General features: G+C 30.6%; 52 protein-coding genes (1 of these 52 running past the window's edge). 26 read left to right on the plus strand and 26 right to left on the minus strand.

Annotated elements, in window-relative coordinates; translation table 11 throughout:
• A partial coding sequence (locus tag ACKVOV_RS10515; protein WP_409206713.1) for a hypothetical protein occupies positions 1–393 on the plus strand: 393 nt, incomplete at its 5' end.
• Positions 394–473: 80 nt separating this feature from the next.
• Here ACKVOV_RS10515 and ACKVOV_RS10520 read toward each other — a convergent pair.
• Both ACKVOV_RS10520 and ACKVOV_RS10525 read right to left on the minus strand, forming a co-directional pair.
• Entirely contained in the window at positions 474–3209 is a 2736-nt protein-coding gene (locus tag ACKVOV_RS10520; protein ID WP_409206714.1) for a DNA gyrase/topoisomerase IV subunit A, read from the minus strand.
• Positions 3210–3252: 43 nt separating this feature from the next.
• Positions 3253–5109: a DNA topoisomerase IV subunit B gene (locus ACKVOV_RS10525; protein WP_409206715.1), complete on the minus strand. Its 1857-nt coding sequence runs from the start codon at positions 5107–5109 to the stop codon at positions 3253–3255.
• A 187-nt stretch (positions 5110–5296) separates the two neighbouring features.
• Here ACKVOV_RS10525 and ACKVOV_RS10530 point away from each other — a divergent pair, with 187 nt between their 5' ends.
• On the plus strand, positions 5297–7987 hold the full coding sequence (locus tag ACKVOV_RS10530; protein WP_409206716.1) for a TonB-dependent receptor domain-containing protein: 2691 nt from the start codon (positions 5297–5299) through the stop codon (positions 7985–7987).
• A 45-nt stretch (positions 7988–8032) separates the two neighbouring features.
• On the opposite strand, the gene ACKVOV_RS10535 is transcribed toward ACKVOV_RS10530, so the two are convergent.
• The 4 genes from ACKVOV_RS10535 to ACKVOV_RS10550 all read right to left on the minus strand — a co-directional run bounded on the left by ACKVOV_RS10535 (position 8033) and on the right by ACKVOV_RS10550 (position 11634).
• Positions 8033–8713 (minus strand): TIGR02117 family protein, encoded by a 681-nt coding sequence (locus ACKVOV_RS10535; protein ID WP_409206717.1) that lies wholly within the window; start codon positions 8711–8713, stop codon positions 8033–8035.
• Positions 8714–8798: 85 nt separating this feature from the next.
• On the minus strand, positions 8799–9893 hold the full coding sequence (gene ychF / locus ACKVOV_RS10540) for a redox-regulated ATPase YchF (protein ID WP_409206718.1): 1095 nt from the start codon (positions 9891–9893) through the stop codon (positions 8799–8801).
• A gap of 99 nt (positions 9894–9992) precedes the next feature.
• Positions 9993–11159 (minus strand): hypothetical protein, encoded by a 1167-nt coding sequence (locus ACKVOV_RS10545; protein WP_409206719.1) that lies wholly within the window; start codon positions 11157–11159, stop codon positions 9993–9995.
• 124 nt (positions 11160–11283) lie between these two features.
• Positions 11284–11634: a 4Fe-4S dicluster domain-containing protein gene (locus ACKVOV_RS10550; RefSeq protein ID WP_409206720.1), complete on the minus strand. Its 351-nt coding sequence runs from the start codon at positions 11632–11634 to the stop codon at positions 11284–11286.
• Between the two features lie 99 nt (positions 11635–11733).
• On the opposite strand from ACKVOV_RS10550, the gene ACKVOV_RS10555 reads away from it, so the two are divergent.
• From ACKVOV_RS10555 to ACKVOV_RS10580, 6 genes are all read left to right on the plus strand, one after another.
• Positions 11734–12807, plus strand: coding sequence for an acyl-CoA reductase (locus ACKVOV_RS10555; RefSeq protein WP_409206721.1), 1074 nt, complete (start codon positions 11734–11736; stop codon positions 12805–12807).
• A 142-nt stretch (positions 12808–12949) separates the two neighbouring features.
• Positions 12950–14020 (plus strand): 3-phosphoserine/phosphohydroxythreonine transaminase, encoded by a 1071-nt coding sequence (serC, locus tag ACKVOV_RS10560; protein WP_409206763.1) that lies wholly within the window; start codon positions 12950–12952, stop codon positions 14018–14020.
• 123 nt (positions 14021–14143) lie between these two features.
• Positions 14144–15103, plus strand: a complete 960-nt coding sequence (locus ACKVOV_RS10565) for a D-2-hydroxyacid dehydrogenase (RefSeq protein WP_409206722.1) — start codon at positions 14144–14146, stop codon at positions 15101–15103.
• Positions 15104–15150: 47 nt separating this feature from the next.
• Complete coding sequence (locus ACKVOV_RS10570; RefSeq protein ID WP_409206723.1) at positions 15151–15810, plus strand: DUF937 domain-containing protein; 660 nt, start codon at positions 15151–15153, stop codon at positions 15808–15810.
• 48 nt (positions 15811–15858) lie between these two features.
• Entirely contained in the window at positions 15859–16284 is a 426-nt protein-coding gene (locus ACKVOV_RS10575; RefSeq protein ID WP_409206724.1) for a DUF6146 family protein, read from the plus strand.
• A gap of 29 nt (positions 16285–16313) precedes the next feature.
• The gene (locus tag ACKVOV_RS10580) at positions 16314–16616 is read left to right on the plus strand and encodes a DUF6787 family protein (protein WP_409206725.1); all 303 of its coding nucleotides are present in this window, start codon (positions 16314–16316) and stop codon (positions 16614–16616) included.
• 50 nt (positions 16617–16666) lie between these two features.
• Here ACKVOV_RS10580 and ACKVOV_RS10585 read toward each other — a convergent pair whose 3' ends face one another.
• Positions 16667–17377 carry a YebC/PmpR family DNA-binding transcriptional regulator gene (locus tag ACKVOV_RS10585; protein ID WP_409206726.1) on the minus strand — a complete coding sequence of 237 codons (711 nt, stop codon included), beginning with the start codon at positions 17375–17377 and terminating at the stop codon, positions 16667–16669.
• An 83-nt stretch (positions 17378–17460) separates the two neighbouring features.
• On the minus strand, positions 17461–18543 hold the full coding sequence (gene gcvT / locus ACKVOV_RS10590) for a glycine cleavage system aminomethyltransferase GcvT (protein WP_409206727.1): 1083 nt from the start codon (positions 18541–18543) through the stop codon (positions 17461–17463).
• Between the two features lie 177 nt (positions 18544–18720).
• Between gcvT and ACKVOV_RS10595 the strand changes: the two genes are divergently transcribed.
• The 3 genes from ACKVOV_RS10595 (at position 18721) to ACKVOV_RS10605 (ending at position 21696) form a co-directional block, all read left to right on the plus strand.
• On the plus strand, positions 18721–19569 hold the full coding sequence (locus ACKVOV_RS10595) for an NAD(P)H-hydrate dehydratase (RefSeq protein WP_409206764.1): 849 nt from the start codon (positions 18721–18723) through the stop codon (positions 19567–19569).
• Between the two features lie 107 nt (positions 19570–19676).
• Entirely contained in the window at positions 19677–21179 is a 1503-nt protein-coding gene (gene hutH, locus ACKVOV_RS10600) for a histidine ammonia-lyase (RefSeq protein WP_409206728.1), read from the plus strand.
• Positions 21166–21696, plus strand: coding sequence for a GyrI-like domain-containing protein (locus ACKVOV_RS10605; protein ID WP_409206729.1), 531 nt, complete (start codon positions 21166–21168; stop codon positions 21694–21696). The genes hutH and ACKVOV_RS10605 overlap by 14 nt, the downstream gene beginning before the upstream one ends.
• A 4-nt stretch (positions 21697–21700) precedes the next feature.
• On the opposite strand, the gene ACKVOV_RS10610 is transcribed toward ACKVOV_RS10605, so the two are convergent.
• On the minus strand, positions 21701–23677 hold the full coding sequence (locus ACKVOV_RS10610; protein ID WP_409206730.1) for an endonuclease: 1977 nt from the start codon (positions 23675–23677) through the stop codon (positions 21701–21703).
• Between the two features lie 225 nt (positions 23678–23902).
• On the opposite strand from ACKVOV_RS10610, the gene ACKVOV_RS10615 reads away from it, so the two are divergent.
• Complete coding sequence (locus ACKVOV_RS10615) at positions 23903–26761, plus strand: aminopeptidase (protein ID WP_409206731.1); 2859 nt, start codon at positions 23903–23905, stop codon at positions 26759–26761.
• 183 nt (positions 26762–26944) lie between these two features.
• A complete protein-coding gene (locus ACKVOV_RS10620) occupies positions 26945–29347 on the plus strand; it encodes a thiamine pyrophosphate-dependent enzyme (protein WP_409206732.1) in 2403 nt (800 codons plus the stop codon).
• A gap of 103 nt (positions 29348–29450) precedes the next feature.
• On the opposite strand, the gene ACKVOV_RS10625 is transcribed toward ACKVOV_RS10620, so the two are convergent.
• From ACKVOV_RS10625 to ACKVOV_RS10635, 3 genes are all read right to left on the minus strand, one after another.
• Positions 29451–30050: a CDP-alcohol phosphatidyltransferase family protein gene (locus ACKVOV_RS10625; RefSeq protein WP_409206733.1), complete on the minus strand. Its 600-nt coding sequence runs from the start codon at positions 30048–30050 to the stop codon at positions 29451–29453.
• A 246-nt stretch (positions 30051–30296) separates the two neighbouring features.
• Positions 30297–31481: a MoaF-related domain-containing protein gene (locus ACKVOV_RS10630; protein WP_409206734.1), complete on the minus strand. Its 1185-nt coding sequence runs from the start codon at positions 31479–31481 to the stop codon at positions 30297–30299.
• 89 nt (positions 31482–31570) lie between these two features.
• Positions 31571–32437 (minus strand): helix-turn-helix domain-containing protein, encoded by an 867-nt coding sequence (locus tag ACKVOV_RS10635; protein ID WP_409206735.1) that lies wholly within the window; start codon positions 32435–32437, stop codon positions 31571–31573.
• A 227-nt stretch (positions 32438–32664) separates the two neighbouring features.
• Between ACKVOV_RS10635 and ACKVOV_RS10640 the strand changes: the two genes are divergently transcribed.
• Entirely contained in the window at positions 32665–33222 is a 558-nt protein-coding gene (locus ACKVOV_RS10640) for a fasciclin domain-containing protein (RefSeq protein WP_409206736.1), read from the plus strand.
• A gap of 53 nt (positions 33223–33275) precedes the next feature.
• On the opposite strand, the gene ACKVOV_RS10645 is transcribed toward ACKVOV_RS10640, so the two are convergent.
• The 7 genes from ACKVOV_RS10645 to ACKVOV_RS10675 all read right to left on the minus strand — a co-directional run bounded on the left by ACKVOV_RS10645 (position 33276) and on the right by ACKVOV_RS10675 (position 40314).
• Complete coding sequence (locus ACKVOV_RS10645) at positions 33276–33665, minus strand: VOC family protein (RefSeq protein WP_409206737.1); 390 nt, start codon at positions 33663–33665, stop codon at positions 33276–33278.
• A 160-nt stretch (positions 33666–33825) separates the two neighbouring features.
• On the minus strand, positions 33826–34587 hold the full coding sequence (locus ACKVOV_RS10650; protein WP_409206738.1) for an SDR family NAD(P)-dependent oxidoreductase: 762 nt from the start codon (positions 34585–34587) through the stop codon (positions 33826–33828).
• Positions 34588–34662: 75 nt separating this feature from the next.
• Positions 34663–35073: a helix-turn-helix domain-containing protein gene (locus tag ACKVOV_RS10655; RefSeq protein WP_409206739.1), complete on the minus strand. Its 411-nt coding sequence runs from the start codon at positions 35071–35073 to the stop codon at positions 34663–34665.
• Between the two features lie 67 nt (positions 35074–35140).
• Positions 35141–37423 (minus strand): GH92 family glycosyl hydrolase, encoded by a 2283-nt coding sequence (locus ACKVOV_RS10660; protein WP_409206740.1) that lies wholly within the window; start codon positions 37421–37423, stop codon positions 35141–35143.
• A 289-nt stretch (positions 37424–37712) separates the two neighbouring features.
• Positions 37713–37934: a hypothetical protein gene (locus ACKVOV_RS10665; RefSeq protein ID WP_409206741.1), complete on the minus strand. Its 222-nt coding sequence runs from the start codon at positions 37932–37934 to the stop codon at positions 37713–37715.
• 17 nt (positions 37935–37951) lie between these two features.
• Positions 37952–39748 (minus strand): T9SS type A sorting domain-containing protein, encoded by a 1797-nt coding sequence (locus ACKVOV_RS10670; protein WP_409206742.1) that lies wholly within the window; start codon positions 39746–39748, stop codon positions 37952–37954.
• 272 nt (positions 39749–40020) lie between these two features.
• Positions 40021–40314: a hypothetical protein gene (locus tag ACKVOV_RS10675; RefSeq protein ID WP_409206743.1), complete on the minus strand. Its 294-nt coding sequence runs from the start codon at positions 40312–40314 to the stop codon at positions 40021–40023.
• Positions 40315–40590: 276 nt separating this feature from the next.
• Here ACKVOV_RS10675 and ACKVOV_RS10680 point away from each other — a divergent pair, with 276 nt between their 5' ends.
• Positions 40591–41073 carry a hypothetical protein gene (locus ACKVOV_RS10680; protein WP_409206744.1) on the plus strand — a complete coding sequence of 161 codons (483 nt, stop codon included), beginning with the start codon at positions 40591–40593 and terminating at the stop codon, positions 41071–41073.
• A 44-nt stretch (positions 41074–41117) separates the two neighbouring features.
• A complete protein-coding gene (yaaA, locus tag ACKVOV_RS10685; RefSeq protein WP_409206745.1) occupies positions 41118–41876 on the plus strand; it encodes a peroxide stress protein YaaA in 759 nt (252 codons plus the stop codon).
• A gap of 40 nt (positions 41877–41916) precedes the next feature.
• Here yaaA and ACKVOV_RS10690 read toward each other — a convergent pair whose 3' ends face one another.
• Positions 41917–42834 carry a DUF4349 domain-containing protein gene (locus ACKVOV_RS10690; RefSeq protein WP_409206746.1) on the minus strand — a complete coding sequence of 306 codons (918 nt, stop codon included), beginning with the start codon at positions 42832–42834 and terminating at the stop codon, positions 41917–41919.
• A 184-nt stretch (positions 42835–43018) separates the two neighbouring features.
• Between ACKVOV_RS10690 and ACKVOV_RS10695 the strand changes: the two genes are divergently transcribed.
• From ACKVOV_RS10695 to ACKVOV_RS10740, 10 genes are all read left to right on the plus strand, one after another.
• Positions 43019–44317, plus strand: coding sequence for an anthranilate synthase component I family protein (locus ACKVOV_RS10695; RefSeq protein ID WP_409206747.1), 1299 nt, complete (start codon positions 43019–43021; stop codon positions 44315–44317).
• Positions 44318–44422: 105 nt separating this feature from the next.
• Positions 44423–44953, plus strand: coding sequence for a carboxymuconolactone decarboxylase family protein (locus ACKVOV_RS10700; RefSeq protein ID WP_409206748.1), 531 nt, complete (start codon positions 44423–44425; stop codon positions 44951–44953).
• Between the two features lie 61 nt (positions 44954–45014).
• Positions 45015–45437, plus strand: a complete 423-nt coding sequence (locus ACKVOV_RS10705; RefSeq protein WP_409206749.1) for a DUF1348 family protein — start codon at positions 45015–45017, stop codon at positions 45435–45437.
• A 12-nt stretch (positions 45438–45449) separates the two neighbouring features.
• On the plus strand, positions 45450–46331 hold the full coding sequence (locus ACKVOV_RS10710; protein WP_409206750.1) for a helix-turn-helix domain-containing protein: 882 nt from the start codon (positions 45450–45452) through the stop codon (positions 46329–46331).
• A gap of 103 nt (positions 46332–46434) precedes the next feature.
• The gene (locus ACKVOV_RS10715) at positions 46435–46974 is read left to right on the plus strand and encodes an RNA polymerase sigma factor (RefSeq protein ID WP_409206751.1); all 540 of its coding nucleotides are present in this window, start codon (positions 46435–46437) and stop codon (positions 46972–46974) included.
• 71 nt (positions 46975–47045) lie between these two features.
• The gene (locus ACKVOV_RS10720; RefSeq protein WP_409206752.1) at positions 47046–47435 is read left to right on the plus strand and encodes a hypothetical protein; all 390 of its coding nucleotides are present in this window, start codon (positions 47046–47048) and stop codon (positions 47433–47435) included.
• A gap of 71 nt (positions 47436–47506) precedes the next feature.
• Positions 47507–48811: a tRNA lysidine(34) synthetase TilS gene (gene tilS / locus ACKVOV_RS10725; RefSeq protein ID WP_409206753.1), complete on the plus strand. Its 1305-nt coding sequence runs from the start codon at positions 47507–47509 to the stop codon at positions 48809–48811.
• On the plus strand, positions 48811–50820 hold the full coding sequence (locus tag ACKVOV_RS10730) for a thioredoxin family protein (protein WP_409206754.1): 2010 nt from the start codon (positions 48811–48813) through the stop codon (positions 50818–50820). Before tilS ends, ACKVOV_RS10730 begins: the two co-directional genes overlap by 1 nt.
• Before the next feature lie 7 nt (positions 50821–50827).
• On the plus strand, positions 50828–52678 hold the full coding sequence (locus tag ACKVOV_RS10735) for a CocE/NonD family hydrolase (RefSeq protein ID WP_409206755.1): 1851 nt from the start codon (positions 50828–50830) through the stop codon (positions 52676–52678).
• A 111-nt stretch (positions 52679–52789) separates the two neighbouring features.
• Positions 52790–54325: a YifB family Mg chelatase-like AAA ATPase gene (locus ACKVOV_RS10740; RefSeq protein ID WP_409206756.1), complete on the plus strand. Its 1536-nt coding sequence runs from the start codon at positions 52790–52792 to the stop codon at positions 54323–54325.
• A gap of 4 nt (positions 54326–54329) precedes the next feature.
• Here ACKVOV_RS10740 and ACKVOV_RS10745 read toward each other — a convergent pair whose 3' ends face one another.
• The 6 genes in view from ACKVOV_RS10745 to ACKVOV_RS10770 are tightly spaced (at most 11 nt apart) and all read right to left on the minus strand, a layout consistent with a single transcriptional unit that may run on beyond the window.
• Entirely contained in the window at positions 54330–54959 is a 630-nt protein-coding gene (locus ACKVOV_RS10745; protein WP_409206757.1) for a hypothetical protein, read from the minus strand.
• Between the two features lie 5 nt (positions 54960–54964).
• Positions 54965–55999 carry a D-alanine--D-alanine ligase gene (locus ACKVOV_RS10750; protein ID WP_409206758.1) on the minus strand — a complete coding sequence of 345 codons (1035 nt, stop codon included), beginning with the start codon at positions 55997–55999 and terminating at the stop codon, positions 54965–54967.
• Positions 55999–56709 carry an NRDE family protein gene (locus ACKVOV_RS10755; protein ID WP_409206759.1) on the minus strand — a complete coding sequence of 237 codons (711 nt, stop codon included), beginning with the start codon at positions 56707–56709 and terminating at the stop codon, positions 55999–56001. The genes ACKVOV_RS10750 and ACKVOV_RS10755 overlap by 1 nt, the downstream gene beginning before the upstream one ends.
• On the minus strand, positions 56697–57185 hold the full coding sequence (locus ACKVOV_RS10760; RefSeq protein WP_409206760.1) for a DinB family protein: 489 nt from the start codon (positions 57183–57185) through the stop codon (positions 56697–56699). The genes ACKVOV_RS10755 and ACKVOV_RS10760 overlap by 13 nt, the downstream gene beginning before the upstream one ends.
• 11 nt (positions 57186–57196) lie before the next feature.
• Entirely contained in the window at positions 57197–57568 is a 372-nt protein-coding gene (locus tag ACKVOV_RS10765) for a DoxX family protein (RefSeq protein ID WP_409206761.1), read from the minus strand.
• 2 nt (positions 57569–57570) lie between these two features.
• Positions 57571–57671, minus strand: the final stretch of a protein-coding gene (locus tag ACKVOV_RS10770; protein WP_409206762.1) for a YHS domain-containing (seleno)protein. 349 nt of this gene lie beyond the right edge of the window; 101 of the gene's 450 nt are visible here — the last part of the coding sequence; its start codon lies off the right edge, out of view; it ends in the stop codon at positions 57571–57573.

Raw genomic sequence — 57671 nt, forward strand, 5'->3', positions numbered from 1 at the left:
AATAAGATGAGAGTGATGTTCTGTCCAGAAGCTCCAGAAGTATTATTTGAAGATTATGGAATTTCAAAATTAAACAATGGTGAAGCTTACATAGCATTAGATAAAATATTAACTTCGTCTATGAAAATTGACGAAAAACACCCTCTAAAAGTTTTTATTCAATTGGAAGGTGATTGCAACGGTGTTTTTGTAACAGACAAATCAAGTAACGGATTTAGAGTTAAAGAACTAAATAAAGGAGTTAGTAGTGTTAGTTTTTCTTGGCACATTGTAGGTAGTAGAGCTGACAGCAAAGATGCAAATGGAAAAATAAACTCTGAATTTGAAAATTTAAGACTTCCAATTGGCCCAACAATGCTTAAACCAGATGTATTATTGGCTAAAACAAAATAATATTTAAAATCACAAACTAAAATAAACTAACAAATCAGATTAAGCATGAAAAAACCAGCAATTGCTGGTTTTTTTTATGTTTAATCTAAACTTAAAGTTATCTGACCGTCATCATCCAATTCAATATTAAAATCAGTTATTTCAGCACCATTTTCTATTACTTCTAATTCTTCAGGAATAACTTCGACTGGCTCATCATAAGGCAATGATTCTAATAAATTAACTTGTTTTAGTTTATCTGTTGTTAATTGATTACCTATTGCTTTTATACCTTTTACAGCAATAAATTGTTCTAAATCGATGGTTTGATTTTCCTTCTGAACTCCTTTTACTTTTGTAAATATAATTTCGGCAACAGGACGCCAATCTGTAGATACTATTTCTAATTGTGATTTTTCGTGTTCGGTAATAAAGATTTCTTCTTTATTCTCGTTTTCAACTAAAAATCTTTTCACATAATAGCGCTCTTTTTCTCCATCATAATAAATTGCTGAAACTGGTTTTTTAGGATGCCACTTTTCGAGCACCACCATATCTTCATCAAAATGTGTAGTCAATTCTGGAATAATTGTTTTTAATTTTCCAGATTGATTAATTATTAACAAACGATCATTAGGACGAAATTCACCTAGCAACTCCCCTCTTCCATCTACATTCAAACGTTGCACAGTATCATCGAACCAAACTTTTCTAGGACGTAAAGTTGAAATTCCTTTTTCCTTTAGTTCAATTTTTTTAATTGGGTATTTAGATACCGTATTTCCTTTACTTACACGACCTTTTATTGCAATATCAGCAAAATCGATATCCCATTTTAGCTTCTTAATACTACCTACTTGACGCAATAAAATAGTCACTACTTCGGCTTCGCCATTTGGATTATGAGAAAAATACAATACTTGAGAACCAGCCGTTCCATTGGTTAAATCATAAGCTTTGTCACGAGTCACACCCGAAACATTAAAACGTTTTATAAAAGAAGAACCATTTTTACCATCGCGATAAATCATATTATAAATGGTACGTTTGTCATTCTTATCGAAAACTGCAATATGAATAATATCTTTACCCACGAACTTTTTATCATCAACTTTAGAAACCATTAATCTTCCATCACGAAGAAAAACAATAACATCATCTATATCAGAACAATCGGCTACATATTCGTCTTTCTTCAGACCAGTTCCAAAGAAACCTTCTTCTTTATTTACGTATAATTTAGTATTTCTTAATACTACTTTTGTAGCTTCAATGGTATCAAAACTTCTTAACTCGGTTTGGCGTTCACGTCCTTTTCCGTATTTATCTTTTAAACGAGTGAAATAAGCAATGGCAAAATCTATTAAATTTTCTAAATCATGTTTTACTTGCTCAATATCTCCTTCTAATGCTTCTATTTTGTCTTGGGCTTTGTTACTATCAAATTTAGAAATACGCATAATCCGTATGTCTAACAATCGTAGAATATCATCTTCCGTAACTGCACGTTTCAAATGCTTAATATGAGGTTTTAAACCATCGTCAACTGCTTTGATTACATCTTCACGAGTCGTTTTATCTTCGATATCACGATAAATTTTATTTTCGATAAAAATTCGTTCTAACGAAAGGAAATGCCATTGTTCTTCAAGTTCACTTAACTGGATTTCAAGTTCACTTTTTAATAATTGAACTGTTCTGTCAGTCGAAATCTTCAACATATCAGAAACTCCAATGAATAAAGGTTTGTTGTCTTCAATGACACAACCTAATGGCGCAACAGAAGTTTCACAAGCTGTAAAAGCGTATAAAGCATCGATCGATTTATCAGGAGAAACACCAGGGAAAAGATGAATTAATATTTCAACTTCTGCCGCTGTGTTGTCTTCTATTTTTTTGATTTTTATTTTCCCTTTTTCGTTGGCTTTCAAAATACTATCAATTAATGTTGATGTATTTGTAGAAAATGGAATTTGTGTAATAACTAATGTTTGCTTGTCTAATTGCGAAATTTTAGCACGAACACGAACTCTACCACCACGCAAACCATCATTATAATTAGAAACATCGGCAATACCTGCTGTTTGAAAATCAGGATATATTGTAAATGGTTTTCCTTTCAGAATTTTTATAGAAGCATCGATTAGTTCATTGAAATTGTGTGGCAATACTTTAGTAGACAAACCAACAGCAATTCCTTCGGCTCCTGAAGCTAATAATAATGGAAATTTTACGGGTAAATTGTTGGGTTCTGCACGACGACCATCGTAGGACATTCCCCAATCGGTAATTTTAGGAGAATACAAAACCTCTAAAGCAAATTTTGATAGACGTGCTTCAATGTAACGAGAAGCCGCAGCACTATCACCAGTGAGAATATTTCCCCAGTTTCCTTGACAATCTATTAGTAATTCTCTTTGACCAATTTGTACCATAGCATCGCCAATACTCGCATCTCCGTGAGGGTGATACTGCATGGTGTGACCTACTACATTGGCAACTTTATTGTAACGACCATCATCTAACTCTTTAAGTGAATGCATGATACGACGTTGTACTGGTTTGAAACCATCTTCAATTGCAGGAACAGCACGCTCGAGAATTACATAGGAAGCGTAGTCCAAAAACCAATCTTTATACATTCCTGTAACTTTGGTAATGGTATCTTCTGGATTCTCATCGTTTTCGTAAAAATGCTGACCTTCAAAGTGTTTAGCATCTACTTCAATAATTTCATCAGCGTCATTTTCTTCTTGACTTTCATCAAGAGAATGGTCTTCCGATTGGTTATCGTCTTCTGAATTTGGAATTATGTTGTCTTCTTCTTCGTCTTTCATTTATGCTGAATTTATTTCAGTATCTTTTTGTTAGCAGTTTATTTTATACTTGTTCAACAACATCCAATTCCACCTTCAAATTATTGATAATAAATGTTTGTCTATCCGGTGTGTTTTTACCCATATAAAACTCCAATAATTTTTCTATTGATGTCGATTTATCTAACATAACTGGATCTAAACGAATGGTTTCACCAATAAAATTTTTGAATTCATCTGGTGAAATCTCTCCTAATCCCTTAAATCGAGTAATTTCTGGTTTTGGTTTTAATTTTTCGATAGCATCTCTTCTCTCCTGTTCAGAATAACAATAAATAGTTTCTTTCTTGTTACGTACACGAAATAAAGGCGTTTGAAGAATATACAAATGACCTTCCTTGATCATTTCTGGAAAAAATTGTAAGAAAAAGGTAATCAATAGCAAACGGATATGCATTCCATCGACATCGGCATCGGTAGCAATTACGATGTTGTTATAACGCAAATCTTCCATGCTTTCTTCAATGTCTAGTGCCGCTTGCAATAAATTGAATTCTTCATTTTCGTAGACAATCTTTTTTGACATTCCGTACGAATTCAAAGGTTTACCACGTAAACTAAACACCGCTTGAGTATTTACATCACGAGATTTAGTAATCGAACCAGAAGCAGAATCTCCCTCGGTAATAAAAAGCGTACTTTCTAAACTTCTAGGATTTTTAGCATCGGTTAAATGAACTCTGCAATCACGTAATTTTTTGTTGTGTAAACTAGATTTTTTAGCTCTGTCTTTGGCTAATTTTCTAATGCCCGAAAGTTCTTTACGTTCTCTTTCTGCTTGAAGAATTTTACGCAAAAGTAAATCGGCAGTTTCAGGATTTTTATGTAAAAAGTTATCTAATTTGGTTTTAATAAAATCATTTACGAATGTTCTTACCGAAGGTAAATCAGGTCCCATATCGGTAGATCCTAATTTGGTCTTGGTTTGACTTTCGAAAACTGGTTCTTCTACACGAACCACAATCGCAGAAACTATAGATTTACGAATATCTGAGGCTTCGAAAGGTTTGTTGTAAAACTCTTTAATGGTTTTTACTATCGATTCACGGAAAGCACCTAAATGCGTTCCTCCTTGTGTGGTATTTTGTCCGTTTACAAACGAGTAATACTCTTCTGAATATTGTGTTTTGCTATGGGTTATAGCTACTTCGATATCATCGCCTAAAAGGTGAATGATGGGATAAACCATATCTTCTTCTGCAATATTTTCTTCTAATAAATCTTTTAATCCATTATCTGAATAATATTTTTCTCCGTTGTAAATTATTGTTAATCCAGTGTTTAGGTAACAATAGTTTTTGAGCATTTTTATAATATACTCGTTACGGTATTTGTAGTTTTTAAAAATAGCTTCATCAGCAATAAAAGAAACTTTTGTTCCTTTACGCTTTGTACTTTCAATGATATCTTCTTCTAAAGTTAGATTTCCTGCAGAAAATTCGGCCGCTTTTTGTTGGTTATCACGAACAGATTCTACACGAAAATAATGAGAAAGTGCATTTACAGCCTTGGTTCCTACTCCATTTAGTCCTACAGATTTTTTAAAGGCTTTCGAGTCGTACTTTCCTCCAGTATTCATTTTAGAAACTACGTCGATAACTTTACCCAATGGAATACCACGCCCGTAATCACGAACAGTAACCATTTTATCTTTCATAGTGACTTCGATAGTTTTTCCGGCACCCATCACAAATTCATCGATACAGTTATCTAGAACTTCTTTAAGAAGAATATATATACCATCATCTGGCGAAGAACCGTCTCCTAGTTTCCCAATGTACATTCCGGGACGCAAACGAATGTGCTCTTTCCAGTCGAGTGAACGGATATTGTCCTCATTATATTGATCTTGCTCTTGCATAAAGGAATCTTGGATTTTTTGCTAATGTAAGATTTCTAATGAAAAAATAAAATAGCTTATGAATAAAGTTATTAAACGTTTTATTAAAGCATAAATTTATTAAAAATATAATTATAACAAGAAAAATCATATCTCTTCTTTTTTAACATTTTTTTATATAATTTAGCTAAAACTAAACAAACTAATTATGAAAAAACAAATTTTATTTATTTTACTATTTTGGGGTTTATCCACCACTATTGGATATTCTCAAAAAAGTATATCGGGACAAATTTACGACAGAAGTGGGCAAAATTTAACAGGAGTAAACATTCTTGAAAAGGGCACAAATAATGGGACTTCAACTGATTTTGAAGGTAAATTTTCAATTACTGTACAAAGTATTGAATCTAAATTAATTATAAGTTATTTGGGTTTTAAAACTATCGAAATAAAGGCATCTGAGAATTTAACGATAAAACTTGAAGAAGAAGGAGTTGGACTAGAAGAAGTAAATATTCAAGCGATAGGTTCTAGAAATGCTAAAAGAACTGTTGTAAACTCTGCAGTACCTGTAGATATCATTAATGTAAAAGATGTAACAACACAAAGTGGTAAAATTGAAATTAATGAATTACTACAATATGTTGCGCCATCATTTAATGCTAATAAGCAATCAGGTTCTGACGGTGCCGACCATGTGGATCCAGCTTCATTAAGAGGAATGGGACCAGATCAAACATTAGTTTTAATAAATGGAAAAAGAAGACATCAATCTTCATTAATAAACCTTTTTGGTACTCGTGGAAGAGGAAATACAGGAACAGATTTGAATGCAATTCCTGCTTCAGCAATAAAAAGAATTGAGATTCTTAGAGATGGAGCCGCAGCACAATATGGATCTGATGCTATTTCGGGAGTAATAAATATTGTACTAAATGACAATGTAAATGAGCTTACAGGTGCTATAACTTATGGTGCTTATAACACGAATGCTCCAGGAGATTTTCCTGCCGGAACTGCCAATACTCCAGGATTCAGATTAGACAAAAATGGAAACGGAAATTCTTTTGGTAAAAACAAAAAACTAGATGGTAATTCAGCCAAAATATCATTAAATTATGGGACAAAAATAGGTTCAAAAGGTGGTTACGCTAACTTTACAACCGAATTTTTGAACAAAGAAAAAACTTTGCGCCCTGGATTTGATTTTAGAAAAGGATTTGGAGAAGCTGAAATATTCAGCGCTAATTTTATGGTAAATGCTGCAATACCTATTACTGATAAAATAGAGTTTTATGCTTTTGGTGGTAGAAATTATAGAGATACCGATGCTTATGCATTTACTAGAAATGATGGTGCAAGAGTTGTAGAATCAATATATCCTGGAGGATTTACACCTCGAATCACTTCAAACATTATTGACAATTCAATAGCTGCAGGTTTTAGAACTAATACAACTAGTGGTTGGAAGATAGATTTAAGTAATACTTACGGTAAAAATAACTTTGATTATCGAATTGAAGGCACTCTAAATGCCTCATTAGAAGCTGCATCACCAAGAGCATTTGATGCAGGTGGACATAGTTTAAGTCAAAATACTACAAATCTTGATTTTTCTAAAAACTATGACTCTGTTTTAAGTGGAATGAACTTAGCTTTTGGAGCTGAATTTCGTTCGGAAACATTTAAGATTATTGCTGGTGAACTAGGTTCTTATGCAACCTATGATACATTTGGTAATCCAATCACAGATCCGACAACACAATCAGCACCTACCGACCCTATTTCTGGTGATCCAAGACCAGGAGGCTCACAAGGATTTCCTGGTTATAGTCCAAAAAATGTGGTTGATAAAGGAAGAACAAACTTATCAGCTTATGCAGATGCTGAATTTGATATTACTAAAAAATTCTTAGTAAGCACTGCTGTACGTTTTGAAAATTACAGCGACTTTGGTAGCACTGTAAACGGAAAACTAGCTTCAAGATATAAAATTACCGATAATATAAATGTTAGAGGTTCTGTAAGTACTGGATTTAGAGCTCCATCTTTAGCACAAATTTATTACAATACTAGTTTTACAAATTTTAGTAGTTCTGGTGCAACAGAAGTTTTACTTTCTGCAAACGATAGTCCAGTTACAAAAGCTTTTGGTATTGGAAAACTAAATGAAGAAAAAGCAGTAAATGCTTCTTTAGGATTTACCTTATCTAAAGGAAGTTTTACAGCAACTATAGATGGTTACATGATAAATGTTAAAGATAGAATTGTATTAACAGGGTATTTTGATGCAACAGCATTAGGATTAAATGTTGATGCTGCACAGTTTTTTACCAATGGTGTAGATACTAAAACTAAAGGTTTAGACATGGTTATATCTTGGAAAAAAACACTGGGTGACTCTAAATTTGGTGTTACTGCTGTTGGAAACATAAACCACATGGAAATTTCTAATGTTAAAAATAGAGGTTTAGATAGTCAAACTTTCTTTGGAGAAAGAGATAAAGCTTTCTTATTAGCTTCTGCTCCAGCAAATAAATTTGCATTAAACTTAAATTATGGTTACAGATTTTTTGATGCTGGTTTAGCATTTACAAGATTTAGTGAAGTTAAACTATTAGATTATCAAGTTTATGAGGATGTTGCCAACTATGGTGGTTCTTTTGACAATCAAATAAAAGCAGCAACTGATACTTACGGAGCTAAGATTGTAACTGATTTAACTTTGGGTTTCAAATTATCTAAAGCACTTAAATTAAGTTTAGGAGCTAATAATCTACTAAATATTTATCCTGATCAACAAGATGACTGGGTTGAAGCTGGTGGATATTGGGATTCTGTTCAAATGGGATTTAGTGGTGCATACTACTATGCTAGGCTTGGATTTAAATTCTAAAAATATCTTTAAAATAAAAATGCCGTTCTACAAGACGGCATTTTTTTATTGGTAATGACAAAAAATTCCACCATCATAAGGAGTCCAAAATGCGGCTTTTTGATCTGATGATTTTAGTGCTTCGTTTGCCCAAGTATTACAAGTTTTAAATAAACTGTAACTTCCTTTTGCCTCATAAAAAGCATCATTTTTAGCATAACCGCGACCATAAATATATTGTAAGCTTTTATTAGAATCTCTCTGAAAACTATCATTTATAAAAGCAACTAATTTTTTATAATTTTCTTTAGATATTATAATTTTCTTACAGCTTTCATTTTCAGAAATAGATTTACAAAAAGTTGTATGCATTGCCGAAGTACTTAAACCAGTTGCTGCATTAAATGCCGTACTTAATTTTAAATCAGACCATTGCGGCGTGTTTAAATAAAAACCTTTATCTCCCCAACCTATTGCAACATAGTTCATTACTGAGTCTTTCGATTTTGTTTGATAAAATTTAATTTCTTTACTCCAATCTTTTATTTCATTTCTTATAGGAACAATTATATCTGTGTGAACCCCATTTGTTTTAATAAAAATTTCGACTTCTTCTTTTTGAGTGATACCCGCATTAACAGTAATTTTTGATAATCCAAAAGCAGAAAGAGAATATATAAATATAAAACCCACAAATATTAGAATGGTTTTAAAAAATATTTTGAAAGTTATTTTTAAGGGCTTCATAAATTTAGTTTTTAATATTCAAATCAAATATCAAGCCAAAAAAAGCCCTTATTTTCATACGAGCTTTTTATATTTATTGTTTATTTTAGACATTAAATCTAAAATGCATTACATCACCATCTTTTACAATATATTCTTTTCCTTCCACTTTAAACTTTCCTGCTTCCTTTACTTTAGCTTCAGTTCCGTAATGAACATAATCTTCGTATGAAATAACTTCAGCACGAATAAATCCTTTCTCAAAATCAGTATGAATAACTCCCGCAGCTTGTGGTGCAGTAGCTCCAATATTAACAGTCCAAGCTCTTACTTCTTTTACTCCTGCTGTAAAATAAGTTTGCTGATTTAATAATTTATAAGCTGCACGAATTAAAACAGAAGATCCCGGTTCTGATAAACCCATATCTTCTAAGAAAACTTGACGTTCTTCATAGGTTTCTAATTCAGTAATATCTGCTTCTGTTCCTACAGCAAGCACTATAACTTCTGCATTTTCGTCTTTCACTAATTCACGGACTTGATCTACGTATTTATTTCCTGTAACTGCAGATCCTTCATCAACATTACAAACATACAGCACTGGCTTAGATGTTATTAATTGAAAAGACTCAAATAATTCTTCTTCTTCATAACCTTTCGGTTCAATTGTTCTTGCTGATTTTGCTTGCAATAAAGCTTCGCGGATTCTATTTAATAATCCTTCTTCGAGTTGGGCTTCTTTATTTCCTGTTTTTGCAGCACGTTTTACTTTTTCTAAACGCTTTTCAACCGTTTCTAGATCTTTTAGCTGTAACTCGATATCTATAGTTTCTTTGTCGCGAATTGGATTTACATTTCCGTCTACGTGAATAATATTATCATTATCAAAACAACGTAAAACGTGAATAATCGCGTTACATTCTCTTATGTTTCCTAAGAATTGGTTACCTAAACCTTCTCCTTTACTTGCTCCTTTTACCAATCCTGCAATATCAACAATATCGACTGTTGCCATTTGCACACGTTCTGGTTTTACTAATTCTTCTAATTTTTCCATTCTTGGATCAGGAACATTTACCACACCAATGTTTGGTTCGATAGTACAAAACGGAAAATTAGCACTTTGTGCTTTTGCGTTTGATAAACAATTAAATAAAGTCGATTTTCCTACGTTTGGTAATCCTACAATTCCTGCTTTCATTATGGTTTTGTTTTAAAAGTGTGCAAATATACTTTAAATCTTATTAAGATTCAAAGTATAAGAAAAGTAAAAAATAAACATTTTAGATTAAGAAAAAGCTTATTGAGTGGCTAAGCCTAAACGTTCGATAATTTCTTTTTCTTCTTTTGTAGAAACAAATCCTGATTCGAAATCCCAATAATTATTAAAAAATGAAGTTTTTTTATTAATTAGAGATTTGTCTTTAAAAATATTTTTGTCATTGTATTTAAAAAGTTCTTTGTCAAAGTTGGTAATTACCATATGATTATTAACTTCTATTCTTCTATTTTGCTTCTTATATTTTTTTTCAAAACCAATTACTTCTTTAGAATTTGCAAGATAATAAAGCTCATTATCCAATCTAAAAGTATTTTTAAATTCTAGTTTATATATTTTACTACTACTTAAAAAAGATCTCCTTAAGTCTTCTAATCGAGAGTCTGGAACCATAGAACCAACTTCCATTATAATCATTTTGTTTCTGTCGTAAACAATTGTAAATTCCGACAATACTCCGCTAATTCCGTCTATTGGAGTTGCTTTAATTACTAAAAAATCTTCGTTACTTGGATATGATTTAATTTGAAATTCATATTTACGCTTCGCACCCGATGCTAAAATTTCATCTATATATTTAAATTGATAATAATTCTCGATTATATTATTTAAATCATAACCTAAAAGCTCTGCATCAATATCTCCATCTAATACTCCTACTGCCCTATTCTGTTCTACTAAAATGTCTGTTTTAATACTTTTTGAGTTTCCTAATATTTGAAAATTAATTAATCCATCATTGAAGAAAATGATTTGATCATTTTTTTTATAAAACTCTCTTAAATAAACTTTTAGATTTACTGGAACTGTAATTTTATCTAATGAATTTTTTACTAATTTTTTTAATATTTCTTGTGGGGGAACGTTTGTTAAAATAACTTCTTCTAATCGTTTTGCATTACTCTCTAAATAAACTGTATTAATTTTTTTATCTAAATCAAAATATTTTACGACATAAGTTTTATAGGATGAGTTTTCAAATTGTAAATCAGATTCGTTTGTTAAGTTAATATTTGCTTCACCATTTTTATTAGTTAAAAAACCTTGTTTGGTTTTTAATGCTGTTATTGTTACTTCTTCAATTGGCAAACCAGTCTCAACATCTTTTACAATTACTGCAAATTCTATATTTTGAGAAAAAACGAAGCTACTAATAAATAACAATGTAAAAGATAAAATTTTCTTCATTTTATTTTATTTTATTCAAATTTAGGAAAAAAATTTAACATATTAACATTAGTATAAAGAATGCTTTAAAAAACAAAAAAAGAGAATTTTTTTGAAAACTCTCTTTTTTATTTTTTAAAATAACTTATTGATTGTGTAAAAATGATTGCCTATTTAATAATGTTTCTTCACTTTCAACATGATTATCATCAGGTATACAACAATCTACTGGGCAAACTGCGGCACATTGTGGCTCATCATGGAAACCTTTACACTCAGTACATTTTCCTGGAACTATATAATAAATATCGTCAGAAATTGGAGTTTGAGCTGCATCAGAATCGATTTCAGTACCATCAGGAAGTATAATTTTACCGGATAATTTTGTTCCATCTTTGTATCTCCAGTCGTCAGCACCTTCGTATATAGCAGTATTTGGGCATTCTGGTTCACATGCTCCACAATTGATACATTCGTCTGTTATAATTATTGCCATTTTATTTAGAATTAGATATTAGATTTCAGATTTATAAAAAATGAAATCATTATTTTTGCACAAAATTACAATCAAAACCATTCATAAACAAATAAACAGATGTTACAAAACGATAAAAAAAGAGGTTTTATTGAATTAGGGGAATTTTTAAGGCAATTTTCAGTCACTAATTCTATAAAAAGTAAAAACGTTTTGCATAACGATTTATTTTTTGATGATTTTATTTCACTTATAAATCTTTCTCAATCTCATAATGCTTGGTACACTAAAGAAAATGTACATTTTTCTATTAACTCTTGGGCTGAAGCATTAACTGAAGAAAATTTAAATAAGTGGTTGTCAAATTATTCCTTCGACTTCATTCAGGATGACAATTATGAGGCAAAAACAGTTGCATTAATTCTTGCTGGAAATATTCCATTAGTAGGTTTTCATGATTTTTTATCGGTATTGATATCTGGACATAAAGTACTAGTAAAGACTTCTTCAAATGATCAGTATTTATTACCATTTTTAGCAAAATATTTAATTACTGTAGAGCCAGAATTTAAAAAATTTATCACTTTCGTTGATGGAAAACTGGAAAATTTTGATGCTGTAATTGCTACTGGAAGTGATAATACAGCTAGATATTTCGAATATTATTTTAAAGATAAGCCATCTATCATTCGCAAAAATAGAAATTCTGTTGCTGTTTTAGATGGTTCTGAATCATCAGAACAAATGATTGCTTTAGGAGAAGATATTTTCAGATATTTCGGACTAGGATGTCGTAATGTTTCTAAAATATTTATACCTAAAAATTATAATTTCGATTTATTTTTTAATGGCATGTTTCCTTATCAGGATGTTATTAAATATGAAAAATATGCTAATAATTATGATTATAATAAAGCCGTTTTCTTAATGAGTAATTTTAATTTATTGGACAATGAATTTCTAATAATTAAAGAAGATTCGAGTTATGCCTCTCCTATTTCTTCTGTTTTTTATGAGTTTTATGATGATATAACTTATCTTAAGAACCGTTTAGAAATAGATAAAGATAAAATACAATGCATTGTTTCTAATAATTTAGTCGAAAATAGTATTCCGTTTGGGGTAACTCAAAAACCAAATCTTTGGGATTATGCAGACAATGTAGATACTATTAATTTTTTAATTAATTTATAATATTTTAATTATGAATACTTCAAAAATTAGTGAAATTATTGGAAAACAAAAAGGAAAATCAGAACACATTCATAAACCAAATTTCAATTTAGAAGCTCTAGTTAATTCTGGAAAAAATACAACTACAAAACAAAATTACACAATGAAAAAACACAATTACAGCGCAGGACCTTGCATACTTCCTCAAGAGGTTTTTGAAAAATCTGCACAAGCAATTTTAAACTTTAACAATCTAAATTTATCTCTTTTAGAAATTTCTCATAGAAGTAAAGACTTTGTAGCAGTTATGGAAGAAGCTAGAGCATTAGCACTTGAACTTTTAGGATTAGAAGGAAAAGACTACCAAGCATTATTTTTAGCTGGTGGCGCGAGTTTAGAATTCCTGATGGTACCTTATAATTTGATGAAGGAAAACGGAAAAGCAGCTTATCTAGACTCAGGAACATGGGCAAGTGGCGCAATAAAAGAAGCAAAACATTTTGGAGAAACTATAGTTGTTGCTTCATCAAAAGAAGAAAATTACAATCATATTCCTAAAAATTATACTATTCCTAGTGATGCAAATTATTTTCACTGTACGAGCAATAATACTATTTTTGGGACACAAATGAAATCATTTCCAGACACGAATATTCCTCTTGTTTGCGATATGAGTTCCGATATATTTTCACGAGTTTTAGATTTTTCTAAATTTGATTTAATATATGCAGGAGCACAAAAAAATATGGGTCCAGCTGGAGCTACTTTGGTTGTTGTTAAAGAAGAAATTTTAGGTAAAACAGGACGTTATATTCCGTCAATGTTAGATTATGAAAAACATATCAAGGCAGAAAGCATGTACAATACTCCGCCTGTTTTCCCTATATATGCATCTCTTTTAACCCTACAATGGTTAAAAAATTTAGGCGGAATTCCTGCAATAGAAAAAATAAACAATGCAAAAGCAAATCTATTATATTCGGAAATTGATAGAAATCCTTTATTTAAAGGAACAGCAAACGTTGAAGATAGAAGTAACATGAATGCTACGTTCTTGTTAAATGATGAAAGTCATACTGAATTATTTGACAAAATGTGGAAGGAAGCTGGAATTTCAGGATTACCTGGTCATCGCTCCGTAGGTGGTTACAGAGCATCTATGTATAATGCGCTTCCGTTAGAAAGCGTGCAAGTTCTAGTAGATGTAATGAAAGAATTAGAAAAATCAATTTAAAAATTGAAAGATTAAATAATTTAAAGATTTGAAAAAAATAATATTATCGAAACTTTAAATCAAAAAATATTACAAATTAACAAATACTCAGATTGAATTTTTCAATCTTTAAATATAAAAAAAATGAAAATATTAGCTAACGACGGAATCTCTAAAAGTGGAATTCTAGCATTAGAAAAAGGTGGTTTTGAAGTAATTACTACAAAAGTTGCACAAGAACAAGTTGCCAATTTTATAAATACGCACCAAGTTGCTGTTATACTAGTTAGAAGTGCAACAAAAGTTAGAAAAGATATTATTGATGCTTGTCCCTCACTAAAAATTATAGGTCGTGGTGGCGTAGGTATGGATAATATTGATGTTGACTATGCCATTTCTAAAGATATTCAGGTAATAAACACACCAGCTTCATCATCAAACTCAGTAGCAGAATTAGTATTTGCTCATTTATTTTCGGGAGTACGATTTTTATATGATTCAAATAGAAATATGCCATTAGAAGGAGATACTCGTTTTAACGATTTAAAAAAAGCCTATGCTGATGGACTAGAACTTCGCGGAAAAACTATCGGTATTATTGGTTTTGGAAGAATAGGACAATCGGTAGCAAAAATGGCTTTAGGATTAGGCATGAAAGTAATTGCATCTGATAATTATGTTGGTAAAGCAGAAATTAAAGTAGAGTTCTATAATGGTCAATTTATAAATGTAGAAATTGAAACAGAACCTGTTGATGATTTATTAAAACATTCGGATTTTGTAACCCTTCATGTTCCTGCTCAAAAAGATTATATTATAGGTAAAAAAGAATTTGACTTAATGAAAGATGGTGTAGGAATTATTAACTGTTCTAGAGGTGGTATTATAAATGAAGTAGAGTTAGTAGCTGCATTAGATAATAAAAAAGTTTTATTTGCAGGTTTAGATGTTTTTGAAAATGAACCAACACCAGCTGTTCAATTACTTATGCACCCAAGTATATCTATGACACCACATATTGGAGCAGCAACTGTTGAAGCACAAGACAGAATTGGTACTGAACTTGCAGAGCAAATTATCGCTTTGCTAAAAGCAGAAATATAAATATATTTCTTAATTTTACTGTTAATAAATTAAAAAACAAACAAATTATGGCTGGATTAATGGATTTATTAAATAGTGATTTAGGAAAACAAATCATATCTGGAGTTTCAGAAAAAGTGGGAACAACTGAAAGTGAAACTTCATCAGTTTTGTCATCAGTCTTGCCTTCACTAGTTGGAGGAATGATGAATAACGCATCTACTCCAGAAGGACAAAGTGGTTTACTAGGAGCTATTTTAGGAGGAAAACACGATGGTAGTATACTTGATAATTTATCTGGCTTTTTGGGAGGAGATGATCATTCTGATGGAGCAAATATTTTGGGACATGTTTTAGGTGGAAACCAAGAAACTGTTCAAAATCAAGTGAGTCAAAATACTGGAGTAAGTTCTAATAAAATAGCAATGATTATGAAAATTGCTGCCCCAATCCTAATGGGATATCTTGCAAAACAAGCACAAGGAAGTGGTTTAAATAATAGTGGAACAACTACAAATGGTGGTGGTTTAGTGGATATTCTTGGTGGATTATTAGGTGGTGGAGCACAACAACAAACACCCACATCTTCATCTATGGGAGGTTCAATTCTAACATCTATGTTAGATCAAGATGGTGATGGGCAACTTGGCTTGGGAGATGCTGTTGCGGCAGCAACCAAAAAAGGTGGACTTGGTGGATTATTCGGTAGTCTTTTTGGCAAAAAATAAACAACTCAAACCATCCATTTTTTCGGATGGTTTTTTATTTAAAATATCATGAAAACACTATTTATTTTTATCGTTGTTTTTATAAGTATTATAAGTTGCAAAACACAAAATTTAACTTCTAACAAGGTTTCTAATGCTATACAAGGTGATACTGTAAAAATTGCTAATAAAGATTTAGAGTATGAAGTAACAATTATTGATGCTGGATTTACTTCTTGGCTTAATAGTCGTGTCTTTCCTAGAAATTATTATTCTGAACCCTATTTAGAGAGTAAAAACAGAGTTTATGTTGCCGAATGGAATAACAGGGTTTTACAACCTATGCGATATGATCCTAAATTATATGAAATGCAAATAAATTATGATAGTAGTATTCATTATGGTTATGAAGTAAATTACTTAATTTATAATTATATGATTTATTTTCAAAATACATATAAACAAAAGTTATTTGGTTTTGTTCCTCCTAGATAATCTTTTATATTTGTTTTAAATTTAAACTTATGAATAAATTAAAAGAACGTTGGGGAATATCTTCAAATTTTCAATTGATTGTTATATTTATAGTTTTTGCCATAAATGGATCTCTTTCTGCTAGAATTTCTTCATTTTGTATGTCTTTTATTGGGCTAAATAAAAACAATTTGCCCTGGTCTTTGTATTACTTATTACTTATTGTTCTAGTAATGCCTTTATATCCTTTTTTACTTATTGTAGTTGGTTTCATTTTTGGGCAGTTCCAATTTTTCTTCACTTTTAGCAAAAAAATGCTCAAAACTATGGGATTAGGTTTTATTTTTAAATAAAAAAAAATCTCGAATTAATCGAGATTTTTTTATTTGTCACTAATATAAAATTATTCTTGCATAGTATGATATACGTTCATTACGTCTTCATCCTCCTCAATTTTTTCTATTAACTTTTCTACATCAGCCATTTGAGCTTCAGTAAGTTCTTTTGTAATTTGTGGAATACGTTCAAAACCAGAAGATAAAATTTCAATTCCTCTTGTTTCTAATTCTTTTTGAATGGTTCCAAAACTTCCAAAAGGAGCGTAAATTAAGATTCCGTCTTCATCTTCAAAAACTTCTTCTGCTCCAAAATCAATTAATTCTAATTCTAATTCTTCTGGATCCATTCCGTTGGCAGGAATTCGGAAATTACAAGTATGATCAAACATAAATTCGACAGAACCTTGTGTTCCCATTGTACCATTACATTTATTAAAATAGCTTCTAATATTAGCAACAGTTCTGTTATTATTATCGGATGCAGTTTCAATTAAAATTGCTATTCCGTGTGGTGCATAACCTTCAAAAAGTATTTCCTTATAGTTTGCTGTATCTTTATCAGTTGCTTTTTTAATAGCACGTTCTACATTTTCCTTAGGCATATTTACTGCCTTCGAGTTTTGTATAACTGCTCTTAATCTTGAATTTGCTTCTGGATTTGGCCCACCTTCTTTAACAGCCATTACAATATCCTTACCAATTCTGGTAAATGCTTTAGCCATTGCTGACCAACGCTTCATTTTTCTTCCTTTTCTAAATTCGAATGCTCTTCCCATTTCTAAGAATGTATTTATATATTTTAATTATAATGCAAAAATAACCTTTTAAAATCTAATTCAAAAGACTTTAAATCTATAACTTATTTTTTATAAAATGGTAATTTAACCACTTTTGCTAATACATCATTTTTTCTAATTCGGATAAAAATTTCGCTATCAACTGTAGAAAATGAAGTAGGTACATAACCTAAACCAATTCCAATATTCATACTTGGAGACATAGTTCCTGATGTAACTACTCCTATTACATTTCCAGTGGCATCAACAATTTCGTAATCGTGACGAGGTACTGCACGCTCTTGCATTTCGAAAGCAACTAGTTTTCTAGAAACTCCTTCTTCTTTTTGTTTTTTCAGGTTAGCCGAATTAGTGAATTCTTTATCAAATTTTGTAATCCAACCCAATCCTGCTTCTAGTGGTGAAGTGGTATCGTTGATATCGTTTCCGTACAAACAGAATCCCATTTCTAAACGTAAAGTATCACGAGCAGCTAATCCAATAGGTTTAATTCCGAAAGGTTTTCCTGCTTCAAAAATTTTATTCCAAATAGCTTCTGCATCTTCATTTTTGAAATAAATTTCAAATCCTCCAGAACCAGTATAACCAGTTGCTGAGACAGTTACATCTTTTAAACCTGCAAATTCTCCAATTTGAAATGAATAATATGGCATGTTTATCAAATCGATGGAAGTTAATGATTGCATCGCTTCCGCAGCTTTTGGACCTTGAATAGCAAGTAATGAGTAACCATCAGAAAGATTTTGCATATCAACACCCAAATCATTATGAGAGGATATCCAGTTCCAATCTTTTTCTATGTTTGAAGCATTTACCACTAACATATAATGATTGTCTGCAATTTTATAAATGATTAAATCGTCTACAATTCCTCCATCATTATTTGGTAAACAAGAATATTGTGCTTTTCCGTCAACTAGTTTTGAGGCATCGTTTGATGTTACTTTTTGTATTAATGCTAAAGCATTTTCTCCTTTCAAGAAAAATTCTCCCATATGAGAAACATCAAAAACACCAACTCCATTACGAACAGTTTCATGCTCTGCGTTTACTCCTTCGTATTGCACAGGCATATTGTAACCTGCAAATGGAACCATCTTAGCTCCTAAACTCTCGTGAATGTGCGTTAATGCTGTATTTTTCATTTTGTTTTGAATGTAAATTTTAGGGTGCTAAAGTATTGATTTTTTATGGAGTGACAAAAAGTGTAAGAAGTAATTTTATTATTGTTTGAATAATATATTTCATTTTCTATTTTTAAGCTATTTATGACAGTATCTATTTTTAAAGTTGTAAATTTAGTATCTAAATTAAAGCGTATGATAGGAGATTTTTGCCAAATTGATAAACAAGAAATTGTCAAAAGATATAAACCTATTGACAAATTTACTCATAAAGGATTGCAAGGTCATGCTTTGATTATTGGAGGAAGTTATGGCAAAATGGGTTCGGTAGTTTTAGCTTCAAAAGCCTGTATAAAGGCTGGAGCAGGACTTGTTACTGCTTATATTCCAAAATGTGGTTATGATATTGTACAAATTTCAGTACCCGAGGTGATGGTTGTCTCCGATGATTATTTTGAGCACATTACAACAATAAATTATGAATTTCAACCACAAGCAATAGGTATAGGAATAGGTATGGGACAAGATCCAGATACTCAACAAGCATTGCACCTTTTTCTTAAAATGAACACGACTCCTTTAGTAATTGATGCTGACGGATTAAATATTCTTTCTCAAAATATTGAATGGTTGTCATTTTTGCCTAAAAAAACAATTCTAACACCACATCAAAAAGAATTAGAGCGATTAATTGGCAAATGGAGTTCGGAAGAAGAAAAGCTTGAAATGGTGAAAAGACTTTGTTTGGAATATGATCTAATTTTTGTTTTAAAAGGAGCACCAACAATTATTGTTGACAATAAATCTACTTACGAAAATACAACTGGTAATCAAGCACTAGCCACTGCTGGTAGCGGAGATGTGCTAACAGGGATTATTACTAGTCTTGTAGCGCAATCTTACAAACCCATTGACGCAGCAATTATTGGTGTTTATTTGCACGGATTAACAGCTGATATTGCGTATCCAGAAGTAAGTTACCAATCTTTTATTGCATCAAATATTATCGAAACTCTCGGGGAAGCCTATTTGCATATTGTTACCTAAGTTTTTTGATTATCCATCCCTTGTTTACAAAGCAAAAAATAAATACTGGTAAAAAATGTTGCATTTTAATTATTGTTTGCGGAATTTTGGAGTCTTAAAAATCTAAAATGAACAATACTCATTATATTACTTCCGATGTTATCTCAATTGAAGATATAAGCCAAATTATTTATGAAAATAAACAAATTGCACTTTCCGAAGAAGCTACATCAAATATCGAAAAATGTCGTGCTTATTTGGATGCAAAAATGCAAAATAACGACAAACCAATTTATGGTATAAACACAGGTTTTGGTTCACTTTGTAATGTTATTATTTCCGATGAAAATTTGTCTAAACTTCAAGAAAATTTAGTAAAATCTCATGCTTGTGGAACTGGTGATGAAGTCCCTCAAGAGATTGTAAAACTAATGTTGTTATTAAAAATACAATCCTTAAGCTACGGACATTCTGGAGTACAATTAAAAACCGTTGAAAGGTTAATCGATTTTTATAACAATGATATTCTACCTATAATATATACGCAAGGTTCACTTGGTGCGTCTGGAGATTTAGCTCCTTTAGCGCATTTATCATTACCATTATTAGGCGAAGGTGAAGTATTTTATGACGGTTTTAGACAACCAGCTCATAAAGTTTTAGAAAAAATGGGATGGAAACCTATCGTTTTGCAATCTAAAGAAGGTTTGGCATTACTTAATGGAACTCAATTTATGAGTGCTTATGGAGTTTATTCGTTAATAAAAATCTCAAAATTATCCTATTTAGCGGATGTTATTGCAGCGATTTCTTTAGAAGGTTTCGATGGAAAAATTGAACCATTTAATGAGTTAATACACATGGTTCGTCCGCACAAAGGACAAATAAATACAGCTCGTCGTTTTAATGATTTATTGGAAGGAAGCCAAATTATATCTCAAGAGAAAATGCACGTTCAGGATCCGTATTCTTTTAGATGTATTCCTCAGGTCCATGGAGCTAGTAAAGATGCTTTCGATTATGCCAGAAAAACATTTAAAACAGAAATAAATTCAGTTACTGATAATCCTAATATTTTTATGGAAAGTGATATTATTATTTCTGGTGGAAATTTTCACGGACAACCTTTGGCTTTAGCTTTAGATTTTCTAGGAATTGCTGTGGCAGAATTAGGCAGTATTTCCGAAAGAAGAACCTACCAATTAATATCTGGTTTACGTGATTTACCTCCGTTTTTAGTGAGTAATCCAGGATTGAATTCAGGATTTATGATTCCCCAATATACAGCAGCGAGTATTGCCAGTCAAAACAAACAATTAGCAACACCAGCAAGTATAGATAGTATTGTTTCTAGCAACGGACAAGAAGATCATGTAAGTATGGGCGCAAATGCTGCGACTAAAACTTTAAAAATTGTCGAAAATTTAGAGCGCATTTTAGCTATCGAATTAATGAACGCTTCGCAAGCCATCGAGTTTAGAAGACCATTACAATCGAGCGATTTTATAGAAATGTTTCTGAAATCATTTAGAGAAGAAGTGCCGTTAGTTACCGAAGATAGAATTTTGCATTATGATATTGAAAAATCTATTTTGTTTTTGAATAGTTTCCAAATAGATGATGCTGAATAATTTAGAAAACCCAAAAATTATTAGCATTTCCGAGAAGAAATTGATTGGAAATAAATTAGAAATGTCTTTTGCAGACGATAAAACCTTTCAGCTTTGGAGTAGCTTTATGCCAAGACATAAAGAAATTCAAAATCGAATAGGAACTCATAAGTTTTCATTGCAAAATTATGGAGAAAACTTTCAATCTGATCCTACAATTCCTTTTGTGAAATGGGCACTTATTGAAGTTTTAAACTATAATTATGTTCCTGAAGCAATGGAAACTTATACTATTAATGAAGGCTTATTTGCTGTTTTTACTTATAATGGTCCTTCAAAAAATGCAGTACAAGTTTTTCAATATATTTATAATGTTTGGTTACCAAATTCTAGTTATGAATTAGATAATCGAGAACATTTTGAAATTTTAGGAGAAAATTATAATCCCCAAGGTAATGCCGAAGAAGAAATTTATATTCCTATAAAACTAAAATTAATTTATTTTAGTTTTATAGGAATATCTACTATTTTAAGATAATTATCTATTGTATAATTAATTTTTTAATTACCGATTTGTTATCTTCTACAACTTTTACCATATAAATTCCTGCAGCCAAATTTAAATTTAGTTGCTCATTATTTTTGTAATTCCCTACATAAACACTTAAACCTGTCATTGAAGAAATTTCAATTTTAGCCTCATTTATTATTCCCGAAATCATAATATAATTTTTAGCCGGATTTGGATACATTACAATTTGTAATTTACTAAAATCTTGTGATGATAAATTTTGATGCCAAGGAATAGTCGTTTTTGTTCCCCAAATATAATCTGCTAAATCAGGATAATCAATAAAAGGATTTCTATTAAGTTGCCAAGTATAAATATAGTTATTTCTATTCATTTCAAAATCATCTGATATATCAGTCATATTCCATTGCAATAACGAAGTTAAATCTCCTATTTGCCCTAAAATTGTATCTACAGGATTTCCATTAACAACATTTAAACCATTATAACGAACTGCCATATAAAACAATGATCTAGCAACATCACCTTTCCAAGTGCCTGGATTTCCTACTGGTCCATTATAATCTACTGCATAATTTCTATTATTTCTAGAAGAATTTTCTTGACCATCAACTGCTCTAATATGATGTGCATCTGCGTGTCCAGTAGAAATATTATCAGGTCCAGGAGTTCCATAAGTATTCCAAACATTTATTCCTTGTGGTGTATTTGTGGTAGCATCTGCAAAACCTCCTCTAGATTGACAATATATATGTTCTCGATTCCATTTTCCTACAATACTATTCCCCGTTTGATAATCTATTTTAGATCGAGGTGTTTCATTATAAATTAACCATACTTGATTACTATTCTCTGGGTTTTGATCTGCAACTTTAAGAATATCATAAATATCTCCATAAACATGAGCATGAATTACTGACGGGTTTGCTATTATATCTTGTAATCCTTGTTTTAAAGCAGCACCAGATAATCCTTCTATTGACGAATAATATCCTACTGGAGCTGTGCTTGTAACTAGTCCGTATGTAGGATTTACTGGGGTTCCGAAAGGTAAAGTCACAAAATTAATATCATTTACCCTAATAATCATATTATTGTTATACAAACTATATCCAGAATCTACGGCGCCAACAACGATTTTCATCTCTTCGTCACCTTCATTAGTTCCGTCATTTAAAACCTGTATTGTTGTGCTTCCAACTGTTCCACCAACAGGTATAGTCACCGAAGTAGTTCCAGAATAATCTGCAATTGTAAAAGCACCGTTATTTAAAGAAAAATAGACTACTAAATCACTTCCAGTAACTACGCTTGTTGATGTAAAAGTAACAGTAAGTGATTGTCCTTCTGTTATTCTAGATGTACTAGTTGTTAATCTCAAATAAGTTAATACAATTCCAGAACCATCATTATTCATACCTGGGGTTGGTGCTTTTACTTCATAAGTCCCATCGTTTTTCCTTTGAATAGATTGTGAGGCTGACAAAGAATTTAGATTTTCATTAACGCAAGTAGTCAGCCCTAAAATTGTCATCAATGCCGTTGGTTGTGTCGATGCACTATTAGAATTAGCCAATGCGTCTATCAAACCATTTGCATGTGCTGTTGTACCTATTGGAAAATCCGTAGCATCTCCTAGATAAAGCCCTACAGCATCTGGTCCGTTCTGAATCGTTGTAACTGGAATAAGAAATGCTGGAGTTGGTGAAACTTGTGGGTTTCCAAAATGAATAATTCCATTTACATCTGTTGAATATCCATCTAAATCAAGAGCATAATAACTAGCAGTTCCCGAATAGGGACTTGTACTACTTGCATTATAAAAAACCAAAACATAACCATCTAACGGTAAATTTGGTGTGACAGATTTTAGTTCTATAAACTCTAAAACATCGGTGCTTGGTGTATCTGGATCTAATTCGTTAATCACAACTTGAGAAAATGCAGCATTACAAAATAGCAGCAATAAGAGTATTTTTTTTATCATTTTAAGTAAAATTTGGGATTGCAATATATCAAAATTTAAGTACGTGAAAACATTTAAAATAAAATGTTTTCAACACGCAACCATTACAAGTTTAATCTATCTAATATAGATAAGTATTTATAATACATAAAGTTAGCAATTATTTTTTGATTTTATTTTAAAAATTGATTTTTAATTTTCTAAAAAAATATTAATTATGTTACATTGCATACAAATTATATAAAATTGACTCAAAACTTAAATTTTTCTTTTAAAACTCTTCTATTATTTGTTTGTTTATTCATAACAACTAAGTATTATGGACAACAACAAACTAAAATTATTGTTGTTTTAGATGATATTTCACATGTTTTGAATGTTAAACAGTCTATACAAATTACAAATAACTCTAATAAATCTATTTCAAAATTAGTCTTAAACGATTGGAATAACGCCTATTCAAGTAAATATTCACCACTTGGTAAACGTTTTTCTGACGAATACACAAGGGCTTTTCATTTAGCAGCTGATAACGATAGAGGAAATACTACGATTACAAAAATGTTTATAAATGATTCTCTTGCAACATGGAATCGAATCGAAAATCATATTGATATTATTGAAATTCAATTAAAACAAAGCTTACAACCATCAGAATCTGTAACTGTAGAAACTGAATATTCTTTAAAAATTCCTAACTCAAAATTTACTCGTTTTGGATATGAAAACGGGAGATATTATTTAAAAAACTGTTTTTTATCCTTAGCACGATTATCTAATGATGGAGAATTTGCATATTACAGTAACGAAAATATAGAAGATATTGCAAATGCAACTTACGAAAATATCGATATTAGTTTTACAATTCCTAAAAATCAAGAGCTTACTACCGATTGTGATTTTATAAATCAAACTGAATCAGAAAGCACCAAAACAATCGAGTATAATGCAAAAAACAGAACTGAAATTCAATTAGCAATTGAAAAAAAGAACAGCTACGAAAGTTTTAAAAATGACCAAATTGAAGTTGAAACAAATTTATCAGATTCTAGATTAAGTGGTATTCAAAAAGCAATTGTGATAGATAAAATTGTAAATTATGTTTCCGATAATTTAGTCAAACTTCCTGAAAAAAAAATAATGGTTTCTCAAGCTGATTACGAAAGAAATCCTTTTTATGGATTAAATCAATTGCCTGCTTTTATTAGCCCATTTCCTAATGATTTTTTGTATGAAATAAAATTTTTGAAAGCATATTTATACAATTACTTGAAATCATCATTAAAAATTGACCAAAGAAAAAACAGCTACATATTTGATGCAATTCAGGTGTACATAATGATGAAATATATCGATGAAAATTATCCTGAATTAAAAATGTTAGGCAACCTTTCTAAATATAGGATTCTAAAAGGTTATAATTTAGTAAATGCAAATTTTAATGAGCAATATAAGTACTTGTACTTGCTTATGGCTAGAGATAATTTAGATCAACCTATTGGAGAATCTAAAGAAAGTTTCATCAAATTTAACGAGCAAATTGCAGGGAAATATAAAGCTGGATTAAGTTTTAAATATTTAAACTCAGTTCTAAAAGATAGTACTGTTGAAAATAGTTTTAGAGAGTTTTTAGTCCTAAATCAAAAAAAACAAACTACTTCTTCCGATTTTGAATCTATTTTGAAGAAAAAATCAAATCAAAATATCGATTGGTTTTTTTCTGATTTAATTAATTCAAGAAAAATTATCGATTATAAATTTGGTAAATTAGACAAAACTAAAGACAGTATTTCTGTAACCATAAAAAATAATTCTAACTCGACAGTTCCTATAACTATAACTGGATTAAAAAATAAAGAAATTGTTTTCACACAATGGTTATACAATATAAAAAATGATACAACATTTGCACTTAGCAGAAATATTGTAGACAAATTAGTTTTAAATTATAACAACAATATTCCTGAGTTTAATTCTAGAAACAACTACAAATCTCTAAAAGGTTTTTTATCTCTTAACAGACCTTTGCGACTTAATTTTTTTAAAGATTTAGAAAATCCTGCTTATAATCAAATTTTTTACGTTCCAGAAATTACTTATAATCTATATGACGGAATAATTACATCATTAAGTTTACACAATAAATCATTTATAAACAGAACTTTTATATACGATATAAATCCTAGTTTTTCTACAAGAACAAAATCATTTACTGGATCTGGTGTAGTTTCATTCAAACAACAATTTAGAGATCAAAAATTATATGAAATTAGATACGGACTAAGTGGTTCCTATTTCCATTATATACAAAATGCAGCTTATCTAAAAATAAACCCTGTATTACAATTTAAATTTAGAGATTCAGATTTGAGAAGTAATAAAAGACAATATCTTACTTTTAGAAATGTTTTTGTAAACAAAGATGAAGCTCCTATTACCAGTACAACAAGTGCTACAACAAGAAATTCGCCTCTAAGTTATTCTGTTTTTGACACAAGATATACTATAAATAACTCAGAAATTTCTAAAGGTTTTGGTTTTGGAACCGATTTACAATTTGCAGGAGATTTTGGTAAAATTTCAACTGAAATTGCTTACCGAAAACTTTTTGAAAATAATTACCAATTTAGTTTAAGATTGTATGCAGGTACATTTTTATACAAAAATACCACCACCGAATTTTATAGTTTCGGATTAGATAGACCCAAAGATTATTTATTCGATTATAATTATTATGGTCGTTCTGAAAGTACAGGATTGTTTAGCCAAGAAATAATAATTGCCGAAGGAGGTTTTAAATCTAAATTTTCAAATCCTTATGCCAATAAATGGATGACAACTATTAATGCATCATCATCTATATGGCATTGGATAGAAATGTATGGAGATATTGGTTTGTACCAAAACAAAGGACAAAAAACTCAATTTGTATATGATAGTGGTTTGCACCTTGATCTAGTTCCTGGTTATTTCGAACTATTTTTACCCGTATATTCTAGTAATGGATTTGAAATGGGGCAAAAAAATTATCAAGAAAAAATTCGCTTTATAGCTACATTTAATCCTAAAACACTTATTGGGCTTTTTACACGCAAATGGTTTTAATATTTCATTGTTTTGATTTTATTTTTAAACAAAAATCATCAAAAGTTGATATTAAAAACATATAATATAATTTTATCTTTATAATTAATAAAAAAATTATCAATACTTCAATAATATTTTTCATTACATTTATACAACATAACTAGTTTTTACTTAAATTTGTCATTATTACATTTCGAATTTATGATACAAGTAGAAGAAAAACAGCCTTTAACTTTTGAAGATTTCAAAACCGAAGTTATACATGATTATACAATAGCCACAATAAGTCGCGAATGCAGTTTGTTAGGAAGACGTGAAGTTTTAACTGGTAAGGCCAAGTTCGGGATTTTTGGTGATGGTAAAGAAATTCCACAATTAGCGATGGCAAAAGCTTTCAAAAATGGAGATTTTCGTTCGGGATATTATCGTGATCAAACCTTTATGATGGCGATTGGTCAAATGACAATGCAACAGTTTTTTGCAGGATTGTACGGTCATACCGATTTGGCTCATGATCCTATGAGTGCTGGTCGCCAAATGGGTGGTCACTTTGCTACACATTCATTAGACGAAAACGGAAACTGGAAAAACCTAACACAACAAAAAAATTCGAGTGCAGACATCTCTCCGACTGCTGGGCAAATGCCTCGTTTATTAGGATTAGCACAAGCATCAAAAATATATAGAAATGTAACTGGTATAGACCAAACTAACTTTTCTGAACAAGGAAATGAAGTTGCTTGGGGAACTATAGGAAATGCCTCAACTTCTGAAGGTTTATTCTTTGAAACCATCAATGCTGCTGGTGTTTTACAAGTACCAATGGTCATGAGTGTTTGGGACGACGAATACGGAATTTCGGTTCATGCACGTCATCAGACAACCAAAGAAAATATCTCGGAAATATTAAAAGGTTTCCAACGTGATGAAGAAAATAAAGGTTACGAAATTCTAACTGTAAAAGGTTGGGACTACCCTACTCTAGTAGAAACCTATCAAAAAGCTTCAGCAATTGCTCGTGAGCAGCACGTTCCTGTACTAATTCATGTTCGTGAACTAACACAACCTCAAGGACATTCAACTTCTGGATCACACGAGCGTTACAAAAATGCCGAAAGACTAGAATGGGAAGGCGATTTCGATTGCTTACGCCAAATGAAATTGTGGATGATAGAAAATAATATCGCTACTGCTGATGAAATTGAAACCATAGACAATCAAGCTAGAAAAGATGTTTTAGAAGCCAAAAAAGCAGCTTGGACAGCTTTTGTAACTCCAATTAAAGAAGAAAGAGACGAATTAGTTTCTTTACTAAATACGATTACAAATGCTAGCGAGAACAAAGTTTTCATAGAAAAATATGCTAACGATTTGGCAGGAATAAAAGAGCCAATAAGAAAAGATAGTATTACAACAGCTCGTAAAATTTTACGATTAATCGTCAAAGAAAGCGGAAAATACCAACTAGCAACTTGGATTACTAATTATACCAATAAAATACAACCAAAATTTAGCTCTCACCTATTCTCACAATCAGATAAAAATATATTTTCTGTAAGTGAAGTTTTACCAACTTATGATAATACTGCCGAAGAAGTAGATGCTCGTTTAATTTTACGCGATAATTTTGATGCTATTTTTACAAAATATCCAGAAAGCTTAATTTTTGGGGAAGATGCAGGAAATATTGGTGATGTAAACCAAGGTTTAGAAGGAATGCAAGAAAAATACGGCGAACTTCGTGTTGCCGATGTTGGTATTCGTGAAGCTACCATTTTAGGTCAAGGAATAGGAATGGCAATGCGTGGTTTGAAACCAATTGCCGAAATTCAATATTTAGATTATTTGCTTTACGCCATACAAATCATGAGCGACGATTTGGCTACGCTACAATATAGAACTGCTGGTCGTCAAAAAGCACCACTTATTATTCGTACTCGTGGTCACCGTTTAGAAGGAATCTGGCATTCAGGTTCTCCTATGGGAATGATTATTAACGCGATTCGTGGTATTCACGTTTTGGTTCCAAGAAACATGACTAAAGCAGCTGGTTTTTACAACACTTTGTTAGAGACTGATGAGCCTGCTCTTGTAGTTGAATGTTTGAATGGTTACCGATTAAAAGAAAAAATGCCAACCAATTTAGGAGAATTTAAAACACCTATTGGTGTGGTGGAAACTATTAAATCTGGAAACGATATCACTCTAGTTTCATACGGATCGACTTTAAGATTAGTTGAACAAGCTGCAAAAGAGTTATTAGATGCAGGAATTGATGCCGAAATAATAGACATACAATCGTTATTACCATTTGATGTGAATCACGATATCGTAAAATCACTAACCAAAACGAATCGTTTGTTAATTATAGATGAAGACGTTCCAGGTGGTGCTTCTGCTTATATTTTACAACAAATTATCGATGAACAAAAAGGATATATGGTTTTAGACAGTCAGCCAGAAACATTAGCTGCAAAAGCACACCGCCCTTCTTACGGAACTGATGGTGATTATTTCTCGAAACCATCTGTAGAAGATATTTTTGAAAAAGTATATGCGATGATGCATGAAGCGAATCCTAATAAGTTTCCAAGTTTGTACTAAAAATTAGAATTATAAAACGCCGAACAAATTGATTTGTTCGGCGTTTTTTTATGTATTAGGTTTTGAAATAAATAGTAAAAATCGTGGTTGACAGTAGCTTTTTTTATGCGTTAAAAAGTTTGTTTCTTTTAATTTCTTCTCCTTTTCTTATTTTTAGTGCATGATAGGAACTTGGCACATCATGCGTCCATTTAGGCAATAATAGTATAATTAGAATTACATCTAAATGCGCTATAAATCCAACAATAACACAAGTGTAATAATAAATTCCTGCGTTATTAAATCCTATTAAAGCTGTAAAGGCGACTAATAAGGTTATTCCCCAAAGTTTAGATAAAATTGCGTGTGTACAAGTTTCTTTTTTAAATTTTGCAAAGCTTATAATGTAACATAAAATTTCCATAAATAATATTGTCCAAACTCCAATTAAGTTTTCTCGCAATATTTCATTTCTTAAAAGCCAAGTTGAGATTCCAATTGATAACCAAAATATCATATCAGTTTGGCTGTCCAATCTTCTTAATTTTTCATCTGATATATTTTGCTTTCTTGCTATAATTCCATCAAATATATCTGTTAATAATCCTACATACATTAGAATTAAAATATATGAGGATGCTTTTTCTCCATAAAGATAAGTTATAAGTAAAATAATTGGGGCAAAACAAAATCTAATTAAAATCAGTAATTTTGGTATATTCATTTTTGATAACATTCTTCTTTTTTTGGTGAAATTACTACCAATTTTCCTAGGTTTTATAACAATTTTAGATCAAAAAAACCAAAATTTTAATTTTGTAATGATCTCGAACATACAAAACCAACTTTATAATAAGTGCAAAACCCGAAATAGCGTAAAACCTGTATTAGCGGTAGTTATTTCTTTTTTTAACGCGAAAAGCCATTTACAAATATATGTAAATGGCTTTTCGAATTAAAGATGTTTTTATTAGAATTTACCGTTGTTGTTTTTCCAACTTTCTTTTGCTGGAATTTCCTCAATTGTATCCCAATGTTCTGCAATTTTACCATTTTCTACTCTGAATAAATCATAAAAAGAACAGTGTTTTCCACCAAGTTGCCCTTCACTTGCTACTAAAACAAAATTACCTTCGCCCAAAACTTTATGAACCGTATCATACTTCATAGTAATTCCTTGTTTTGCCCATTCTCCTAATGCCTTTCCTAATCCAGAAAGTCCGTCACCGATTTGAGGATTGTGTTGTATGTAGTTATTCCCATCATAATATCCTTGTAATTTTTCCATTTTTCCATTTACCAAAATGTCGTTCACAAAACTGCTTACTATTTTTTTATTTGCTTCGGTTTTGTCAAGGTCTTTTATTTCAGCTGTCCCATCAATCATTGTATGTCCACTTGGATTTGGTTTTGCTATTTCTTGCAAATTATCCCAATGTTCTACAATTTTACCATCTTCAAATCTGAAAATATCAAATCCAATTTTTGGTCCGAAGAAATTATATTCTGTATGAGCAAATACAAAATCACCATCTTGAAAAGCACGAACTGTGCTTGCTTTTGCAGAACCTTTTGGTAATGCTTGCAATACAGCACCAAAACCAGCAAGTCCCTCGCCAACAGCTAAATTATGCTGAATATATTTGTTTGGATTGATGTAAGCAACAGGTTCTGATGCTCCTGTTTCGATTGATTTTAGCAATTCTACTACTTTTAACTTGTTGTCCATATTTGTATTATTTATTTGAGTTAATTTTCCTTTTAAATTGATGAAATTGTGGTCTGGTGTTGTAATGTTTGTATAAACAGTTTGTTTTTCAAAATCCTCTAAATGTGTAACCGTTGTCCCCGATTTTTCTTTCCAAGTTACCATATATACATTGGGGCGAATTTCGGTTTTTTGTATTTTTACAGTTTCAATTGCTCCTAATTGCGAATTATTGAAGGCACGCCAGGTTAATTGGGTTTCGCTTTCAAAATTAAGTTCAAAAGCAAATTCACCAAAATCTGCCTTAAACTTATTTCCAATTACTTGAATGTGTCTATGCTCCATTTTTAGATTATTTTTAGATTTTACAATAGACTTGTTTTGTGCTTTTGCTGTAGATAATCCAAGTCCTAAAATTATCGTTGCACCTAAAATTATTTTGTTCATTTTGCTTTGTTTTTAATTACAATGCAAAGGTGTAACGAACCATTAAAATGGAAAAGGTAAAAATGTGACTTTGAATGATACTTTTACGCCTATGTATTTTTTTCTCTAAACTCTGTTGGCGTAACTGAGGTGTGTTTCTTAAAGTATTTGATAAAATTAGTAGGCTCTTCAAAGCCTAAATGAAATGCAATTTCCTTAACACTTTCTGTTGTATGTGCTAAAATTCTCTTGGCTTCTAAAAGAATTCGGTTGTCTATTATTTCTTTTGGTGTTTTTCCTAAAACCTTTGATGTTGCTTGGTTTAAGCGTTTTTCTGTGATAATAATTTGTTTGGCGTAGAAATTCACCTGCTTCTGATTTTTATAGTTTGCTTCCAAAAGGTCTTTGAATATCAATACATAATCAAGATCTGCACCTTTTTTTATTTCAGTAAAGTTTTGTTTTCTTCTTTCTCTTTCAGAATAAAGTAGCAAATTATGAAGTAAGTTTTGTAAAATGTCGAATTGTGAATTGTCTTTATCATTTAGCAATTCGTCAGTTATTTGTTGAAACAATTCGCTAAATATTTTTAATTGGTTTTGTACTTGAATTTGAGAAATAGTAAACAAGTCATTAAATAAAATAGTTTCTTTTAAATATTTTATGTCGTTTTCTGTTTTGCAGAAAAATCTATCTGTAAACAAAATAGCTTTTCCGTCAAATTTAGTTTTGTTGTCAAACCGTTGAACGGTATCTTTGTTTATGAACAATAAAGTATTAGGGCTTATTGTTATTGGGTTAAAGTCCACCATATGTGTTGGATTTCCTTTTTGAAACCAAATAACATGATAAAAATTTGCTCGGTGAGTTGATGTTAAAATGTCTTCAAATTCTGTGTATAGTTTAGCTAAATCTACAATCTCAAATTCTTGTAAAAGCCCTGGTTTGAAGTCGTATTTTATGATGTCTGTTTTCATTTTCAGGATGTTGCACTACAATTACCGCTAGCGACAAGCGCCATTTCACTCTAACTTACAAATATACGCACCTAATCCAATATTTTAAATACTTATTTATATGAATCATTCTTCTTTTTAAAATAATTATAAAACATGCTTAATTGTTAAAATATGTTAAATAAATATATTTTAAAACCATAAATAATTTTACAGCGTATATGTGAATATAACAAATTAATTATATTATGAAAACACAAAAATTTTTATCGGTTGCAATTTTAGGATTGGCATTAGTATTAGGAACAAGTACTTACGCACAAAAAGCAGTAACAGTTGGTGGTGCGCCAATGTATCCTGCTAAAAACATTATCGAGAATGCTGTAAATTCTAAAGACCACACTACCCTAGTCGCTGCAGTAAAAGCTGCTGGTTTGGTAGAAACTTTATCTGGTAAAGGACCATTTACAGTTTTTGCTCCAACAAATGAAGCTTTTTCTAAATTGCCTGCTGGAACTGTTGAGACTTTAGTAAAACCAGAAAATAAAGCCATGTTACAAGGTATTTTAACATACCATGTTGTATCTGGTAGAATAGACAGTAAAATGATTGCTGCAGCAATAAAAGCAGGTAACGGAACTGCTGTTTACACCACTGTGCAAGGAGGTAAAATTACTTGTAAAATGATGGGAAAAAAATTAGTTATTACCGATGAAAAAGGAAATAAATCGACTGTTACAATCGCTGATGTTTACCAATCTAATGGGGTGATTCATGTTGTAGATACTGTTATAATGCATAATTAATCCCAAAAAATTATCTATCTATATTAAAAAAGATCCCGTTAATTCGGGATCTTTTATTTTTCGTATAGTTCTATTGGTAAATTATCTGGGTCTGTAAAAAAAGTAAAATTTTTATTCGTTATTTCATCTATCCTAATGGGTTCGGTTATTATATTTTTATCTTTCAAAATTTGAATAGATTCTTCGATATTCTTGACTTCAAACGCAATATGTCTTAATCCTGTAGATTCTGGATTTGTATTTCTTTTAGGCGGATTGGGAAAAGAGAATAATTCGATAAGATAAACTCCATTTAAAGATAAATCAAGTTTAAAAGATTTTCTTTCTGCTCTGTATATTTCGTTTTCAATTTTAAAACCTAAAATTTCGGTATAAAATTTTTTAGATTTTTCATAATCATTACAAATTATCGCAATATGATGTAATCTTTCTATTTTAATCATTCCTTTCTTTAATTTTTATAATAACACTAACGTTATAATCTTTTTAGATGTTGCTGTAAATTTAATTAAAAGTTTAAAATCACAATTATATAAAACCTGCTTTTAAATAAAAAGTCCAGTAATAGAAAACATTACTGGACTTTTTATTTAAAGTTGGCTGCTATATTAATACACCTCCTGAAACTTCTATTCTTTGTGCATTTATCCATTTTGCATCTTCTGTGCATAAAAAAGCAACTACACCACCTATATCATCTGCTAATCCTACACGACCTAAAGCTGTTATTGAAGAAATATGATTATTTAAGTCGGTATTGTCTCTAACTACGCCTCCGCCAAAATCTGTTTCTATAGCTCCTGGTGCTACAACATTTACTCTAATTTTTCGATCGCCAAATTCTTTTGCTTGGTATTTTGTTAAGGTTTCGATAGCGCCTTTCATTGAAGCGTATGCTGAATAACCTGCAAAAGCAAATCGTGTTAGCCCTGTTGAAATATTTACAATTCCGCCTCCGTCATTTATAAATTCTAAGGCTTTTTGAGTTAAAAAAAATGGGCCTTTAAATTGAATCTTCAATAATTCATCAAATTGTTCTTCGGTTGTAGTCGAAAAATTATTGTAAATACCAATGCCCGCATTATTAATTAAAAAATCAATTTTTTCAGCATTAAATTTTGTAACCAATTCATTTTTAACATTATTAAAGAAGTTATCGAAAGTATTAGTTTCTGTAATATTTAATTGAATTGAGGTTGCTTTTTGTCCAATTTTTTTAATTTCATCTACAACAATATCAGCTTCTGCTTTTTTAGTACTGTAAGTAATTATTACGTCTATACCTTTTTGGGCAAGTTTTATTGCCATATCTTTTCCAAGTCCTCTACTTCCTCCTGTTACTAATGCAATTTTACTTTGTGTCATTTTTTACTTTTTAAGTTATTTTGATAAGGCAAAGTTAAATCGATACTTGCTTTTAAAAATGGTGATAGTTTCAGTTTAAATGGTGAGCATTTCAGTTTTTTTATTTCTTTGAGTTTGCATATAATCTTCTCTATATTTTTTAGGTGTCATATTAGCAAATTTTTTAAAGAACTTAGTAAAGTTTGAAGGATCATAAGTTAGTAATGTTGCAATTTGGCTAATTGAATTCTCGTTTTTTTCTAGCATTGATTTCGAAATATTCAATATTTTTTCTTCAAAATAATAGCAAGGATGATTCCCTGTTGTAAGCTTGACAGTATTGCTTAAATGCGTTGGATGAATGTGCATAATATTTGCAAAATCTCTAATTTCATACATTATTGTCTTTCTCCCTTCTACAATATCCAACAAATGTTTATCTAATTCATTTAGATATTCTGTTGTTATATCATGTTGTCTTGAGAATTCCTTTCTTTCTGTATTCATATTTTTTTTACATTAAATTATTTGAATTATATATCATTTGTCCTAATCTAGTTTGTAAAACGCAATATCATTTTTTAGGTTTAGATCCCATATAAAAGGTTAATTTACTCCCAGCTGTAATATCACTGTGATTGATGAACAAAGTGGACAATGGTTTGCCATTTAGCTCTATTCTTTGAACATAAATATTATTTTCTTTTTGATTAATCACCTCAATAGTAAACGTTTTACCATTTTCTAAAGTCAACACTGCATTGTTTACCAAAGGAGATCCAATAGCATATTCCGTAGAACCTGGAGCAACAGGATAAAACCCTAATGAAGAAAAAAGATACCAAGCACTCATTTGTCCGCAATCATCATTTCCTCCTAGCCCGTCAGGTGTTGGTTTGTATTGCATTTGCATAATTTTTCGAACTTGATATTGGGTTTTCCAAGGTTGGTTTGTCCAATTGTAAAAATAAGCAACATGATGTGCGGGCTCATTTCCATGAACATAACCACCAATTATTCCTTCTCTGGTAATATCTTCTGTTTCTGCAAAAAACGAATCTGGCAAATGCATAGAGAACAAAGTATCTAAACGAGATGCAAAAGCGGTTTTACCACCCATTTTAGCAATCAATTCAGATGGATTATGCGGAACAAAAAAGCTGTAATTCCAACTATTTCCCTCAATAAATCCTTGACCATTGGTAGATAATGCATCGAAATTGTCTTTAAAAGTTCCATTTGCCAGTTTCGGCTGCATAAATCCTGTTGCTGAATTGTAATTGTTTTTCCAATTATCAGAACGTTTTATAAATTCATCATAAATGTCTTGCTTGTTTAACTTTTTGGCTATTTGAGCAATACACCAATCATCGTAGGCATATTCTAAAGTATTAGAAACCGAAATTCCGCTTTTTTCAGCAGGAATAAAACCCAAATCTATATAAGAACCAATACCTTCATAATTTCGATGTCTGGCTGTCGTAACACAAGCGTTCATCGCTTCATTGGCATCGCCAGTGTAAACATCTTTCATTATTGCATCTGCAATTACCGAAACACTATGATAACCGCTCATACACCAATTATCGTTAGAGTAATGAGACCAAATAGGCAACATGTGCAAAGCGCTCTGATTGTAATGTGCCATCATCGACTTCACCATATCATTATTTCGGGAAGGCTGAATGATATTAAAAAAAGGATGCAAAGCACGGTAGGTATCCCATAAAGAAAACGTACTATAATTAACAAAACCATTAGTAGTATGAATATCTTGATCCAAACCTTTGTATTGTCCGTTTTCATCGTTATAAACAGTGGGGTTTATGAAGGTGTGGTACATAGCAGTATAAAAATTTACCTTGATATCTTCCGAAGCTTCAATTTTTATTTTATTGAGTTCTGTATTCCATGTTTTTTGAGCATCGAATTTTACTTTTTCAAAATCCCAACCTTTTATTTCGGCTTGCATATTCTCTAATGCATTTGCTTGACTTACGGACGAAAGGGCAAATTTTATTTTAATTTTTTCCAACTCTTCGGTTTTAAAATCAAAATACATGCGAATCTTTTTCCCTGCTATTTCGGGAAAATTTTTAGATTGGTCAAACTTTCCCCAAAATCCTCGGTATGGTTGTTTTCCATCATAATTTTTTTGTCCATAATTGATAAATGGTTTCGAAAATGACATCGCAAAATATACAGTACGGGTTCGTGCCCAACCATTTGTTTGACGGTAACCAGTAAGCAACGTATCGTTTACCATTCGTACATAAGTCCAAACATCCTTTTCCTCATAATTATAAATGCCAGCCATTAAATCTAATATAATGTGACTTTCGTCCGATTTTGGAAAAGTATATTGATGCATTCCGACTCTTGTTGTTGCAGTCATTTCGGCAATGATATTGTCGTCATCGAGTTTTACTTTGTAATAGCCCGCTTCGGCAATTTCGTTAGAATGAGAAAATGTCGATCTATAACCACTTTTCGGATTCGAAGCCGTTCCAGGATTCAATTGTAGTTTCCCTTGTGTTGGCATAATTAAGAAATCACCAAGATCAGAATGTCCTGTTCCGTTAAGATGGGTGTGGCTGAAACCTACAATAGTTTTGTCTTCGTATTTATATCCAGCACAATATTTATATACTTCGCCGTTGTATTTTCCGTTCAATTCGTAAGAAATCGTATCTGTTTCGGGGCTTAATTGTACTGCTCCAAATGGGACAGTTGCTCCAGGATAAGTATGTCCCATTTTTTCGGTGCCAATAATGGGTTTTACATATTTAACTAAGTTTTGCTGTGCATAATTAAAGTTAAAAAGAAGTAAAAAAATAGCAAATTGTAAGTATCTCATTATATCTAAAAATATTAAACATGAATTAAGGAAGTTGAAAAATTTTGTTTAATCATTGAATCAAAGATACAAAAACAATCTTTTTGCTTTGAATAATCTACAAAGGCGGAAAATTAGTCTTAGGATTATTATTTTTTTCAATATTTTTATTCTACACGGTTTCCATTTTGGGTTGCTTGTAACGTTTTACTGTTTGCATAAGTTTGGGTTTAATTTACAAAAACTTTCAACAATGACTTAATTTAAAAGATTTAAATTAAGCAACAATAGCATAAAAATTAATGACTATCTAATTTTCTTTCTTTGGAAAATTACCAATTTTAAAAAACATATTTAATATTCCTAATACTATCCCCGTTCCTATTCCTGTTGCTAAAGATTTTAATAACAACTTAGTTATTGCTTCGCTATTTGAAAGATCAATATCAAATAATCCATAAACGAATATTCCTGCAAAAAGGCCAGCAGAAATTGATAAAAATGTTACTTTAAAATAAAAAAAATTGTTCATTGTCGTATAATATTTTTTTAGTTTATGATTAATTTCTTTTTTAGATTTTTCTTTAAATTTTTGTTTTCTATATCGAGATAGTAAACGCCACTTTCTAAATATTCTAATTCAATGTATTGATCGGATGTTAAATCAATTTCTCTTGTTATAATTTTTTGTCCTAACGTATTATACAAATTTAAATAAGATATACCTTCTAATAAATTACTTGATTTAATTACAAAAAAACCGTTAGATGGATTTGGATAAATATTAAGTTCACTAAATGAAAAATTTTCGGTAGCAAGGCCTAAAGGATTAAATTTAGTAACAAAACCATTACCTAAAACAAAAGAATTATGATTAGGATTAATACTCATATTTGGTTGAAAACTACCAGATGTAGAAATGTTATTTTGGCTATAAGTTTCTCCTACCATATAAAATATATCATCATTTACAGGTACAATACTTCCGTATTCCTCAGCTTTATTTCCTCCAAAAAAACTACCCCAAATTGGAAGTCCATTCTCAGAAAATTTCATCATAAATAAATCGCCATTGCCTTGATTATTTAATTGATATGAGTTTATATTATTTATAAAACCATTACTATACGATAAGCCACTAAAATAAAGAGAATTATTATTTAAAGTAAAATTAGATTGAATAGAACTTTCTTCATAATCATTTCCGCCAATATAAGTACCCCAAATAGGAACCAGATTTGAATTAAATTTTCCTAAATACATGTCCTGAATACCATTAAAAGTATTTTGAAATGCGTTTGAACTTACTAAATTGGTATCTACAAAAGCACTTCCAGAAACATCTCCTAATAGGTAAGTATATCCATCTTGGCTGACAATATGTGTAATTGACAAATTGCTATTTCCTAAATAAGTGCTATAAATTCGTTGTGCTGTTGTGGCATTAAATTTTGAAATTATTTGGGTTGATGGAGTTTGCTGATAGGCTCCTGAAGTGTAATAATAGCCATCATAAGCTGCAAGTGTTGTTTCTTGTCTTGCAAATGAAACTAGCAATTGGTCATTATCATAGCTAATAGCTTGTGGTATCGTTAAACCACAATATGTGGCCCATTGCATTTGCCCTTGATTATTGAGTTTAAATAAATAGCCATTATTATAATTTTGCCCTGTATTACTATCAATTTCTGTTATGAAGTTGGGTTGAAACGTACCATTTGTTGTAATGGAGTTGTTAATATTTGTATAGGATGAGGCATATATATTGCCAAGACTATCTAAAGTAAAAATGCCAAAAATAGTTGTAGGAAGGTAAGTAAGCCAATTGATACTGAAATTTACATTTAACTTTGCTATAATGGCTTTTGTAGGTTCATTATTTAATGCAGGTAATGGACTTGACATCCATACGCCAGCAGTTCCTATGTTGGTTTGCGTACTAGTTCCAGAAATTAATATTTCATCATTTCCATTTATTTTTATCATTATTATTTCTATTGGTAAATAAATAGATTCTAAAAGGTTACCATTAGGAGAAAATTTTGCAATAATGGATTGATTTGAATTCGATCCAGATGGACTTACAATAGTAGAGTTATATAAATAGGCTGGGTTTGTAGTAGTCGCAAACTGGTTATAGTAAAATTGATCTTGCAATGCATTTACACTACCTCCTATGATAAGACCCGCTACAATTATATTGTCATTTGAATCAATGACACTGTTTACAATGCGTGTACCTTGCCCACCAAAATAAGTCGCCCAATTTTTTTGATAATTGTTATTTGATTGAGCTAGACTAAATAAAAAAGAGAATAGATTTAATATTAAAAGTGTGCTTTTCATAGCTTTAATTATTTTAAAAATAAAGAGTCAAATTAGCTGTTTTAGAACCAACTACGACATAAAAAACATTCATAATTATTTGTTTTTTAAATTATTAACTACACAAATTTAATAAAAAAAATATTACTTGATTATTAAAAGCTTACATAACGTTCTGAAGCTAGATGAGGTTTGTGAAAAAGTATGTCTTAATTTTAGGTTTAAGACTGGACTTTAAAGTACAAACCCAATTTTAAATTTTTCCCTAAAGCCCGACTTGCTCAAAACCTCTGTTAACTACTGATATTGTTTTTAGCAAGTTCGGTTATGTATTTCTTTAATTTTTCTAATTCAGTTTTTTCGAAATCAATTGGTCCAATTATATCAATAGCAAACTTTTCAACTTCATCGTCATTCATTTCTATAATAACTTTGAAAGAAGAATCATTTTGATAAATTAAATTTTCCTGTATATTTTTCCCAATAGAATTGTCAAACTCAAAACAAGCTTTTTTGAGATTAGGATATTGAGAATTTATTCTTTTTACTTTTTCATCCAACTTTAACTCAACCTTTAATTTTTCCATAATTTCATTTATTATTGGACTAAAAGCAAATTCATTCAGTTCGTATGGATCTCTATCGGAATACTTAATTTTATTGAGTAATTTGTTGAGTAAATATAATTCTAAGGAATTAAATATTTTATATATTTTGTTTTGTTCGTTATTTTTGGTCTACTTGTAGTTAACTCACAAATATACACATCTAATACTAAAACAAAGATACTTCAGTATTTATTTAGTTCACATGCTTTTTATACCAAAACCTATTAATTTTCGTTAGTATTTAAAAGCGTGATGATGAAAAAGACAATCCTAATTATTACTTTGGTTTTACTATATGGTTGTAAGACTCAGAAAACAGGAACTTCCTCTACTGGAGAAGATCTTATTTTAGAGAAATCGATTGTTATTGTAAACCCAAATGAGGTCGATGCAGTGATTAAAAACAGAGCTTACGATTTGGGTTCAAGGTTGTTGGAATCGTGTAATACTTCTAGATTTAAACCATTTTCTAGTGAAGAAGCTACCGATAAGGTGATACAAAATGCAACGCCAAAAATATTATCTGAAACTTGTAAAAAAATTAATTTTAGAAACGGAAAATTCATTTCTCTAGATTTAATAGATGTAAAACATGACGAAATTAATGAGCAATATATTTTTAAGTATAATATTAATTACGAAAAAAAATATTTTAAAAGAGAACTAACTGTTACAGTTGATGCAACTAATAAAGTTTCGTCCATTTCTACTAAAGAAGTTAGTAGAAAACCAATGTAAATAGAAACTTTAATATATTTGTAGTAATAAATTTAAGTTACTTCATGAAAATAGTCATTTCGCCAGCCAAATCATTAGATTTCGAAAAAACATTACCCAATAATCAGTTTTCTAAACCCATTTATTTAAAACAAGCTAAGGAAATTATTTCGGTTTTAAAAAAATTGAAACCCAAAGATTTGTCGGAATTAATGGATATTTCGGATAATTTAGCACAATTAAATTGGCAACGAAATAAAGTTTTTAAAACACCATTTACACCTCAAAATGCTCGTCCAGCCATTTATACTTTCAATGGCGAAGTATATAACGGACTTGACGCCTACTCTATTTCTGAAGAAAAAATTGCTGTTTTGCAAAACAAACTTCGAATTCTTTCTGGGCAATACGGAATCCTAAAACCACTAGATTTAATGCAAGCTTATCGTTTAGAGATGGGAACGCATTTGCCTATTGGTGAACATAAAAATTTGTATAGTTTTTGGAAAGAAACGGTAACAAATGCTTTAAACAAAGAGTTGAAAAAGAACGAGTTGTTTATTAATTTGGCGAGTAACGAATATTTTTCTGTTATTGACACAAAAAAACTAAAAGTTCCTGTAATCACACCCGAATTTAAAGATTACAAGGACGGAAAACTAAAAACAATCTCTTTTTTCGCAAAAAAAGCACGTGGACTGATGGTTCGTTACATTATTGATAATAATATTGAAACATTAGATGATCTGAAAGGTTTTAATTATGAAGGATATCTGTTTGATGATAATCTTTCGAAAGGGAATACATTAGTTTTTACAAGATAAATTTCTATAAAAAAACCACTAGTTTCCTAGTGGTTTTTTCTTACTTTTTTGCATATTTCTTATAAGCAAAATAACATAAAACAGCAATTAGCGCTATTCCCCATAATTGCACTACAAATGCAATTATACCTTCTAACATAAACCAACCTGTTTTTAAACTATCCCAAATTTGCAAACCAATATTAGGACGATAAGCATTAATACTTTTTTCATTGGCAACCATTTCTTGCTTTACGGCTTCTCGTTGGTAAATTTGTAATGTTAATGTACTGAAATTTACTTGGTCTTTCAATGATAAATTTTCTAGCTTACTAGCATCATTATGCTCTTTTTTATCATCTAAATGATCTTCGGCGTCGATAATATTATTTAGTTTTTTTCCTTTATCATCAATAGCTTTTTCAATTCTTTTTTCGGAATTATTACTTCTATTTTGTGCCATTTGGTTAGACAATATTTGTAAAGTAACATCATCGGCTTTTATCACTCGAAAATCAAGAAAATCTATCTGTTTTGCAATACTTTTTATAACTGTATCTAATCGTGTGTTGGGTACACGAATGGTAATACTATTTTCGACTGTGTATTTTGTCGTAACTAACGTACTATCTGGACTTACTTTAGTTTCATCTTTGTTAGAAATGTTACTTTGCAAATTGGTATAAGTTACAAAACCACCAAATTTTGTCGTCGCATCTTCAATCGCATAAGTCGATCTGGGAACGTTTTTTACTTTAAATTTAATGTCGGCCGTTCTAACAATTTTTCTTTTAGAATTCTTAGGCTCTACTGCCGCCGATGAAGATGTTGTTGCTTTTGCATCAGAATTTGAATCGACAGTTTCTTCCATTGTTGGAGCAGATTCTTCGGTAATTGGTGATTCTGCGGAACCATCTTTACAAGAATAGGCAATAGTTACCAGTAGTAATGCCAAACCAATTGCGGGAGTTTTTTTCATGATTTTCATATTTAATATTAATTGAGGTTACTTTTTAAAGGGAATTCTGAAGGTAGTTTTCAATCAATAATTTAATATGAATTTATTTGTTAATACATAATTCTAGCTGTATTAAAAACTGTGCCAAAAACTTTTATCCATTACAGCTAAAATGTTGTAATTTTGTTAAATATTTATTTCCGATTTGAGAACATCAATTTTTAAGGATTTACAAGATCCTATTTTATTTAAAAAGCAACTTATAGCTTGGGGAAATCAGTTTAGAGAAATTGTTTTTCTGGACAGTAATAATTATCCACAACAATATTCCAGTTATGATTGTGTTTTGGCTGTCGATGCTTTTACGTCTATAAAAACAGACTATTACAATGCTTTCGAGGATTTAAAACAATACCAGTCGCAAACCAGAGATTGGCTTTTTGGTTACTTATCATACGATTTAAAAAATGATACCGAAGACTTGATTTCTAAAAATCAGGATGGTTTGCATTTCCCAGATATGTTTTTCTTTCAACCTAAAAAAATATTTTTATTGAAAGAAAATCAACTCGAGATTCAATATCTCAATATGTGTGATGATGAAGTTGAAGAAGATTTTTTTGAAATTGTCGAAAGTCAAAAGTCGAAAGTCGAATGCAAAAAAAATAATAAAATCGAGCAACGAATATCTAAAGAAAACTACATAGAGAAAGTTAGTGAAATACTAACACACATCAATCGCGGAGATATTTATGAAGCTAATTTTTGCATGGAATTTTTTGCTGAAAAGGCTGAAATAAATCCATTAGAAATTTATAATAAACTAAATGAAATTTCTGAACCACCATTTTCTGTATTTTTCAAAAACAATACAAATTATTTACTTTCCGCATCTCCAGAACGTTATTTGCGAAAAGAAGGAACAAAAATAATTTCTCAACCTATAAAAGGAACTTCAAAACGATTTTCTGATGTGATTGAAGATGAAAAATCGAAACTAGAATTATTGCAAAACCCAAAAGAACGCTCGGAAAATGTGATGATTGTCGATTTAGTTCGCAACGATTTATCACATACTGCTACAAAAGGTTCTGTTCAAGTTGAAGAGTTATGTAAGACATACACTTTCAAACAAGTACATCAAATGATTTCAACAATCACTTCAGAAGTTTTACATACCACTTCTCCAATTGATATTCTAAAAACAACCTTTCCCATGGGAAGTATGACTGGCGCTCCCAAGATTTCGGCCATGAAAATTATTGAAGAATTAGAAGAAACAAAACGTGGTTTGTACAGTGGCGCAATGGGTTACTTCACTCCTACTGGTGATTTCGATTTTAATGTTGTAATTCGTAGTATTTTATACAATTCGGAAGAAAAATATGTTTCTTTTTCTGTAGGAAGTGCTATTACAGCTGGCTCAATTCCTGAGAAGGAATATGACGAATGTTTATTGAAATCAATTGCAATGCGTGAGGTTTTAACCAGCAATTTCATATAGAAAGAAAATCGTCCATCTATTAGCGTTCATTGTCCATTTTAAACTTTTTAAAGCTATTGCATCTTTGTACTGTCAATAAAGACAATAATTTTAAACAGAAAAAAAATGAAAACATTTTCAGTACCTTCAAGAGCAGAGGTTGCTCCATTAAATCAAGAAATTTTTGATAATTTGCAAAAAGCATTAGGATTTGTACCTAATTTATATGCAACTATCGCTTACTCAGAAAACGGATTGTCTCGATTTTTAGCGTATCAAAATGCTAAAACTTCTTTAACTAACAAAGAAAAAGAAGCAGTAAATCTAATTGTAAGCCAAGTAAATAACTGTGTGTATTGTCAAAGTGCCCATTTAGTATTAGGAAAAATGAATGGTTTTACTGAGGAACAATTACTTGAAATTAGATTTGGTAAATCATCTAATGAAAAACTAAATGCATTAGTTCAATTAGCCGCAGATATCACTAAAAATAAAGGTAAAGCCAGTAATGAAACTGTAGACCAATTCTTTTTACAAGGTTATACAAACGAAAATTTAGTCGATTTAATTTTACAAATTAGTGACAAAACGGCCATGAACTATTTGCATAATTTAACACAAATCCCTGTAGATTTTCCTTTAGCTTCTACTTTATAATTAATACATTGGTAAACCAATTTTTACAAGTTGGTTTACCATAACTTTTATATCAACAACAATGAACAGTCAAGAACAAAAACTTCCATTGCCGCCATTTACGCTAGAAACAGCTTTACAGAAAGTACAATTAGCTGAGGAAGCTTGGAATAGTAAAGACCCTGAAAGAGTTGCTCTAGCATATACTATTGACACCGAATGGCGAAATAGAACTCAATTTATTAACGGACGCGAAGAAGTAAAAATATTTTTAATTCAAAAATGGGAAAAAGAATTAGACTATAAGCTTAAAAAAGAACTTTGGGGCTTTCGTGAAAACAGAATGGCAGTTCTTTTTCAATACGAATATCATGATGCAAATGGACAATGGTTTAGAGCTTATGGCAATGAGAATTGGGAATTTGACGAAAACGGATTAATGAGAAAGCGTTTTGCGAGCATTAATGAATTGCCAATTAATGAAGCAGAAAGAAAATTTAAATAATAACTTTGTAAAATGACAAACCAATTTGCATATACTTTAGTGAATCCTCAAACCGGAAATTTAGCTTTTAAGATTTTTAGTTTTAATGATAAGAGTTATTTTGATCATATTCAAAGAAATAATTATTTTTCACTGATATGGATAACTGAAGGAAAAGGGAAATTGAAAGCCGATTTTTCGGAATATTTCTTTTCTGAAAATTTATTATTTGCATTTGCTCCTTACCAGCCGTTTCTATTTTTGGAAGAATTTGAAATTAAAGGTGTGGCGATTCATTTTCATCCCGATTTTTTTTGCATTCACAAACATCAGGACGAAATAGCGTGTAATGGTGTGTTGTATAATAACATCTATAATCCTCCTTTTGTTACTGTTAATCAGAGTATTATCCCTATTTTGAATATGGTTATTGAACAAATGAAATCCGAAATGCAGAATCCTGCTTTGGCACAATATGAACTGTTGGTTTCCTATCTTAAAATATTTTTAATCACTGCTTCTCGTCTTAAAACGGAACAAAATCCAGAAATAGAGACAACTACTTCTTTAAATAAAGAACCATTTATTCTTCAAAATTTAAAAAATTATATCGAAACACATTTTAAAACAAAGCATTCTCCAAGCGATTACGCCGATTTGTTAAACATTACACCAAAGGCTTTAGGAAAAATTACCAAAGACCATTTTAATAAAACATTGACACATTTAATTTCAGAAAGGATAATTATTGAAGCCAAAAGAGAATTGTACCTGACTAATAAAGCGGTAAAAGAAATTGCCTATGAATTGGGTTATGAAGACGAACATTATTTTAGTCGTTTCTTTAAAAATAATGCGGAAATATCTCCGCAAATGTATCGTGAAACGGTAGGTTTTGCAAGAGCAATGTCTTAATTAATTATTATAAAAATAAATGTTTATTGAAAGCTAAAGCGATGTTGGAAGTTTTAACTTAATTTTGGTTTTAACTTAATTTTTATTAAACAATTTTGAAATTATGAATGTAGAGATTTTAACTGACTTAAAAGGAGAAAATAATTCAGCTTTTGGAGAACTTTATAAAAACTATTTTTATAGTGTAAATAGATTTATCACTAATAATAATGGAAGTACTAATGATGCAGAAGATGTTTTTCAGGATACTATGATTATTTTATTAGAAAAATTGAGAAAAGATAATTTTCAGCTAACAGCTTCATTAAAAACCTACATAATGGCAATAAGTAAAAATATTTGGCTTAATAAACTCAGAAAAACATATAAAGAAGTTGATTTAACCAATGAAAATTCAAATATTTATTTTGAACAAATAGACATTGCCATTGATGATGAAAAAAATTATATGGATAAACTTCAGAATTATCTTCATAAAATAACCGAGCATTGTCAAGGATTGATTCACGATATGTTTTTTAAAGAAAAATCGATTGAAATAATTCAGAAAGAGTATGGTTATTCGACAATACATAACGCTCAAAATCAGAAACATAAATGTATTGAGCAAATTCGAAAAGTAAAATCACAAGATAAAAATTAATTTTTTAGTTTTTGTGGGTGATTATTTCGATTTAATGGTATTAATACATATAACTTTAAAAAAATTAAATCATGAAAAGTATTAAAAAAATCTTGTTAGCTGCAGTAATTTTATTTTCTGTACAAATGTTTTCTCAAACACAACCATCTGTATATGCAGTTGTTAGTAAAGCAAAATGGTGTCCAACCTGTGTTAAAAATGATGCTCGAGTTGGAAGCGAAGTTATGTCAAAAATAGACATGACAAAAGTAACTGTTTTAGTGAATGATTTATCAGACAAAGAAACCAAAATTGTATCTGCTGAAACACTTAAAGCAAACGGCTTAGAAAATCTAAAATTGAAATCGACAGGTGTTATCTCGTTTATTAATGTTAAGACTAAAAAAGTAATTTCAACAATTTCTGTTTCAAAATCGTCAGAGGAAATTTTAAAAGCTTTTTCTGACGCATCATCAATGTAAAAAAGCAATAAAAGTTTGGTGTACTTTTTATGCCAAACTTTTATTATTACTTTAGCACTTTATTAAATCCGATGATAGAAAAGTTACATAATCATTTACTAAACAAACTTCCCTACTTAAAAGACAAAAAACTCCTTTTAGCTACAAGTGGCGGAATTGACAGTATGATCATGTTGTATTTATTTCAGAAACTGAATTATAATATTGCCATTGCACATTGTAATTTCCAGTTGCGTGGTTTAGAGAGTTTTGGTGATCAGCAATTTGTTCAAGATTATGCTTCTAAGAATAACATTCCAGCTTTTATAACCCATTTTGATACTGAGAATTTTGCCAAAGATTATAAATTATCAACTCAAATTGCGGCTCGAGAACTTCGGTACAATTGGTTTTATGAATTGTTAGAAACTGAAAATTTCGATTTTATACTTACAGCACATCATGCCGATGATAATTTAGAAACTTTCCTCATTAACTTAACTCGCGGAACAGGTTTAGATGGATTGACTGGAATTCCTGAACAAAACGAACAAATTATTCGTCCATTATTGCCGTTTTCTCGTTCAGAAATAGAGAAATATGCTAAAGAAAATAGCATTCAATGGCGAGAGGATTCAAGCAATGCTTCCGATAAATATTTACGAAATAAGATTCGTCATGATTTGGTTCCCATATTAAAAGAATTGAATCCTAATTTTCTAGATTCCTTCCAGAAAACGCAAAATTACTTGCAAGAAGCTCAAATTATGGTCGAAGATGCTACAATTATGATTTACCAACAAGTAGCAAAAGAAGATAATGGATTTATTACTTTCGATTTAAAAAAACTAACCCAATTGCCCAATTACAAATCCTATTTGTACCAGTGGTTGCGGGAATATGATTTTACAGCTTGGGAAGATATTTATAATTTGGTTGAATCTCAATCAGGAAAACAAATTTTTTCTAAAAATTATCGATTACTAAAAGACCGAGATTTTTTAATTTTAAAAGAAATAGAGGAATTAGAAAATGATGCATATTTTATTGAAATAGACCAAAAAGAAGTTAAAATTCCCTTAAAACTTTCTATTTGTAAAGTAAATGACATTTCTACTCCTAAAAATACAATTATATTTGTTGATGAAGATAAACTACAATTTCCATTAACAGTCAGAAAATGGAATGAAGGAGATTCTTTTTATCCGTCAGGAATGAATGGCAAAAAGAAGTTGAGTAAATACTTTAAGGATGAAAAAATGTCATTGATAGAGAAAGAAAATACTTGGCTTTTGTGTTCCAAAAATCAAATTGTTTGGGTAGTCGGAAAGCGTGCAGACCAACAATTTATTGCAAATAAAACAACCAAAAATATAATACAATTAGAATTACTATAATGAAGAAAATAATCACTTTACTCCTATTTTTTACTTTTTTAAGTACACAAGCTCAAATTCTAAATCCAGTAAAATGGAACTCAAGAGTCGAGAAAATTTCTGAAACAGAGTTTAATTTAATCCTTGAAGGAAAAATAGATGCTGGTTGGCATATGTATTCTCAGTTTACAGCCGATGGTGGACCGCTTCCAACGGTTTTAAAATTTGAAAAAGGTAATTACGAATTGGTTGGAAAAACCAAAGAAAGTAAAACAAAAACAGCTTTCAATGATATTTTTGAAGTTAATGAAACTTTTTTCGAAAAAAACGTGACTTTAACTCAGAAAATAAAAGTTACAAATACAGATTTAAAAAACGTAAAAGTTGATTTAGATTACCAAGTTTGTAAAGAATCATGTATAAATGCAAATAAATCATTTCAATTTGACATCCCGAAATCAGTAACCCAAGAAGCTAAGCCAGTAACTACTATTGTAAATGTAGATTCTTCTTCAGCAACAAAAGAAACTGTAAAAACTGATATTGCAAAAGAAAACACTCCAATTATAACTACACCAAAAAAAGAAGAAAAAAGCGAAAATAAAGGGATCTGGTCTATCTTTTTACTTTCTATTTTAGGAGGGTTATTTGCAACCATTACACCTTGTGTATTCCCTATGATTCCTATGACGGTTAGCTTTTTCTTGAAACAATCTTCTAGCAAATCTAAAGGTAAATTCAATGCCTTTTTCTACGGATTTTGTATTGTTGCTATTTGTGTATTAATAACGATTCCGTTCCATTTGATTGAAGGAATAAATAGAGATATTTTTTCGGAAATATCCAATAATGTTTATTTGAATATTTTCTTCTTCTTAATATTTGCAATATTTGCCATATCCTTTTTTGGTGCTTTCGAAATTACAATTCCGAATAAATTTGCAAATAAAGTAGATCATGCTTCCAATAAAGGCGGATTAATAGGTGTGTTTTTCATGGCATTAACCTTAATTATTGTTTCATTCTCTTGTATTGGACCAGCAATTGGTTTAGTGATGGGAACTTCATTAAATTCTGATGGAGGAGCTACAATTCTATCGATAGCGATGCTTGGATTTGGCTTAGGATTGGCTTTACCATTTATGTTTTTTGCTCTGGCTCCTAGCCTACTTAGTAATTTACCAAAATCTGGTGGTTGGCTAAACACTGTAAAAGTCGTTTTTGGATTTATAGAATTGGCATTGGCAATGAAATTTATTTCTAATGCAGACATTGGTTTAGATTTACATTTACTAGAAAGAGAAGTATTTATTGCGATTTGGATTGCAATTTTTGGAGCATTAACATTATATCTATTTGGAAAATTTACTTTGCCACACGATAGTCCCTTAAACCATATTTCTGTTGGTAGAATGGTGTTGGCAGTTATAACGCTATCTTTTACAATTTATATGATTCCTGGACTTTGGGGTGCACCACTAAAAATAATATCAGCATTCCCACCACCAAGTACTTATAGTGAAAGTCCACAGGGATTTGGAAATAACACAGTTTCAAGCAATGCAGCACAATTACCCAAAAATGCGGTTTATGGTGTTCATAATTTAGTTTCTTTTGAAGATTACGAACAAGGTTTAGCATACGCAAAAGAAGTAAACAAACCTATTTTAATAGATTTTACAGGAAAGCAATGTCAAAATTGTAGGGTTATGGAGAACAATGTTTGGTCTGACGAAGCTGTCTTAAAAATTCTTAAGAATGATATTGTATTAATTTCTCTTTACGGTGATGACAGAAAAGAATTGCCTGTAAGTGAGCAATATATATCTAAAGAAACTGGAAATAAAATAACAACTATTGGTCAGAAATGGAGTGAGTTTCAACGATTAAATTATGGTACAAATGCAAGACCATACTATGTTTTGATAGGTTTAGATGAAAAAAAGTTAAACGAACCTGTACCTTACACTCCAAACATTCAGGAATACAAAACTTGGCTCGAAGAGGGAATTTCTAAATTTAAAAAATAAAAAACTAATGAATAAATTACTCTCAATTGTTTTCTTGTTGCTTACAATTTCGTTGACAGCACAAGAGAAAAAACCAAATTATGTAGCTGAAAACTATACCAAAAAAGAAGTTCACATTACCATGCGTGATGGTTCACAATTATTTACCACTATTTATTCACCAAAAGACACTTCAAAAAAGTATCCTATCATAATGCAAAGAACACCTTATAGTTGTTCTCCTTACGGATTAGATAAATTTGATGAGAGTATTGCACCAAACGAAGTCATGATGAAAGAAGGCTATATTGTAGTCTATCAAGATGTTCGTGGACGATATATGAGTGATGGCTTGTATGATAATATGCGTGGTTTTATTCCTAATAAAAAAAACAATAAAGACATTGATGAGGCTTCTGATACTTACGATACCATTGATTGGTTGGTTAAAAACGTATCTAATAATAATGGCAATGTAGGAACTTGGGGAATTTCGTATCCAGGATTTTATGCGTCTTATTCATTATTAAGTAATCATCCCGCCTTGAAAGCTGTTTCTCCTCAAGCGTGTATTTCTGATTTCTTTTTCGATGATTTTCATCACAATGGTGCTTATTTACTTAGTTATTGGAAAGCCACACCATTATTTGGTCCACAAAAAACAAAAAGAACGCCTGACGATTGGTTTACCTTTCCTAAAACAAATACATTAGACGACTATAATTTTTTCTTAAATGCAGGCCCACTTACTAATTTAGATTCTTATATGTCTAAAAATGATGAATTTTGGCAACAGCTAAAAGACCATTCTAGCTATGATGAATTTTGGCAAAAACGTGGTTTATTGCAGCACATGAAAAATATAAAACCAGCGGTAATGTTTGTTGGTGGTTGGTTTGATGCAGAAGATTTATATGGCCCATTAAATACTTACCAAACCATTGAAAAAAGCAGCAAAAACTACAACACTATTGTTATGGGACCATGGAGTCATGGAGATTGGGCAAGAAATAAAGAAAAGCAAATCATAGGAAATATTTATTTTGGAGATAGTATTTCGGCAAATTTTCAAAAAAATGTAGAAGCAAATTTCTTTCATCATTTTTTAAAGGACAATGGCAAAGGAGAAAACACGTTACCTGAAGCTTATGTTTTTGATACAGGTAAAAAAGAATGGAAAAGCTATGATGCTTGGCCTCCTAAAAATACTGAAAAACAAGGTTATTATTTACAAAGTAATGAACAATTAACCAAGGTTAATTCTAATGATGGTACTTTTGAAGAATTCATTAGTGATCCCAAAAAACCTGTTCCTTCTTCCGAAGATATCTCGCAACGAGGTATTACACCTAGAAAATATATGACCGATGACCAACGTTTTGCAGCTAAAAGACCAGATGTCTTAGTTTTTGAAACCGAAGCATTAGACAATGACACAACACTTGCTGGAGAAATACTAGCTCAATTACAAGTAGCTACTACTGGGACTGATGCCGATTGGATTGTGAAAATAATCGATGTATTCCCAAATAGCGAACCAGAAACTAAAGAAATTGCTCCTTATTTAAAAATGAGTAATTACCATATGATGATAAGAAGTGAAATTATGCGTGGTCGTTTTCGTAATAGCTTTATTAAACCTGAACCTTTTGTTCCTAATCAAAAAACATCAGTAAATATTAAACTTCAAGATGTTTTTCATACTTTCAAAAAAGGGCATAAAATACAAATTCAAATACAAAGTACTTGGTTTCCTCTCATAGATTTGAACCCTCAAACATTTGTAGAAAATATTTTTTATGCAAAAAAAGAAGATTTCAAAAAGCAAACACATAAAGTATATAATGATTCAAAAATTGAATTTACTATTTTAAAATAATTAGATTTTTAAATAAAAAACAATTAATATACTGACCTGCAAGTTAATCCTTGCAGGTTTTTTGTTTTTATAAGTTAAAACACTATTTTTGAAAATATAAAAATATACGCCATGTTAGTAAAAGTATTTGGAAGTGCCGTTTTCGGAGTCGAAGCCACGACCATAACCGTCGAAGTAAACATAGATAAAGGTGTTGGTTATCACCTAGTTGGATTACCTGATAATGCCATCAAAGAAAGTAGTTATCGTATTGCAGCAGCGCTAAAAAATAACGGTTACAATCTTCCCGTAAAAAAAATCACCATCAATATGGCTCCTGCCGATTTACGCAAAGAAGGTTCTGCCTACGATTTGACATTGGCTATAGGAATTCTTGCTGCTTCAGGGCAAATCAAATCGGAAGAAGTAGACAAATATATTATTATGGGGGAATTATCACTCGATGGTAGTTTACAACCTATAAAAGGAGTACTACCTATTGCCATAAAAGCGAAAGAAGAAGGTTTTAAAGGTTTTTTTCTGCCCAAACAAAATGTAAAAGAAGCCGCAATTGTTGCTGGATTGGATGTGTACGGCGTAGAAAATGTATTGGAAGTAATCGATTTTTTTGAAGGAAAAGGAACGTTAGAACCTACAGTTATTAATACCCGTGACGAATTTTATAAAACATTAGATTTCCCTGAATTCGATTTTTCGGAAGTTCGTGGACAAGAAAGCATCAAACGTTGCATGGAAATTGCGGCGGCTGGCGGACACAATATCATTTTAATTGGCCCTCCTGGTTCTGGAAAAACAATGATTGCCAAACGTTTGCCTAGCATTTTGCCTCCTATGACACTTAAAGAAGCATTGGAAACCACTAAAATACACAGTGTCGCAGGAAAGGTAAAAGACGTTGGATTGATGAATCAACGTCCTTTTAGAAGCCCACATCATACGGCTTCCTCGGTAGCATTGGTGGGTGGAGGAAGCTATCCGCAACCTGGCGAGATTTCGTTGGCTCATAATGGTGTTTTATTTCTTGATGAATTGCCTGAATTTAAACGTGAAGTTTTAGAAGTAATGCGTCAACCTCTTGAAGATAGAGAAGTTACCATTTCGAGAGCAAAATTTACCATAACTTATCCATCATCATTTATGTTGGTAGCGAGTATGAATCCAAGTCCGAGTGGTTTTTTTAACGATCCAGACTCTCCAAACACTTCCTCTCCTCATGAAATGAATCGATATTTGAGTAAAATTTCTGGGCCTTTACTAGATCGAATTGATATTCATATTGAAGTGACTCCTGTTCCTTTTGATAAGCTAACCGAAAAAAGAAATGGAGAAAGTAGTGTCGAAATTAGAAAACGTGTAACTGCTGCTCGTGAAATTCAAACGGCTCGATTTGAACTTTTTGACAATATTCATTACAATGCACAAATGAATACCAAACAAATTAGAGAGCATTGCGCTCTTGACGAAGCCTCGTTACAATTACTAAAAACAGCTATGGAAAGACTAAATCTTTCTGCTCGTGCCTTCGACAGAATTTTAAAAGTATCTCGAACTATTGCCGATTTAGAAGCTACCGAGAAAGTAAATTCAAGTCATATTGCCGAGGCAATTCAGTATCGAAGTTTAGATAGAGATGGTTGGTTGGGGTAAAAAATTATTTCTTTTTTAAAAGCTGAAATAATTGAAAAATAGCCAATCCGAAAAAGATAATCCAAATATTATTTGATATAAAATTATCAGAAATAATTCCTTGATTTGTAATTTTTTTTAGCGCTAAAACTAATAGTAACATTCCAGAAAATGTTCCCATTAAAGTTCCTAATACATAGATATATTTTAAGTTTTTAAGTGAAGAGATATAATTTTCATTAACCAAAAAAATATTCCAACTAAACCAAAATGGAATTTGCGCAAAGTTTAAAGAACTTAATATTAATCCAACAATAAATGACGGATACAATAAAAAAGTAACTGAATTATTGTTTTTTTCAATGTTTTTATACTCTGAAGGGTAAAAATAAATTGCTAAAACAATTAAAAAAATAATCGAAAATATTGAAATCCATCTTTTAAGTTTAGGATTTAAAATCAGTTTGTTAGCAAAATAAAAAGTAGAAGAAATTACAATTCCCTCGATAATTACAACGCCAAATAAATAATACAGTAATTCGATGAGATTTGATTTATTATAAATCTCAAAGCCAATAAAATTTAAATAACCTAGCGGGATCGAACCCACGAAACTGACTAAAAATCCGACTATAAAGTTTTTTAAGTAGTTCACAATTATTAAAAATTACCAATTTTATTATTTTGCTCTAAATGTAATCTATATTGATGCATTCCTTGTTTATGTGTCAGAAATGGAACTCCATTTTTGTTATTTGCAATACTAATTTTGTACATATAAGTAATATGTCTTGCCAATTCTTTCCAAGCAAAAAAGATAGAATGTTTGGGATCATATATGTGAGTTGGTTCGCTTGCAGCGCCATTTATTTCGACCACTTGAAAGTTTTTTCCTTCTTCTAATTCTGCCATAGAATTGTACATTAAATCCATTCGTCCAAAATAAAAACCATCTATTTGCAAACACATTTCATTTATTACATTTGTCAATTTATCTGAAATTAGATAACTGGCATCCACAAATTTTGAACCGCGACAATGATTTCCAAAAGGAACTAAATTTAATTTTTCATCCTTAAGTAATACATCATCTAACTTGTCTTTATATTCTTTTTCTAAAGCAGTTAACTGCATTTCAAATCTTGGATTTTGTTTTATTAACTCTTTGATTGTCGATCTCCCATCGCCTGTAACAATTAGAAATTCTTTAGCTACTATTCCAGTAATTTTTCCTTTTTCTTGGTTGGGAAAGCGAACATAAAAAATACCTATTTCGTTCGAGAAAGGAATTAAATCTTGCACTAAATAATCGAAATTTGCACTTTCATGATACTCTTTCAATTCGGCAATAGCATTTATTTTTTTAACTGCCGAACCTCGCAAACCTATATCTGGTTTTACAATTAATGGAAAGGAAATATTTGAGTTTTCTTTAACTATTAAAACATCCTCTAAAGAGGAATTTTCTTTTATAAGTATGGTTTTTGGGTAGTATTTCTGCGGAATTAAATCATAAATTTCTTTTTTGCTATCCATAATAAAACCTCCGTTTCGCATGGTTGGATTAGAAGCATTAAAAAAGAAAATCGTTCTAGATTTTATAGCATAAAAAGCCCACAAAAAATAAATAGGAATATAAACTATTTTAAATGGCCAATATTCCCAATTGGTAAGTTTATGAAGAAATAATCGCATTAAATTACTATAAATGAATTAGTGAATTCTTGATTTTCTATTAAATCATAATGAGTTAATGAAACCTTATTTTTCTCGATAACAGTTTGTGTGATACTTAAGGTTTTCAATAGGTTATTTCGGTTTATAACCAATCCGTTCTCCTTATTATTATCTTCGGTATTTTTGTGAAAATGCAACATATCTAATTCTGAAATGCTATTTTTAGATTCTAAAAAATCATAAAACCATTGCTTTCTTTGTTCCCGAATGGCTAACGGATATAAGGTCGATGAAGACCAAATATGATTTTTCGTTGTATCTAATTCCGTGATTTCTTTTTTTAATTCATTCCATTGTAATTGATATAATTTTTGGTTTTCAAAAACAACCAATGTAAATGGTTCTATATTGTCGAGATTTATTTCTTGCCAAGATAAAATTACGGATTCAGAACTAATTAAATCTAAAACTATCAATCCTCTACTTTTTCTGTAACTGGATTTTAGCTCGTGTTTTTCTTTGGCACCATTTAACAATACAACAATATGCGCTTTATCATCTATCGCATACCAAGTGCCACCCGCTTTTTGGTCTTTTGGAAAAAATATTTTTTTGTCATTTACCAAATGAATCTTGGGTTCGATAGCTTTTTCTCTAGCAACTTTTTCATCCCTATTTGATGTAATGATATATTTACCATTACTATTTACAAAACTTACTGTGCACATTGTTTTCTATATTCGATAGTTGATGGTGCAATACCAAAAGTTTCCGTAAGTTGTATGTCTCCTAATTGAAAAACAGCTACTTTTATGAGTGCTTGATGGTGTATACAATGTTCTAAGTTGTATAATAACTCTCTAAAATAGTTGGTTTCTATTACTGTATAATTTTTACAAAGTAACTGTTTTAAAACAATACTTTTATTTTCTATTTCAATAGATTTGATAATATCATCTATCGATTGAATCGCAAAATTGGTATCTGTTTGAATTAAGATATTTCTTTTTCTATCATCATAATTCAATAAACCCGATTCGTATGAATTTAGCAAACATTGAAACATTTCTATAATATGTCTGGTATGTTCCCCAACAGATGAGTTTCCCAAATATAAAATTGGCAATGCAAAATCTTCGTTAGATAATTGATTTAATAAGTCCTTTAATTCTTCTAAAGTATGTCTTATAGCGCTAAAATTCATAGTTTATTTTATTAAAAATTAATGTCCTTTTTGTATCTAAATGTTAAATATAAACTTAATATAAATGTTATGCAAGCCATAAAAAATAAGGTTCCACCATCATTTTTCACTTCGATACCAATTATAAATAGATGTGAAACCATAGCCACAAACATGGTTGACATGGCTATAAATGCAGCATAAAATTTTGTTTTATCCACAAACAAAAATATTGATGCTAATAATTCGATAATTCCTGAACTAATTCTTCCAAATGGCTCTGCTCCTAGTTTTGTAAATATAAAAACCGATTCAGGGCTTGCCGTAAATTTGAAATATAACGTTTGCAATAAAATAAAAGCTACAATTATTTTTGCTGTTCTGTTTATTAAAATTAAATTCATAATTAGTATTTTTTCCAGTTTAAATCTGCTTTCATTTTTAGATTTTTTTCGTCCTTATTCCAAATTTTCAACGTATTATTAAAATAAGCATTGTAAAAAAGGT

This window comes from Flavobacterium sp. (assembly GCF_046153165.1).
GTDB lineage: Bacteria > Bacteroidota > Bacteroidia > Flavobacteriales > Flavobacteriaceae > Flavobacterium.

Excerpts from the sequence above, each read along its gene's own strand:
- ACKVOV_RS10520 (WP_409206714.1), bottom strand. The coding sequence starts at position 3,209 with ATGAAAGACGAAGAAGAAGACAACATAATTCCAAATTCAGAAGACGAT.
- ACKVOV_RS10525 (WP_409206715.1), bottom strand. The coding sequence starts at position 5,109 with ATGCAAGAGCAAGATCAATATAATGAGGACAATATCCGTTCACTCGAC.
- ACKVOV_RS10530 (WP_409206716.1), top strand. The coding sequence starts at position 5,297 with ATGAAAAAACAAATTTTATTTATTTTACTATTTTGGGGTTTATCCACC.
- ACKVOV_RS10535 (WP_409206717.1), bottom strand. The coding sequence starts at position 8,713 with ATGAAGCCCTTAAAAATAACTTTCAAAATATTTTTTAAAACCATTCTA.
- ychF (WP_409206718.1), bottom strand. The coding sequence starts at position 9,893 with ATGAAAGCAGGAATTGTAGGATTACCAAACGTAGGAAAATCGACTTTA.
- ACKVOV_RS10545 (WP_409206719.1), bottom strand. The coding sequence starts at position 11,159 with ATGAAGAAAATTTTATCTTTTACATTGTTATTTATTAGTAGCTTCGTT.
- ACKVOV_RS10550 (WP_409206720.1), bottom strand. The coding sequence starts at position 11,634 with ATGGCAATAATTATAACAGACGAATGTATCAATTGTGGAGCATGTGAA.
- ACKVOV_RS10555 (WP_409206721.1), top strand. The coding sequence starts at position 11,734 with ATGTTACAAAACGATAAAAAAAGAGGTTTTATTGAATTAGGGGAATTT.
- serC (WP_409206763.1), top strand. The coding sequence starts at position 12,950 with ATGAAAAAACACAATTACAGCGCAGGACCTTGCATACTTCCTCAAGAG.
- ACKVOV_RS10565 (WP_409206722.1), top strand. The coding sequence starts at position 14,144 with ATGAAAATATTAGCTAACGACGGAATCTCTAAAAGTGGAATTCTAGCA.
- ACKVOV_RS10570 (WP_409206723.1), top strand. The coding sequence starts at position 15,151 with ATGGCTGGATTAATGGATTTATTAAATAGTGATTTAGGAAAACAAATC.
- ACKVOV_RS10575 (WP_409206724.1), top strand. The coding sequence starts at position 15,859 with ATGAAAACACTATTTATTTTTATCGTTGTTTTTATAAGTATTATAAGT.
- ACKVOV_RS10580 (WP_409206725.1), top strand. The coding sequence starts at position 16,314 with ATGAATAAATTAAAAGAACGTTGGGGAATATCTTCAAATTTTCAATTG.
- ACKVOV_RS10585 (WP_409206726.1), bottom strand. The coding sequence starts at position 17,377 with ATGGGAAGAGCATTCGAATTTAGAAAAGGAAGAAAAATGAAGCGTTGG.
- gcvT (WP_409206727.1), bottom strand. The coding sequence starts at position 18,543 with ATGAAAAATACAGCATTAACGCACATTCACGAGAGTTTAGGAGCTAAG.
- hutH (WP_409206728.1), top strand. The coding sequence starts at position 19,677 with ATGAACAATACTCATTATATTACTTCCGATGTTATCTCAATTGAAGAT.
- ACKVOV_RS10605 (WP_409206729.1), top strand. The coding sequence starts at position 21,166 with ATGATGCTGAATAATTTAGAAAACCCAAAAATTATTAGCATTTCCGAG.
- ACKVOV_RS10610 (WP_409206730.1), bottom strand. The coding sequence starts at position 23,677 with ATGATAAAAAAAATACTCTTATTGCTGCTATTTTGTAATGCTGCATTT.
- ACKVOV_RS10620 (WP_409206732.1), top strand. The coding sequence starts at position 26,945 with ATGATACAAGTAGAAGAAAAACAGCCTTTAACTTTTGAAGATTTCAAA.
- ACKVOV_RS10625 (WP_409206733.1), bottom strand. The coding sequence starts at position 30,050 with ATGAATATACCAAAATTACTGATTTTAATTAGATTTTGTTTTGCCCCA.
- ACKVOV_RS10630 (WP_409206734.1), bottom strand. The coding sequence starts at position 31,481 with ATGAACAAAATAATTTTAGGTGCAACGATAATTTTAGGACTTGGATTA.
- ACKVOV_RS10635 (WP_409206735.1), bottom strand. The coding sequence starts at position 32,437 with ATGAAAACAGACATCATAAAATACGACTTCAAACCAGGGCTTTTACAA.
- ACKVOV_RS10640 (WP_409206736.1), top strand. The coding sequence starts at position 32,665 with ATGAAAACACAAAAATTTTTATCGGTTGCAATTTTAGGATTGGCATTA.
- ACKVOV_RS10645 (WP_409206737.1), bottom strand. The coding sequence starts at position 33,665 with ATGATTAAAATAGAAAGATTACATCATATTGCGATAATTTGTAATGAT.
- ACKVOV_RS10650 (WP_409206738.1), bottom strand. The coding sequence starts at position 34,587 with ATGACACAAAGTAAAATTGCATTAGTAACAGGAGGAAGTAGAGGACTT.
- ACKVOV_RS10655 (WP_409206739.1), bottom strand. The coding sequence starts at position 35,073 with ATGAATACAGAAAGAAAGGAATTCTCAAGACAACATGATATAACAACA.
- ACKVOV_RS10660 (WP_409206740.1), bottom strand. The coding sequence starts at position 37,423 with ATGAGATACTTACAATTTGCTATTTTTTTACTTCTTTTTAACTTTAAT.
- ACKVOV_RS10665 (WP_409206741.1), bottom strand. The coding sequence starts at position 37,934 with ATGAACAATTTTTTTTATTTTAAAGTAACATTTTTATCAATTTCTGCT.
- ACKVOV_RS10670 (WP_409206742.1), bottom strand. The coding sequence starts at position 39,748 with ATGAAAAGCACACTTTTAATATTAAATCTATTCTCTTTTTTATTTAGT.
- ACKVOV_RS10675 (WP_409206743.1), bottom strand. The coding sequence starts at position 40,314 with ATGGAAAAATTAAAGGTTGAGTTAAAGTTGGATGAAAAAGTAAAAAGA.
- ACKVOV_RS10680 (WP_409206744.1), top strand. The coding sequence starts at position 40,591 with ATGAAAAAGACAATCCTAATTATTACTTTGGTTTTACTATATGGTTGT.
- yaaA (WP_409206745.1), top strand. The coding sequence starts at position 41,118 with ATGAAAATAGTCATTTCGCCAGCCAAATCATTAGATTTCGAAAAAACA.
- ACKVOV_RS10690 (WP_409206746.1), bottom strand. The coding sequence starts at position 42,834 with ATGAAAAAAACTCCCGCAATTGGTTTGGCATTACTACTGGTAACTATT.
- ACKVOV_RS10700 (WP_409206748.1), top strand. The coding sequence starts at position 44,423 with ATGAAAACATTTTCAGTACCTTCAAGAGCAGAGGTTGCTCCATTAAAT.
- ACKVOV_RS10705 (WP_409206749.1), top strand. The coding sequence starts at position 45,015 with ATGAACAGTCAAGAACAAAAACTTCCATTGCCGCCATTTACGCTAGAA.
- ACKVOV_RS10710 (WP_409206750.1), top strand. The coding sequence starts at position 45,450 with ATGACAAACCAATTTGCATATACTTTAGTGAATCCTCAAACCGGAAAT.
- ACKVOV_RS10715 (WP_409206751.1), top strand. The coding sequence starts at position 46,435 with ATGAATGTAGAGATTTTAACTGACTTAAAAGGAGAAAATAATTCAGCT.
- ACKVOV_RS10720 (WP_409206752.1), top strand. The coding sequence starts at position 47,046 with ATGAAAAGTATTAAAAAAATCTTGTTAGCTGCAGTAATTTTATTTTCT.
- tilS (WP_409206753.1), top strand. The coding sequence starts at position 47,507 with ATGATAGAAAAGTTACATAATCATTTACTAAACAAACTTCCCTACTTA.
- ACKVOV_RS10730 (WP_409206754.1), top strand. The coding sequence starts at position 48,811 with ATGAAGAAAATAATCACTTTACTCCTATTTTTTACTTTTTTAAGTACA.
- ACKVOV_RS10735 (WP_409206755.1), top strand. The coding sequence starts at position 50,828 with ATGAATAAATTACTCTCAATTGTTTTCTTGTTGCTTACAATTTCGTTG.
- ACKVOV_RS10740 (WP_409206756.1), top strand. The coding sequence starts at position 52,790 with ATGTTAGTAAAAGTATTTGGAAGTGCCGTTTTCGGAGTCGAAGCCACG.
- ACKVOV_RS10750 (WP_409206758.1), bottom strand. The coding sequence starts at position 55,999 with ATGCGATTATTTCTTCATAAACTTACCAATTGGGAATATTGGCCATTT.
- ACKVOV_RS10755 (WP_409206759.1), bottom strand. The coding sequence starts at position 56,709 with ATGTGCACAGTAAGTTTTGTAAATAGTAATGGTAAATATATCATTACA.
- ACKVOV_RS10760 (WP_409206760.1), bottom strand. The coding sequence starts at position 57,185 with ATGAATTTTAGCGCTATAAGACATACTTTAGAAGAATTAAAGGACTTA.
- ACKVOV_RS10765 (WP_409206761.1), bottom strand. The coding sequence starts at position 57,568 with ATGAATTTAATTTTAATAAACAGAACAGCAAAAATAATTGTAGCTTTT.